Origin of the sequence: uncultured Algibacter sp. (assembly GCF_905480415.1) — a bacterium.
Taxonomy (GTDB): Bacteria; Bacteroidota; Bacteroidia; order Flavobacteriales; family Flavobacteriaceae; genus Algibacter_B.
In genome coordinates this window covers 1-45,009 of sequence record NZ_CAJQQI010000017.1, presented here as the reverse complement: position 1 = coordinate 45,009, position 45,009 = coordinate 1, and the positions used below count along the sequence as shown (strand labels likewise).

34 protein-coding genes and 1 pseudogene are annotated in these 45,009 nt (G+C 31.5%); 18 read left to right on the top strand and 17 right to left on the bottom strand.

Annotated elements, in window-relative coordinates:
* From QZ260_RS01850 to QZ260_RS01840, 3 genes and pseudogenes are all read left to right on the top strand, one after another.
* On the top strand, nt 1–912 hold a 912-nt coding region (locus tag QZ260_RS01850; RefSeq protein ID WP_295982118.1), incomplete at its 5' end, for an ATP-grasp domain-containing protein.
* Nucleotides 913–1,003: 91 nt separating this feature from the next.
* Nucleotides 1,004–1,666, top strand: coding sequence for an acetyltransferase (locus QZ260_RS01845; RefSeq protein ID WP_295982114.1), 663 nt, complete (start codon nt 1,004–1,006; stop codon nt 1,664–1,666).
* 63 nt (nt 1,667–1,729) lie between these two features.
* A pseudogene (locus QZ260_RS01840) lies at nt 1,730–1,843 on the top strand (23S rRNA (pseudouridine(1915)-N(3))-methyltransferase RlmH); the annotation flags it as partial.
* Nucleotides 1,844–1,913: 70 nt separating this feature from the next.
* Here QZ260_RS01840 and QZ260_RS01835 read toward each other — a convergent pair.
* Nucleotides 1,914–3,458: a hypothetical protein gene (locus QZ260_RS01835; protein ID WP_295982112.1), complete on the bottom strand. Its 1,545-nt coding sequence runs from the start codon at nt 3,456–3,458 to the stop codon at nt 1,914–1,916.
* A 134-nt stretch (nt 3,459–3,592) separates the two neighbouring features.
* Complete coding sequence (locus QZ260_RS01830; RefSeq protein WP_295982110.1) at nt 3,593–3,892, bottom strand: HPF/RaiA family ribosome-associated protein; 300 nt, start codon at nt 3,890–3,892, stop codon at nt 3,593–3,595.
* Nucleotides 3,893–4,061: 169 nt separating this feature from the next.
* Here QZ260_RS01830 and QZ260_RS01825 point away from each other — a divergent pair, with 169 nt between their 5' ends.
* From QZ260_RS01825 to QZ260_RS01775, 11 genes are all read left to right on the top strand, one after another.
* The gene (locus QZ260_RS01825) at nt 4,062–4,649 is read left to right on the top strand and encodes a non-canonical purine NTP diphosphatase (RefSeq protein ID WP_295982107.1); all 588 of its coding nucleotides are present in this window, start codon (nt 4,062–4,064) and stop codon (nt 4,647–4,649) included.
* 56 nt (nt 4,650–4,705) lie between these two features.
* A complete protein-coding gene (locus tag QZ260_RS01820) occupies nt 4,706–6,931 on the top strand; it encodes a RelA/SpoT family protein (RefSeq protein ID WP_295982105.1) in 2,226 nt (741 codons plus the stop codon).
* Between the two features lie 179 nt (nt 6,932–7,110).
* Nucleotides 7,111–7,569: a transcriptional repressor gene (locus tag QZ260_RS01815; protein WP_295982102.1), complete on the top strand. Its 459-nt coding sequence runs from the start codon at nt 7,111–7,113 to the stop codon at nt 7,567–7,569.
* A 9-nt stretch (nt 7,570–7,578) separates the two neighbouring features.
* Nucleotides 7,579–8,856 (top strand): adenylosuccinate synthase, encoded by a 1,278-nt coding sequence (locus QZ260_RS01810; protein WP_295982099.1) that lies wholly within the window; start codon nt 7,579–7,581, stop codon nt 8,854–8,856.
* Between the two features lie 114 nt (nt 8,857–8,970).
* Nucleotides 8,971–10,800 carry an OstA-like protein gene (locus tag QZ260_RS01805; RefSeq protein WP_295982097.1) on the top strand — a complete coding sequence of 610 codons (1,830 nt, stop codon included), beginning with the start codon at nt 8,971–8,973 and terminating at the stop codon, nt 10,798–10,800.
* 6 nt (nt 10,801–10,806) lie between these two features.
* Entirely contained in the window at nt 10,807–11,991 is a 1,185-nt protein-coding gene (locus QZ260_RS01800; protein ID WP_295982095.1) for an aspartate aminotransferase family protein, read from the top strand.
* A 155-nt stretch (nt 11,992–12,146) separates the two neighbouring features.
* On the top strand, nt 12,147–13,538 hold the full coding sequence (locus QZ260_RS01795) for a tetratricopeptide repeat protein (protein WP_295982094.1): 1,392 nt from the start codon (nt 12,147–12,149) through the stop codon (nt 13,536–13,538).
* Nucleotides 13,539–13,611: 73 nt separating this feature from the next.
* The gene (locus QZ260_RS01790; RefSeq protein ID WP_295982092.1) at nt 13,612–14,529 is read left to right on the top strand and encodes a DUF368 domain-containing protein; all 918 of its coding nucleotides are present in this window, start codon (nt 13,612–13,614) and stop codon (nt 14,527–14,529) included.
* Nucleotides 14,530–14,531: 2 nt separating this feature from the next.
* Nucleotides 14,532–15,548: a DUF368 domain-containing protein gene (locus tag QZ260_RS01785; RefSeq protein WP_295982091.1), complete on the top strand. Its 1,017-nt coding sequence runs from the start codon at nt 14,532–14,534 to the stop codon at nt 15,546–15,548.
* Entirely contained in the window at nt 15,545–16,285 is a 741-nt protein-coding gene (locus QZ260_RS01780) for a shikimate dehydrogenase (RefSeq protein ID WP_295982089.1), read from the top strand. The genes QZ260_RS01785 and QZ260_RS01780 overlap by 4 nt, the downstream gene beginning before the upstream one ends.
* Nucleotides 16,286–16,389: 104 nt before the next feature.
* Nucleotides 16,390–18,456 (top strand): DUF349 domain-containing protein, encoded by a 2,067-nt coding sequence (locus QZ260_RS01775; RefSeq protein ID WP_295982088.1) that lies wholly within the window; start codon nt 16,390–16,392, stop codon nt 18,454–18,456.
* Between the two features lie 170 nt (nt 18,457–18,626).
* On the opposite strand, the gene mazG is transcribed toward QZ260_RS01775, so the two are convergent.
* The gene (gene mazG / locus QZ260_RS01770; RefSeq protein WP_295982086.1) at nt 18,627–19,400 is read right to left on the bottom strand and encodes a nucleoside triphosphate pyrophosphohydrolase; all 774 of its coding nucleotides are present in this window, start codon (nt 19,398–19,400) and stop codon (nt 18,627–18,629) included.
* A 249-nt stretch (nt 19,401–19,649) separates the two neighbouring features.
* On the opposite strand from mazG, the gene QZ260_RS01765 reads away from it, so the two are divergent.
* The gene (locus QZ260_RS01765; protein ID WP_295982084.1) at nt 19,650–20,360 is read left to right on the top strand and encodes an SDR family NAD(P)-dependent oxidoreductase; all 711 of its coding nucleotides are present in this window, start codon (nt 19,650–19,652) and stop codon (nt 20,358–20,360) included.
* A gap of 317 nt (nt 20,361–20,677) precedes the next feature.
* Here the strand turns inward: QZ260_RS01765 and QZ260_RS01760 are convergent, their stop codons facing one another.
* The 5 genes from QZ260_RS01760 to QZ260_RS01740 form a co-directional block, all read right to left on the bottom strand.
* Nucleotides 20,678–22,945 (bottom strand): aconitate hydratase, encoded by a 2,268-nt coding sequence (locus QZ260_RS01760; RefSeq protein WP_295982081.1) that lies wholly within the window; start codon nt 22,943–22,945, stop codon nt 20,678–20,680.
* Nucleotides 22,946–23,293: 348 nt separating this feature from the next.
* Nucleotides 23,294–24,247, bottom strand: coding sequence for a MoxR family ATPase (locus tag QZ260_RS01755; RefSeq protein ID WP_295982080.1), 954 nt, complete (start codon nt 24,245–24,247; stop codon nt 23,294–23,296).
* A 5-nt stretch (nt 24,248–24,252) separates the two neighbouring features.
* Complete coding sequence (locus tag QZ260_RS01750; protein WP_365969012.1) at nt 24,253–25,683, bottom strand: peptidylprolyl isomerase; 1,431 nt, start codon at nt 25,681–25,683, stop codon at nt 24,253–24,255.
* On the bottom strand, nt 25,667–26,518 hold the full coding sequence (locus QZ260_RS01745) for a peptidyl-prolyl cis-trans isomerase (RefSeq protein ID WP_295982075.1): 852 nt from the start codon (nt 26,516–26,518) through the stop codon (nt 25,667–25,669). Before QZ260_RS01745 ends, QZ260_RS01750 begins: the two co-directional genes overlap by 17 nt.
* 3 nt (nt 26,519–26,521) lie before the next feature.
* A complete protein-coding gene (locus tag QZ260_RS01740; protein ID WP_295982073.1) occupies nt 26,522–28,474 on the bottom strand; it encodes a peptidylprolyl isomerase in 1,953 nt (650 codons plus the stop codon).
* A 182-nt stretch (nt 28,475–28,656) separates the two neighbouring features.
* Between QZ260_RS01740 and QZ260_RS01735 the strand changes: the two genes are divergently transcribed.
* Nucleotides 28,657–28,893, top strand: coding sequence for a hypothetical protein (locus QZ260_RS01735; protein ID WP_295982071.1), 237 nt, complete (start codon nt 28,657–28,659; stop codon nt 28,891–28,893).
* A gap of 422 nt (nt 28,894–29,315) precedes the next feature.
* Here QZ260_RS01735 and QZ260_RS01730 read toward each other — a convergent pair whose 3' ends face one another.
* From QZ260_RS01730 to bshC, 6 genes are all read right to left on the bottom strand, one after another.
* Nucleotides 29,316–29,552, bottom strand: a complete 237-nt coding sequence (locus QZ260_RS01730) for a DUF3820 family protein (protein ID WP_295982068.1) — start codon at nt 29,550–29,552, stop codon at nt 29,316–29,318.
* Between the two features lie 4 nt (nt 29,553–29,556).
* Nucleotides 29,557–29,982 carry a DUF922 domain-containing protein gene (locus tag QZ260_RS01725; protein WP_295982066.1) on the bottom strand — a complete coding sequence of 142 codons (426 nt, stop codon included), beginning with the start codon at nt 29,980–29,982 and terminating at the stop codon, nt 29,557–29,559.
* A 158-nt stretch (nt 29,983–30,140) separates the two neighbouring features.
* Nucleotides 30,141–32,075 carry a LysM peptidoglycan-binding domain-containing protein gene (locus tag QZ260_RS01720; RefSeq protein WP_295982063.1) on the bottom strand — a complete coding sequence of 645 codons (1,935 nt, stop codon included), beginning with the start codon at nt 32,073–32,075 and terminating at the stop codon, nt 30,141–30,143.
* A 284-nt stretch (nt 32,076–32,359) separates the two neighbouring features.
* Nucleotides 32,360–33,895, bottom strand: coding sequence for a glutamine-hydrolyzing GMP synthase (gene guaA, locus QZ260_RS01715; RefSeq protein ID WP_295982060.1), 1,536 nt, complete (start codon nt 33,893–33,895; stop codon nt 32,360–32,362).
* Nucleotides 33,896–33,944: 49 nt separating this feature from the next.
* Entirely contained in the window at nt 33,945–35,318 is a 1,374-nt protein-coding gene (locus QZ260_RS01710) for an aminotransferase class V-fold PLP-dependent enzyme (RefSeq protein ID WP_295982056.1), read from the bottom strand.
* A 3-nt stretch (nt 35,319–35,321) separates the two neighbouring features.
* On the bottom strand, nt 35,322–36,914 hold the full coding sequence (bshC, locus tag QZ260_RS01705; protein WP_295982053.1) for a bacillithiol biosynthesis cysteine-adding enzyme BshC: 1,593 nt from the start codon (nt 36,912–36,914) through the stop codon (nt 35,322–35,324).
* 414 nt (nt 36,915–37,328) lie between these two features.
* Here bshC and QZ260_RS01700 point away from each other — a divergent pair, with 414 nt between their 5' ends.
* Nucleotides 37,329–38,582 carry a carboxypeptidase-like regulatory domain-containing protein gene (locus tag QZ260_RS01700; protein WP_295982051.1) on the top strand — a complete coding sequence of 418 codons (1,254 nt, stop codon included), beginning with the start codon at nt 37,329–37,331 and terminating at the stop codon, nt 38,580–38,582.
* Between the two features lie 49 nt (nt 38,583–38,631).
* Here QZ260_RS01700 and QZ260_RS01695 read toward each other — a convergent pair whose 3' ends face one another.
* Both QZ260_RS01695 and QZ260_RS01690 read right to left on the bottom strand, forming a co-directional pair.
* The gene (locus QZ260_RS01695; RefSeq protein ID WP_295982048.1) at nt 38,632–41,286 is read right to left on the bottom strand and encodes a DNA gyrase/topoisomerase IV subunit A; all 2,655 of its coding nucleotides are present in this window, start codon (nt 41,284–41,286) and stop codon (nt 38,632–38,634) included.
* Nucleotides 41,287–41,448: 162 nt separating this feature from the next.
* Nucleotides 41,449–43,305 (bottom strand): DNA topoisomerase IV subunit B, encoded by a 1,857-nt coding sequence (locus tag QZ260_RS01690; RefSeq protein WP_295982045.1) that lies wholly within the window; start codon nt 43,303–43,305, stop codon nt 41,449–41,451.
* A gap of 160 nt (nt 43,306–43,465) precedes the next feature.
* Here QZ260_RS01690 and QZ260_RS01685 point away from each other — a divergent pair, with 160 nt between their 5' ends.
* Nucleotides 43,466–43,690, top strand: coding sequence for a hypothetical protein (locus tag QZ260_RS01685; RefSeq protein WP_295982043.1), 225 nt, complete (start codon nt 43,466–43,468; stop codon nt 43,688–43,690).
* A gap of 193 nt (nt 43,691–43,883) precedes the next feature.
* On the opposite strand, the gene ychF is transcribed toward QZ260_RS01685, so the two are convergent.
* Nucleotides 43,884–44,978: a redox-regulated ATPase YchF gene (gene ychF, locus QZ260_RS01680; protein WP_295982122.1), complete on the bottom strand. Its 1,095-nt coding sequence runs from the start codon at nt 44,976–44,978 to the stop codon at nt 43,884–43,886.
* Nucleotides 44,979–45,009: the final 31 nt, after the last annotated feature.

The window sequence follows — 45,009 nt, the reverse complement described above, 5'->3', positions numbered from 1 at the left end:
GTAGAGGAGTTTCAAATTAATTTACCGATATCAAAAATTAACTGTGAGAATATTAGTTATCCGGTCCTAATAAAGCCTATTGATAATACTGCTGGTCGAGGGATTAGCATATGCTCTAATATCGATGAACTTACTAAGAATTTTGAAAAATCTTTAAGTTATTCCCCAAGCAAACAGGTCATTGTAGAAAGATATATGCCTTGGAAAGAAGCCACTATTTTTTATACAGCACAAGATGGTAATATATTTCTAACAGCTATTGCTGACCGTCATATGAAAAACAGCCAAAATAATTCAATACCACTCCCAGTAGCCTATACATTCCCTTCAGAATATTTGGAAGATTATATTGATGCTTTAGATAGTAAAGTTATTAATATGTTTAAATCTATTGGTATACAAAATGGGCTGATATTTATTCAGTCATTTGTTAAAGATGGAAAATTCGTTTTTTATGAAATGGGATTTCGTCTCACAGGTTCATTAGAATATCATGTTTTATCAAAAACAAATAATATTAATATATTAGAGCATTTAATTCATTTTGCAATTACGAGTAAAATGAGTGACAATCCTTTTTATAATAAGATTGTTCCATATCCAGAGAAGTATGGAGGAAATATAACATTCCTTTTGAAACCTGGTGAAATTGGAAGAATTGATGGTGAAAGTGAAATATTGGAGTTACCAGAGGTAACTTCATGTTTTATATCCTATGAAGAAGGTGATGTAATTCCGGATCGCGCCGTTGGTACTTTATTGCAAGTTATTGCAAGAGTGTTTTTTGTGACCAACTCTAAGTTAGAGTTGATTAATGTAATGAATGCAATTCATGGTATTTTCAGAGTTTATTCTGAAGATGGTCAAAACATGCTTCTTAAAACTTTAGACACTAAGGAATTATTGAATTAGTGAAAAAGCATGCAGATATAGATGGGATACAAGACAAGGTACATCAACTGAGTGTTTTTGATACCTCAATTATAACAAATAATATAATTAAATGAATATGAGAAAAGTGATTATTTTAGGAGCGGGTGGAGCTGGTTCAGAGTTAACATTTTATATTGAAGATCACAATTCAAAAGTCGGGCCGGACGACAAAATAAAAATAGTAGGTTATATAGATGACTCGAAAAAATATTGGACAAAATACAAGTACAATGCCCCTCTTTTATGCAATATAGATTCATATACACCTAGTAAGGATGAAGAGGTATTGATTGCAGTAATGGAAATCAAATCTAGAAAGAAATTTATTGAAACTATGTTAAGAAAAAATGCCAAAATTGGTAGTTTTATTCACCATAGCGTCATAAAACCTGAAAATATGGAAATTGGTGTAGGTAATATAATTTTTCCTTTCTCTATCCTTGAAAAAAATGCCATCGTCGGAAATTATAATTTCCTTACTACTTATTGTTTTATTAGCCATGATTGCGTTGTAGGTGATAATAATTTCTTTTCAACGGCTGGTATAGCAGGATCAGTCAAAGTGGGTGATAATAATTATTTCGGAATTCGATCTACCGTAATCCCAGGTATAGAAATCGGAAGCAATAATGTCGTGCAAGCGGGAATGGTTGTCAATAAGAATGTAAAAGATGATACTACCGTTTTTTATAGATATAAAGAGCAGGTAATGGCAATTCCAAAACAATATTAATATATTCAAAAAAAATATTAACCAAATATTGTTTCCACGACAAATATAGCTTCACCATTACCTAAACTATCATTATCAAAAATGACATTTTCCCATCAAATGATTCGCTTATTTTTTATTGAACAACTGTATAGAGGCTTCACTATTTTAAGGAATGAGCCCTATCATCACAAGTAAAACAAACACTATTTTTTTTTGAAAATAAGCAACTATAAAATAACTTTAAGGAAAAATTGCTAATAAAAAATTAACCCTTTTTATGGTGTCTTGATGATTTAATTTGCTTTCCCCCTGGCGCTATTGTATTTACAAGACCAGTCTCTAGAGTTTTCCAAATAAAATTACCTAATCCTTTATCTTTATTTCTTTCAAAATCCATAATCACTTCTCTTGCTTGTTTTTTATGCTTTGGATTTGATTTATGAATTAATGTATTAACAGTCCATGATAAAAACTTATTTTTTTCTAAGCTATGAGATTTAAAAACTTTTGCTTCTAAATCATGGTAAAGCATGATCATCCTTCCAGTAGCTTTCACACTATTGGCTTCTCCATTAAAACTTAACCTATCAACTTCCCCACTTAAAACTTTCAAACCCATAACTGGAAAAAGAGCTCTGTCAAAATAATGCATTTGAGCAGTACCCATACCCCCTTTAAAATAAAAAGTATTACTAGTTCTTTTTAATGGGAAATTAGCTTGAAAAGTTACTTTACCAGCATTCATTAAAATTGCATCCATATTAAATTTTAACTGCTCGTTCGCCGATTCTATTAAAGAGTTAATATTTGAAATTTCTATATTAATTTTACTTATTGGAATTTTAATTGTTTGATTTTTACCTTTTAATTTTTCTTCAATTAATACATTACTATTTTTTACTATTAATTTTTTAATCAGTAATGGATGCTTTAGATTTTTTAATGCCACATGGGGAAGTATTTTGTTCTCTGAATTCTCACTAGGCTTATTTTTATCTTTAAATAAATTTAAATTCAATTGCGATATTTCTAAACTATCAATATAAAGTCCATCATTTTTAATAAGTTTTGATAGATTTAAATTATAAATACTTAAAGTGTCTAAAGAACCTTCGAACAGATTTTTTAAGTACGGATAATTATTTGCGAGTTTTGGCAATTCAATACTCGATTTAATATTAAAATCAGTAATGACAATTGGATTTGTATTTACACCATATGAAATTGAACCTATAAAAAAATCATATGGAGACCTATTAATTTCAAAATGTAAGTTTTCGATTTTCGAATTTTTATGACTTCGTTTAAGTTTAAATTTACCTAAACCACTAGAAACCATCTCCAAATAAGGTAATTCGAAATTTATTGGATTTAATTTTACTTCAATTTTTTTCGTTTCTGGATCAAATAATTGATAGTTAAAATTATTAAATACAATATGCTCTATTTGTAAACCATTTAAATTATTTAACTCTATCGAATCCAAATCAAAGTTAACTTTGGGGACCTTTTTTGTTTTTACTTTACTTATTTTGTATTGAAAAATGTTAACATCATTAAATGTGACTTCCTCAATAATTATTTTTTTTGTCAACGCAAAACTCAAAAGCCCTAAGCCCTTAAAACTAACTTCCTGAATACTTATATTTTCAGTTATATTATTTGATAAAGTATCTGATTTAACATCACTAAAACTTTCTCTCTTAAAATCGAATCGAATTCCTTCTAGAGTAATAGATTTACTAAATAAATTAGAATTAATATTATGAACTTTAATGGAATATTTTTGTGATTGATTATTTAAAATCAAATCTCTAATTTTCTGGTTAACTAGATTGGAAAAAAAATATTGACCAATAAGACCTATTACAAATATAATAAGCACTAATAAAAGTGATTTCAGTATTTTAATGGGCATTTTATATATGAAACTTTATGGCTATTTTAATGCGTTTTATAAACTTGTTTACGTTTTTTAAGTTGACGATCTAAATCACTTATCGTTTCTCTAACTGACACTTCAAAGTTACGCTCATTTGCAGTCGCAAAAATTCTTGGTCCAGGTAAACTCAATTCTATATTACAAATTTTGCCATCATTATGATCTTTTTCATCTTGCTTAAAGTTTACCGAGGCATTTATTAAAAACTCATATCTGTTAAACAATTTTTCTAATTTCTCTTTTGTGAAAGCTGAAAGTGTATCACTTACATCGACACCTACGTATTGAATGTTTACTGTCATATTCGTTCTCTTTTAATTTTTAAATTCTATCCTAATATACAAGTTTTTTGAATAACTAAAAGTAACAAAAATCATAAAATGATGATAATTTTTTCTTTTTAAAATTAAATATCTTCTATTTCATTTAAAATCAATTAACAGTACTTTTGAAATTACAAATTATAAATATATGGATCTCGTTTTTGCAACTAACAACTTAAATAAACTGAAAGAAGTTCAGGCATTAATCCCATCAAGCATTAAGCTGATTAGTCTAAAAGATATTGGCTGTTTTGAGGACATTCCTGAGACACAAAATACTATTGAAGGAAACGCTATTCAAAAAGCGGAATACATAAAAAAATATTATGGTTATGATTGTTTTGCAGATGACACGGGTCTTGAAGTTGAAGCATTAAATGGTGCTCCTGGTGTATATTCTGCTCGTTATGCCGGTGAGCAGCGTGACACCCATGACAACATGAATAAATTATTAGATGAATTGGCTAATACCGAAAACAGAAACGCTCAATTTAAAACAGTAGTTGCGCTTCACTTAAACAATAAATTTCAAACGTTTAATGGAATTTGCAAAGGAAGCATTACTAAAACTAAACATGGCAAAAAAGGTTTTGGTTACGATCCTATTTTTAAACCAAATGATTATGATATGACATTTGCTGAAATGGAATTAAACTTAAAAAATAAAATAGGACATCGAGGAAAAGCTGTTTCGAAATTGGTTGATTTCTTAAAAACTATTCAAACAAAAATTTAGTAATAAAAAATAAAAATCAGGTTGGCTGTTAATATTCTTTGTGTTACTTTTAATCTATGACAGAGGAAGCTATAGAAAAAGAGAATGCAGCCATTACTCAAGCCTACAAGGAATTACTAAAGGTAAGTTACACCACGCTTTCAAAAGAAGACATAAAATTAATCCGCAGTGCTTTTGAAGTTGCTTTAGACGGTCACAAAGACCAACGCAGAAAATCTGGAGAAGCTTATATTTTCCATCCATTAGCTGTTGCTAAAATTGTGGCTCAAGAAATTGGTTTAGATGCGACGTCTATCGCAGCTGCTCTGCTTCATGATGTGGTTGAAGATAGCCCTGATTATGAAATAAAGGACATTGAAAAACGCTTTGGTAAAACCATTGCAACTATTGTTGATGGGCTTACAAAAATATCATCCTTAAGTAAGGAAAAGGATATGGACGTGTCTTTACAAGCAGAGAACTTCCGTAAAATGCTTCTAACACTTAATGATGATGTTAGGGTAATTATTATCAAAATTGCAGACAGACTCCATAATATGCAAACCATGGACTCGATGCGCCCTGATAAACAGATTAAAATCGCATCTGAAACGTTATATATTTATGCCCCTTTAGCCCATAGGATTGGACTTTACAATATAAAAAGTGAACTTGAAGATTTAGGTTTAAAATATACTGAACCTGATGTTTACAAAGATATTTTTGACAAGATAAAGGAAAGCAAAGAAGAACAAGATAATTACATTGTCCAATTTAGTGATGTTATAAAAAACTCACTCGACAAAGAGAATCTCAGTTACACTATAACAGGGAGACCAAAATCTATTTTTTCAATTCGAAAAAAAATGATAGATCAAGGAGTTTCTTTTGATGAAGTTTACGATAAGTTTGCTATTCGAATTATTTACAAAAGCGATTCAGACCCTCAAAATGAGAAATTCATAGCTTGGAAAATTTATTCAATTGTAACAGATCATTTTAGACCAAACCCAATTAGATTACGAGATTGGATATCCTCTCCGAAATCTACAGGTTATGAAGCTTTACATATTACAGTAATGGGCCCAAAAGGCAGATGGGTTGAGGTTCAAATACGCAGTGAAAAGATGCATGAAATAGCAGAAAAAGGCTATGCAGCACACTACAAATACAAGCAAGTCAGCGAAAAAGAAGATAATCTAGAAAGCTGGATTAATAGACTGCAAGAAGCGCTTGAAGGATCAGACATGAACGCTGTTGATTTTGTTGAAGAGTTTAAATTAAACCTATACTCCAAAGAAATATTTGTATTTACACCCGGTGGAGATTTAAAATCGCTCCCAAAAGGAGCTACAGCGCTTGATTTTGCTTTCAGTATTCACACCGAAGTTGGTTTAAAAACGCGAGGTGCCAAAGTTAATGGCAAGCTAAAACCATTAAGTCATGCGTTAAAAAGTGGTGACCAGGTGGATATTATGACTTCTGAAAGCGTAAAACCAAACCCGAACTGGTTAGATTATACGACTACCGCTCGAGCGAGAAGTAAAATAAAATCAGCCCTTAAAGAAGATAAAAAACGTATTGGAGAAGATGGAAAAGAGATTCTTCGTCGTAAATTAAAACAACTAAAAATTACGCTTGATGAAAAAACCATTAATAAAATGGTTAATTATTTCAAACTAAAAACCAGTCTAGATTTATTTTATAGAATTGGAATTGGCTCTATTGATAATATCATGTTAAAAAATTATGCTTCTTCAAGAGGTAATGTTTTAATGAGTTATATCAAGAATAAAATATCCAGGAAACAAACTGTAACAAAAGAGGATTTAGGAAAACAAGAAGTTACTTTAAAATATGATTCTCTTGTTTTTAGTAAAGAAGAAGAAAAACTAGATTATAAACTGGCTAATTGTTGCAACCCCATACCTGGTGATAGTGTATTTGGTTTTTTAACGGTAAATGAAGGCATTAAAGTTCATAAAAAGAATTGCCCTAATGCGGTAAGTTTGCAATCTAATTATGCTTACAGAATCATGCCTGCAAAATGGATAGATTCTACACAACAAGAGTTTTTTGTGAAAATTGAAATTACAGGAATAGACCATATTGGTTTAGTAAACGATATTACCAACATTATTTCGGAAAACATGCTTGTAAACATGAAAAGCATAAGTTTTGAAAGTAATGACGGGCTTTTTTCTGGAAAAATTAATGTGGTTGTTAAGAACAACACTATAATAAAGAAGCTTTTAGATAAACTTAAAAAAATTAATGGTATCGATAAAGTAAGAAGAGTATAAGAAAAAATATATAATAGGCTAACAATGACTTTCTTCAGGCCTGTCTTGATGTTAAATCTCTAGTAATAAGTTTTATTATAACTGTGATTTTTACCTAAATACATAAAAATATATTCCAAATTATTTTAGATTGTTTTATATATTCTTTTGATATAAAAGTGTAAATTTGCGATGCAATTATGGACGGAAAGGCAGATTCAAAAAATCAAGAGATTGTTAAAAGCGTATTTACCAGCTTTTTAGAAAGCAACGGGCACCGCAAAACACCCGAACGCTACGCCATACTTCAGGAAATCTATAATAATACCGAGCATTTTGATATAGAATCCCTATATCTTAGTATGAAAAACAAAAAATATCGTGTATCTCGTGCAACGCTTTACAACACTATAGAACTACTTTTAGAATGTAAATTGGTTAGAAAACACCAATTTGGAAAAAATCAGGCACACTATGAAAAGTCATATTTTGATAGACAGCACGATCACGTTATTCTTACTGATACAGGGGAAGTTATTGAGTTTTGCGACCCACGAATTCAATCTATAAAAAAAACAATCGAAGAAGTTTTCGATATTGAAATAAATAACCACTCACTCTATTTTTACGGAAATAGAAAATCAACAACTAATAACTAATTTTTTACAATGGCAGTAGATTTACTACTAGGACTACAATGGGGAGACGAAGGCAAAGGAAAAATTGTTGACGTACTAACCTCAAACTATAATATTATAGCACGTTTTCAGGGTGGTCCAAATGCAGGACACACCTTAGTTTTTAATGGCAGAAAACATGTGTTACACACAATTCCTTCAGGGATTTTTCATGATGATGCTACTAATTTAGTAGGTAACGGTGTAGTAATTGATCCAGTGATTTTTAAAGGTGAACTTGATAAATTAGAAGAACAGGATGTAGATTATAGAAAATCTTTAATGATTTCTAGAAAAGCACATATTATTTTACCAACTCACAGATTGCTTGATGCTGCTAGTGAAGCTTCAAAAGGAAAAGCTAAAATTGGTTCTACTCTAAAAGGAATTGGACCAACATACATGGATAAAACCGGAAGAAACGGTATTCGTGTAGGTGATTTAGAATTAAGTGATTGGAAAGAAAAATATAGAGCTCTCGCTAATAAGCATGAATCTATGATTGCTTTTTATAATGTAGAAATTGAATATGATTTAAAAGAATTAGAAGAAGAATTCTTTAAAGCAGTGAAGGTTTTAAAATCTTTAAAATTTATTGATTCAGAAGAATACATTTATCAAGCACAAAAATCTGGACAAACTATTTTAGCAGAAGGCGCTCAAGGTTCTTTATTAGATATTGATTTTGGAACTTATCCATTTGTCACATCTAGTAATACAACAGCAGCTGGTGCATGCACTGGTTTAGGTGTTGCGCCAAATCAAATTGGAGATGTATTTGGAATTTTTAAAGCATATACAACTCGTGTTGGTTCTGGCCCGTTCCCTACGGAGTTATTTGATAAAGATGGTGAAATGATGGCTAAGATTGGCAATGAATTTGGTGCTACTACAGGTCGCCCAAGACGTTGCGGTTGGTTAGATTTAGTAGCTTTAAAATATGCGTGTCAAGTAAATGGTGTTACCCAACTTATGATGATGAAAGGCGACGTACTTTCTGGTTTTAAAACCTTGAAAGTTTGTACCGCTTATAAATACAAAGGTGAAGTTATTTCTCATTTACCATACAATATTGAACCTCAAAATGTAGAACCTATCTATTCTGATTTTAGTGGTTGGAATGAAGACTTAACTGAAATGTCTGAAGCGTCACAATTACCAAAAACATTAAATGAATACATTGAGTTTTTAGAAAAAGAATTAGAAATCCCTATAACCATAGTATCTGTTGGACCAGACAGAAAACAGACTATTTTTAGGAATAATTGATTTTCTTGAAATTCAAGGAATAAAAAAACGCTTCAAAATATTTTGGAGCGTTTTTTGTTTGAAAACAATTATACATTATAATTATCGTTATTTTTACGACAAACTTTTTACATTTTGAACAAACTACAAGCTCTATTTTTTATTCTGTTAATTGGTTTTGTATCAACTATTGATTTAAATGCGCAATCAAAAAAGCAAATTCAAATTGAATATGCTGGTAAATTAACTATTGATGAAGAGAATTACCCTGGAGCCAAAATATTAACTCGAGATGATGCCGAACAAGTTCATATTGAACATGGTGGCGCAAACTTGTGGTGCGACAAAGCCATACATTATAGTAAAGAAAATTTCATTGAAGCTTATGGAAATGTCATCTTAAAGCAAGGTGATACTATAAACATGACTTCAAAATACATTGAATATAGTGGCATTACTGAATTTGCTTTTGCAAGTGGCGATGTCGTTATGAAAGACCAAAATTCGACTATTTCTTCTGATACCCTATACTTTGACCGAGCTAAAGAACAAGCCTATTATAGAAGTGGTGGTAATGTTGTAAAAGATTCATCTGGCACAATTACTAGTATGATAGGAAGGTATTACATGAATCTTAAAAAATATCAGTTTGTTGAAGACGTGGTGTTAGTAAGTGATGAAACTACAATAAATTCAAATTACTTTGATTTTTATTCTGATACTGGTTATGCTTATCTTTTTGGCCCTTCAACGATAACCACAGAAACTAGTAAAACATATTGCGAAAAAGGGTTTTATGATACTGAAAACAAAATTGGTTATGCACTTAAAAAAGCAAGAATTGATTATGACAATAGAATTGTTGAGGGTGATAGTTTATACTTTGATAACAATTCAAGTTTTGCTTCAGCAACAAATAATATAACAGTAACAGACACAATAAACAATAGTGTTGTAAAAGGGCATTACGCTGAAGTGTTTAAGGAAAAAGACTCTTTATTTATTACAAAACGCGCTTTGGCTATAACTGTTCAAGAGAAAGATTCTGTTTATATACACGCTGACAAGATTATGGTTACTGGTAAGACAGACAACCGTATTATTAAAGCATATTATAATGCTAAAATTTTTAAAAGGGATTTAAGCGGTAAATCAGACTCAATTCATTCAGATCAAAATACAGGTGTCACTAAATTATTAAATCTTCCAGCTTTATCTTCGGGAGATAAGTTTTCTGTTATACAAAAACCCATTCTTTGGAATTTAGGAAATCAAATGACAGGTGATACTATTCATTTACTATCTAATAAAGAAACAGAAAAAATTGACTCACTTCTTGTTTTTGATAATGCTTTTATTATCAGCAAGGACACCATCAGTAAAAACGGATATAATCAAATTTCTGGTAAACGGTTAGTTGGATTATTTGATGAAGAAAATCGATTAAAGCAAGTTGATGTTACCAAAAATGCAGAATCTATTTTCTATGCTAGAAATGACAAACAAGAACTTATTGGTATTGATAAGTCAAAATCTGGTAGCATTACCATTTTATTTGACGATGGAGATATTGATGAATATACGAGATATAATCAAATTGACGGGAATTTATATCCTGAATCTAAATTCCCAGAAAAAGAAAGAATTCTTAAAGGTTTTGATTGGCGAGAAGAAGAACGACCAAGAAGTGTTGACGATTTATTTAAAGATGATCCGCCTTTAGAGTTACCAATAATTAAAGGTTTGGATGATTACATACCACAAGAAGATTTTGTTGACGAAACTTTAATTAAAAGAATTAAGAAAGCTGATACCAAGGCAAAAATTAAAAAAGGTACCATTTCAAAAGCTTCAAGAAATTTACCAAAAAACACATTTAAAGCAAAAGGGGTTTCTAAAAATAAAACACTTCAAAAAAATAAACGAAAAAAATTCCTTCTTGAAAAACCACTACCAGAAAAATAGTTAACAATGAAGGCTGATTTTTTTAAATACCAAGCTCAAACTACACCACATCCTTTGGCTATGGAAATTTCTCATGCAAAAGGGGTATACATATTTGATACCAACAAAAAAAGATATTTAGATTTTGTTGCAGGAGTTTCAGCTTGTCCTTTAGGTCACAATCATCCAAAAGTTATAAGTGCCATAAAGAATCAGCTAGATAGCTATATGCATGTTATGGTTTATGGCGAATACATTCAAAAACCAGCTGTTGAACTTACAAAGCTATTAGCAAAACATCTGCCCGAATCATTAGAAAAAACGTATTTAACTAATTCTGGAACCGAAGCTATTGAAGGCGCATTAAAGTTAGCCAAAAGAGCAACAGGAAGAAGTGAAATTATTGCCGCTAACAAAGCATATCATGGCAGTACTATGGGGGCTTTAAGCATCATGGGGTATGAAGAACGAAAACAAGCATTCAGACCACTTTTGCCAGATGTTAAATTCATTAGCTTTAATAGTGAAGAAGATTTAGATCAAATAACAACTAGAACGGCTTGTGTTATTTTAGAAACTATACAAGGTGGTGCTGGGTTTATTGAACCAAAGGATGACTATTTAGAAAAAGTTCAAAATCAGTGCCATAAAGTTGGAGCGCTTTTAATTTTGGATGAAATACAACCAGGTATGGGACGTACTGGCAAACTTTTTGGTTTTGAAAACTACAACTGCCTACCAGATATTTTAGTTACAGGTAAAGGTTTAGGAGGCGGCATGCCTATTGGTGCTTTTACGGCATCTAGTAAATTAATGAATGTACTTCAAGACAATCCTAAGCTAGGGCATATAACAACCTTTGGTGGACACCCAGTTATTGCTGCATCGGCATTAGCGACTCTAAAAGAAATTACCGAAAGTAATTTAATGCAAGAAGCTCTAGAAAAGGAAGAACTTTTTAGAAAGCATCTCGTACATCCTTTAATTTCTGAAATAAGAGGTAGAGGACTTATGCTTGCTATTATTACTTCCTCTGAAACTATAACAAATTCTTTAATTCTTAAATCTCAAAACCGTGGTTTAATACTTTTTTGGTTGCTTTTTGAACCCAAAGCAGTAAGGATAACACCGCCTTTAAACATCTCAAATGTCGAAATCATCGAAGGGTGTCAGATAATTATTGCCATTTTAGACGAAATACTACATAACTAACACCTATTCAAAATACTTGAAATCAACACAATAGCAACTTAAATCTTCATAAATATACATATGTTGATTACTTTGTTAAAAACAATTGTTTGATCTTCAGTAAAAAAGCAAATAGAAGCTTAAATTTAGTCAAGTATAAACTTACAAATGTGCTTATGGAGTTTAGTCATAATGACAACAACAATTTGCCTCTTACCAAGTTTGAATCGATGTTAAAAACAAATCATGTTTTATTCTTCGATTCAGAAGAATTCGAAAACATTATTCACCATTACCTAAATCAAGGTAAAATAGCCTTAGCTAAAAAAGCGATTAAATTAGGTTTAGATCAGCATCCAACTTCTATTAATTTAAAACTTTTTAAAGTAGAAATTTATGTCTTTGAAGACAAACTTTCTGAAGCTGATAAACTCTTAAATGAATTGTATGTTATTAATCCTATGAATGAGGAAATATACATTCAGAAAGCTAATATTTTTTCGAAGAAAGATAATCATGAGCAAGCCATAGATGTACTTAAAAAAGCTTTAGAACTTACTGATGATGTTGTAGATATATATTCACTTATTGGCATGGAATATTTATTTCTAGATAAGTATGAAGATGCTAAAACTTATTTCATTAAATGTTTAGAGTCTGACACTAATGATTATTCTGCGCTTTATAATATTATTTACTGCTTTGAATTTTTAAATCAAAATGATGATGCTATATCTTATTTAAATCTGTTTTTAGATAAAAGCCCTTACTGTGAAGTGGCATGGCATCAATTAGGCAAACAATATTGCACTTTAAAAGATTATAATAAAGCATTAACATCTTTTGATTTTGCGATCATATCTGATGATACATTTGTTGGAGCATATCTTGAACGTGGTAAAGTATTAGAAAAACTTAAGCGTTATAAAGATGCCATTGAAAACTATACCATTACCTTAAAATTAGATGAACCAACTTCTTTTGCATTATTGCGTATTGGAATCTGTCACGAAAAATTAGGGAATGACGATTTAGCGATTCAGTACTACGACAGAACAGTTCATGAAGATCCTTTATTAGACAAAGGCTGGATTGCTATTACAAAGTTTTATAATAAAAAAAGCGACTATCAAAGAGCACTTTTCTTTATAAATAAAGCTATAAACATAGATTCTGAAAATGTTATTTATTGGAAATTATATGCTCAAATCAACCAACGATTAAAGTTCTATGAAGAAGCTGAACGCGGATACAAAAAAACTTTAGAGCTAGGTAATTACGAGTTAAATACTTGGTTAGATCGGGGAGACTTATTAATTAAATTAGGAGAACTAGAAGCCGCCATTTCTAACTTTGAGCAAGCTATTGATTTTTATCCTGAAAGTGCTGAATTAGAGTATCGTTTAGCAGGATCATATTTTACTTTAAAGGAACATGATAAAGCAACATTTTATCTTAAAAACGGCTTAAAACACAACGAAGACTATGCTTTTATTATTGAAGAACTCTTTCCTAAAGTTACAAAAGAATTACTAGTAAAAAATATACTTAAACAAATCTGTAAGTAAGTTTTCATATTCTTAGATAAATTTTTTTTTAGTGACCAAATGTATACCTTTGGAATTCATGTAAAATTAAAATATGCAAAGAAGTCTTAAAGATTACTTGATCATTTCACTTAAAGGATTAGCCATGGGAGCTGCAGATGCTGTACCAGGCGTTTCTGGAGGCACTATCGCCTTTATTTCTGGTATTTATGAAGAACTCATAACTTCAATTAGTAATGTAAATGGATCGCTTTTTAAAACACTTTTTAGTAAAGGCTTTAAAGCTTTTTGGGAACAAGTAAATGGTAGTTTTTTATTGGCACTTCTTTCTGGTATTATAATCAGTTTTGTATCGTTTATGAAACTAGCCAAATATTTACTTGAGCATCATCCCGTTTTAATTTGGTCATTCTTTTTTGGTCTTATTGTAGCCAGTATCTATTTTGTTGGAAAACAAATTACAAAATGGAATCTTGTTTCCATAATTGTATTAATTATTGGTGCAGGTATTGCATTTTACATAAGTAAATTACCCTCTTTAGGAACAAATGAAAGCCCATGGTTTCTATTTTTAGCTGGAGCTATAGCAATTTGCGCTATGATATTACCAGGTATTTCTGGCTCTTTTATTCTTATCATTCTTGGAGCATACAAGACACTTAGTAATGCCATTCATGACATTGATATTAAAAAAATTATGATTTTTGTAGTAGGAGCGCTATTAGGTATACTCAGCTTTAGCCATCTTCTAAAATGGCTTTTCAAACATTACCATAATGTTACTTTAGCCCTATTAACGGGTTTCATTTTTGGGTCGTTAAATAAAGTCTGGCCATGGAAAGAAACGTTAACATGGCATACCAACTCTAAAGGTATAAAATCTCCTTTGCTACAAGAAAGCGTATCACCTTTGTCATTTGATGGAGAAAATCAAATTCTACTTGCAGTAGTTTTAATGATTGTAGGGTTTTTAACTATTTTAATTTTGGAAAGGCTAGGTTCTAAAAAATAGGAATGGAAAGTACCAGAACACTTACAGATAAAATTTTTCTAATCTTAAAAGGATTAGGCATGGGGGCAGCAAATAAAGTTCCTGGAGTTTCTGGTGGGGTTGTGGCTTTTGTTGCTGGCTTTTATGAGGAGTTTATTTATTCGCTGAGAAAAGTAAATAAAAAAGCTTTTAAATTACTATTTAACGGTCGTTTTAAAAGTTTTTACCAATATATTAATGGTCGCTTTTTAGCTTTGTTATTCTTTGGGATGATTGTTAGTTATTTTAGTGTTTCGAAAGTTTTAGATTATTTAATAAAGCATTATGAACTTTATGTCTGGAGTGTTTTTTTTGGAATGATTATTGGCTCAATTTATTATATCAATAAAGACTTTAAAGATTGGAACTATAAAACGTATACATCTCTAGCCCTAGGAATCTTGTTAGGAGTCAGCATTAGTTTTTTAAATCCTGCAAAAGAAAATGATAATCTTTGGTTTGTTTTTTTCTGTGGAATCATTAGCGTTTCTGGTATGACTTTACCTGGTTTTTCTGGATCTTTCATCCTTATTATTTTAGGAAATTACGTCTTGCTTTTAGTCGATTCTGTAAATGCCCTATTTGATACCTTTTTTGAAATCATCAGTGGAGATTTTAGTTTTATTGAAAATAATGAACGATTAAGAATACTGAAAGTTTTAGTAGTTTTCACTTTAGGTTCCGTAACAGGTTTAGTTACCTTCTCACATGTGTTAAGTTATATTTTAAATCATTATAAAAGTATTACACTTTCTACAATTATAGGTTTTATTATAGGATCACTAGGTGTCGTATGGCCTTGGAAAAACACCATATACAAATTAAGGGATGACGGCAATTTTCTATTAGATTCAACAGGAGAAAAAATAATAGAAAATTATCAACGTTTTAGACCAGAATTAAATATTGAAACTTACTATGCTATTGGTTTCATTATTATAGGAATTGCTATAGTTTTGGCCTTAGAGTGGTACGGACAAAAAACAAGAAAAGTAACATGAACAAACTAGGCCTTTTAGGTAAAGATATATCTTATTCGTTTTCAAGAACATACTTTAAAAAAAAGTTTGAAAATGAAAATATTAAAAATACGTCTTATGAAAATTTCGATATTGACAATATTGATTTATTTCCGTCTATAATTAAAAACACTAAAGGTTTAAAAGGTCTTAATGTAACCATTCCATATAAAGAGCAAGTTATTCCGTTTCTAGATAAAGTTAATAAAAAAGCTAAAGCTATTGGAGCAGTAAATACGATACGAATAACAAAGACAGGAAAATTGGTAGGATATAACACAGATTGTTATGGATTTAAAAAAACACTGAAACCATTTATAAAATCGCATCATAAAAAGGCATTAATTTTGGGTACCGGCGGTGCTAGTAAAGCCATTGCGTATACTTTAGATGAAATGGGAATAACATATCAATACGTCTCTAGAAAATTATCTGATGGTGTTGGTTTTTCATATGAGACATTAACTGAAGATGATATTAGTGACAATCAAATTATTATCAACGCAACACCCTTAGGAACATTTCCTAATATTGAAGATTGTCCAAATATTCCATACCATGCTATAAATGAAAAACATATTCTTTTCGATTTAATCTATAACCCACAAGAAACTAAATTTTTAAAACTTGGAAACAAAAATCGAGCTACAACGATTAACGGGTTCCTTATGCTTGAGTTTCAAGCCGAGAAAGCTTGGTCTATCTGGAATCTAAAATAAAACTTCCATAGCACAATTAAAATCTTATAGTGCTTTGTAAATACTAGACTTGTTAGTATCTTTAATGCTTAAAGTAATTTTTACGAACCTTAACATTTTTTAAAATGTCTGATATTAATAAATCTGAAGAAGTAGACGGAACTGAAGAAGTAAATTCTAATGATAATTCCGCTCAATTAAATGACAATCAAAATACAGAAGATACATCTAGCGATGTAGACGTAATTGATGAATCTACTGAACCAGATCAGGGTATTGAAGAAGAAAATGTTGAAAACGCGCCTAGTGATGCTACAGAAACAACCGATGAAGCTACTGCAACAGATAAAACTATCCATAACGAAAAAATTGTGGACTCAGCAACTGCAGAAGAACACGATAAAGTCCTCAATGAAATAGAAGAATCAAACGCTGAAGACGCTGAAGATGAAGGCAATAAGGATAGACACACTATTGAAGTAAAAGCTTACGACACTATGTCTTTAGAAGCTCTAGTCATAGAGTTAGAAAAACTTTTAAAGAACGAAAAAGTTCAAGCTATTAAATCTCACATTGATGATATTAACTCAGAATTTAAAACAAAACTTCAAGCTTTAGTTGATGAAAAGAAAGAGGATTTCATAAATGAAGGAGGTAATGAAATAGACTTTCATTACTCCTCACCTGTTCAAAAAAGATATAAAGAAGCTTATAGACAATATAGAAAAAAGGTTAATGAGCATTACCAAGGTTTAGAAAAAAACTTAAAGCAAAATTTAGTCGATAAACTTGAAATCATAGAGGAATTAAAAGGCTTAATTAATGTTGAAGAAAATATTAATACAACCTATAAGCACTTTAAAGAATTACAAGAACAATGGAGAAATACCGGGCCTATTCCAAGAGATAAATACAATAATGCATGGAATAGTTATCACCACCATGTAGAACGGTTCTACGATTTTTTACATATCAATAGAGATTTACGCGATTTAGATTTTAAACATAATCTAGAAAAGAAATTATTAATCATTGAACGCGCTGAAGAGTTAGCTAAAGATGACGATATCATGCGTGCTTTTAGAGAGTTGCAAGAACTGCACAAAATGTGGAAAGAAGAACTTGGGCCAGTTGGTAGAGAACATCGAGAAGCTATTTGGGAACGTTTTAAAGTGGCTACAAAAACAATTAACGACAAACGCCAAGTCTATTACAAAGAAATAGATAAAGTTTACGAAAAAAATCTTGAGCATAAACTAGAGATTATTTTAAAAATTGAACAAATTGCTATTCAGGAAAACAGTTCTCATGGTGCATTGCAAAATAAAATCAAAGAAGTTGAAGTGCTCCGAGACGCATTCTTTAATGCTGGTAAAGTACCAATAAAAGTGAATGAAGCCACTTGGGCAAAATTTAAAGAATCTGTTAGGTTATTTAACAGAAAAAAGAATGTCTTTTATAAAGATCTAAAAAAAGACCAATATAAAAATCTACAGCTTAAGCTTGATTTAATAAAAATTGCTGAAGATAATAAAGAGAGTGATGACTTTGAATCTGTTACACCTTTAATGAAAAAGATTCAAGGTGACTGGAAAAAAATTGGTCATGTTCCTAGAAAAGACAGTGATAAAATCTGGAAGCGTTTTAAAGCGGCATGCAATCAATATTTTGATAGAATTCATGCCAAAAGAAACGCAGCAAGCGAAGAGCAAGTTGAAGCTTACAATAAAAAGAATGAATTTTTAAAAAGCTTAAAAGATTTAAAACTACCAGAAGACAAAAAAGAAGGGGTTGAAACCATAAAAGATCAAATTAAGCAATGGCAAAATTTAGGTCGTGTACCTAGTGATAAACGCTATATCGACGGGAAATTTCAAAAGATGATTGATAGCTTGTTAACAGATTTAAAAGTTGACAAAACTGAAGCGGAAATGATTAAGTACGAAAATAAGCTTGATAGTTTGAGTACTTCGGATGATTCTAGAAACTTAGATAATGAACACTCTTTTATTCGCAAAAAAATAGATGAAGTAAAAGGACAAATCAATCAACTAGAAAATAACTTGCAATTTTTCACAAATGTTGGTGAGGATAATCCTCTTGTAAAGGAAGTACATGGCAATATTAAAAATCATAAAGAAGCTTTAGACTTATGGAAAGCAAAACTTCAAAAGATTAAAAAGCTTTATTAATTTTATACTAACAATAGCTAGTTGTTAATACTAAAACATAATATAAAATACTATGTAATTTGTTTTTTTGCACGCTAATTAATAATAAAGATTTATATGGATAAAATGAATATTTATTAGACTTTCTAATTTTTAAATAATGTTTAAAACAAACAACAATATTATAAAGCCTAAAGGTTTTTAGCCTCTTCCCAAAATACATCCATTTCAGCTAAAGTCATATCTGTAAGTTGTTTATTTAATCCTTTCGCTTTACTTTCTAAATATTGAAAACGTTTAGTGAATTTTTTATTGGTACGTTCTAAAGCATTCTCTGGATTGATGTTTAAAAAGCGCGCATAGTTTACCATAGAAAATATGACATCTCCAAATTCGCTTTCCATTTTATCTTGATTGCCAGACTGTACCTCAACTTTAAACTCGTTTAACTCCTCTTCTACTTTTTCCCAAACTTGGCTTGGCTCTTCCCAGTCAAAACCAATGCCTGCAACTTTTTCTTGAATTCTATTAGCTTTTACTAAAGCAGGCAAACTTTTTGGTACACCTTCTAGAACGCTTGTTTTCCCTTCTTTAAGTTTTAAATTTTCCCAATTTCTTTTTACATCTTCTTCATTTTCCACTTTAACATCACCGTAAATATGTGGATGTCTATGTATTAATTTTTCACAAATACTGTTACATACATCGGCAATATCAAAATCCTTGGATTCGCTTCCTATCTTGGAATAAAATACAATATGCAAGAGCACATCGCCAAGTTCTTTTTTAACCTCTTCTAAATCCTTATCTAGAATAGCATCACCCAATTCATAAGTCTCCTCAATAGTAAGATGGCGTAGGGTTTCCATGGTTTGTTTTTTATCCCACGGACACTGCTCACGTAACTCATCCATTATGGTTAATAATCTATCAAATGCCTTTAGTTGGTTTGTTCTGGAATTCATTTTTAAAATTTTTGTAAAAGTACGATATTTGATTTTTTTGAAATGAAAATATTGACTTCAATAATAGCTTTAAGCGTTATTAGTATACTTTACAACTTTCTATAATTCAGACAAGTTCTCTTGGCGCTCGCTATATATTTTTTGTTTAAAAATCACATAAATTAATAAAGGCAATATATCTGATAACTTGACTTTGTCATAAAATTTAGCTACCTTTTAGGTACAGAACATTGGTAATCATCACCATAAATGAAAAAGGCAATTATTATTGGAGCATCTACAGGTATTGGACGTGCCTTAGCAAGAGTACTATTGAATAACAATTATAAAGTAGGCATAACAGGTATAGAAAAAAATATTCTAAAAGAATTAAATCATATCTCCAATACTAATTTAAGTGTCAAATATTTGGATTGTGCGTCTCATGGAAACTCTAAAGTCATTAATGATTTAATAAACTGGTTAGGTGGCCTAGATTTGTTAGTTTTTTCTGCTGGAATTGGGCATTTGGACAAAAATCTAGGTTTTGAAATAGAAAATGAGGCTAATCAATTAAATGTTTTAGGTTTTACAGAAATAGCCGATAAAGCTTACAAGTATTTTGAAAGTAAACAACATGGGCACTTTGTGACTATTACTTCAATAGCTGGTCTTAGAGGAAATAGAATAGCCCCTGCATATCATGCGGCTAAATCATACCAAATAAGTTATTTACAAGGCCTAAGACAGAAGGCGGAAAAATCAAATCTTTCCATAACTATAACCGATATAAGACCTGGTTTTGTAGATACAGGACTTGTAAACAAAAAACACTTTTGGATGGCTCCAAAAGAAAAAGCAGCTCAACAAATTTTTAATATTATTAAAAAAAAACAAACTGTTGGATATGTAACAAGGCGATGGTATATAATTGCATTAATCTTAAGAATTATACCTAACTGGATTTATAATCGGGTTTGACTACCAGTTGCCAATAACGTTTAATATTAATTGTAATAAAACAACCTAAACAGTCTTAAAACGTAGTTTAATAAGACGTTAAACATACCATCCAAAAATAAATTAAATTTCAATTTAAACACCAATCAACTGACGAATAATTACTTTAGGGATCGAAGGGTTATACTGCGAACACCGCAGGATAATTGATGGGTGTCTCCGCATAAGAGTAGCGATTATTGAAAGCAAAACCCTTCGGTAATACTGAAAAATAGTACTTTTGTGAATAAAAAAATCCAGCTTTAAAGCTGGATTTTTAAATATATAATTATGGAAAACTATGCGTTCTGTTTCTTAATCAAATTAAGCGCAGAACCTTCGTTATACCACACAATTTGTGCATCATTATAAGTATGATTCAATTTAATAATATCTTTAGATCCATCTTCATGAACTGCCTCTAGCGTTAATTGCTTTCCTGGAGCAAACTCGTTTAAATCTACAAAATTAAATGTATCATTCTCTTGAATTAAATCGTAATCGCTTTCATTAGCAAACGTTAACCCTAACATCCCTTGTTTTTTAAGGTTCGTTTCATGAATACGTGCAAAAGATTTTACGATAACCGCTGCTACACCTAAATGCCTTGGTTGCATTGCAGCATGTTCACGAGAAGAGCCTTCTCCGTAGTTATGATCTCCAACTACTATGGTATTTATCCCTGCTTTTTTATACTCACGTTGCACATCTGGAACTCCTCCGTAATCACCAGTCAATTGGTTTTTAACAAAATTTGTTTTTTCGTTATATGCATTAATAGCACCAATTAAAGTATTGTTTGCAATATTATCTAAATGTCCTCTAAAACGTAACCATGGACCAGCCATAGAAATATGATCGGTTGTACATTTTCCAAGAGCCTTAATTAATAATTTAGCACCATTGATTGTACTCCCTAAAGGTTGGAAAGGTGTTAATAATTGTAAACGCTCTGAATCATCCTTTACTGATACTTGAACACGGCTACCATCTGCTTCTGGCGCAAGATACCCGTTATCTTTTACCTCAAAACCTTTTGGGGGTAATTCCCATCCTGTCGGTTCATCAAACATGACTTCATCGCCGTTTTCATTAATTAACTTATCTGTTAATGGATTGAAATCTAAACGACCCGCAACGGCAATTGCAGCTGTTAATTCTGGAGATGCCACGAAGGCATGCGTATTAGGATTACCATCAGCACGCTTAGCAAAGTTTCTATTAAAAGAATGTACTATACTATTTTTTGGTGCGTTTTTAGGGTCACTATACCTCGCCCATTGCCCAATACAGGGACCACAAGCATTAGTAAATATTTTAGCGTCTAAGTTTTCAAAAATTCCAAGGATGCCATCACGTTCTGCTGTGAAGCGTACTTGTTCAGAACCAGGGTTAATTCCTAATTCTGATTTCATTTTTAAACCTTTATCTAAAGCTTGTTGTGCAATTGATGATGCACGTGATAAATCTTCGTATGAAGAGTTTGTACAAGAACCTATCAATCCCCATTCTACTTTTATTGGCCAATCATTAGCTTTTGCTTTCTCTGTCATCGCAGATCCTACTTCAGTAGATAAATCTGGAGTAAAAGGTCCATTTAATAATGGTCCTAATTCAGATAAATTAATTTCAATAACTTGATCAAAATACTGTTCTGGATTTGCATACACTTCTGCATCTGCAGTTAAATGTTGTTTTACTTCATTCGCTGCATCAGCGACATCTGCTCTATCTGTAGCACGCAAATAACGTTCCATCGATTCATCATAGCCAAATGTTGAAGTTGTTGCTCCTATTTCAGCTCCCATATTACAGATTGTTCCTTTTCCTGTACAAGACATTGAAGTTGCTCCAGGGCCAAAATATTCAACAATAGCTCCTGTTCCTCCTTTTGCAGTAAGAATTCCAGCTACTTTTAAAATCACATCTTTGGGTGCAGTCCAACCAGATAGTTTACCTGTTAACTTAACACCTATTAATTTTGGGAATTTAAGTTCCCAAGCCATACCTGCCATAACATCTACAGCATCAGCACCACCAACACCAATAGCTACCATACCTAATCCACCAGCATTTACTGTATGTGAATCTGTACCAATCATCATTCCTCCAGGAAATGCATAATTTTCTAAAACTACTTGATGAATAATACCAGCTCCCGGCTTCCAAAAACCAATACCATATTTATTTGAAACTGACTCTAAGAAATTAAAAACTTCGCTACTTACATTATTAGCGTGTTTTAAATCTGTCGCTGCTCCTTCTTTAGCCTGAATCAAGTGATCACAATGAACAGTTGTAGGAACAGCTACTTTAGTTTTTCCTGCTTGCATAAACTGCAATAAAGCCATTTGAGCTGTTGCATCTTGACATGCAATTCTATCTGGCGCAAAATCAACATAGTCCTTTCCTCTTACAAATGCTTTTGAAGGATTACCATCCCATAAATGAGAATATAAAATCTTTTCAGATAATGTTAATGGTTTCCCTACAATTTCACGAGCTTTATCTACGCGATCAGCCATTTTGGTGTAAACACCTTTTATCATATTGATGTCAAATGCCATAAAATATATTTTAAGTATTGGTTTTTTAAAAAGTAACGCAAAATACGAAATTAATGTAAATTTCTAAAAATAAAACGTGCAATACAGTCCTGCCTCATATTAAATTATTATAGTCACATTATAATTTAATATGATTTGAGTTTTATTAGTAATTTTAATTGAAATTGATAATTTAACAAGCTGTATCATAATATAAAAAATAATCAATTAAATTATAACAAAAACTAGTTCATTCACTTTTATAGAGCAGATCTCGTTACCATAAATTTAGCAATTGAAAACATCAAACTGAGTAGTACTTAATCCTTCAAAAAAATATAATTGGAATTATGAACTGTTAGAGTTTCACTAAAACAAACTTTTAATAATTTGTTCTTCCGAAATTCCTTCTGCTTCCGCTTTGTAATTTTTAATAATTCTATGACGAAGTATACTTTGAGCCACTGCTTGCACATTTTCTATATCTGGAGAAAATTTTCCATGAATTGCAGCATGTGTTTTAGCCGCTAAAATTAAATTCTGAGATGCTCTTGGACCCGCTCCCCAATCAATATACGTTTTTACAATTTCTGGAGCTACATCAGAATTTGGCCTTGTTTTAGAAACCATAGAAACCGCATACTCTATAACATTATCAGCAACTGGAATACGACGAATTAAATGTTGAAAATCTACAATTTGTTCTGCAGAAAGTAGTGAATTCACTTTCACTTTATTGTCATTTGTTGTCGCTTTTACAACCTGAACTTCTTCTTGGTAAGTTGGATAATCTAAGTTTATTGCAAACATAAACCTATCTAATTGTGCTTCAGGTAAAGGATATGTGCCTTCTTGCTCAATTGGATTTTGTGTAGCCAAAACAAAATAAGGTAAGTCTAGCTTATAATTATGACCTGCAACTGTTACAGAGCGTTCTTGCATAGCTTCTAATAAAGCCGCTTGTGTTTTTGGAGGCGTTCTATTGATTTCATCTGCCAAAATAATATTGGCAAAAATAGGTCCTTTAATAAATTTGAAGTGGCGATCTTCATCTAGAATCTCACTTCCCAAAATATCACTAGGCATTAAATCCGGAGTAAATTGAATGCGCTTAAAGTCTAAGCCTAAAGCTTGAGCTATCGTATTAACCATCAAAGTTTTTGCTAGACCCGGAACACCAATTAGTAATGAATGTCCACCTGAGAATATTGAAATAAGTATTTGGGTTACAACCTCATCTTGACCAATAATAACTTTGGCAATTTCCGTTTTTAAAACTTTAAACTTTTTTACAAATTCTTCAATGGCAGCAACATCAGACATACTAACTATTTTTTTAACCAATTACCAGAAAAATCACAAGCTCTGTGTTCTTTACTCACTTTTATATAAGTGTCAAGTATTTTTTCATCTTGCCACTCTTCAATGGCTCTAATTTTCTTTTCTTCTAAAGCTAAGTCCTTAATTTTTATAAAGTCACGAGCGTAGTCTGCCTTATGGTCTTCAATTCTATCAGTAACCATTAAAATTTTAAATTTAACATTACCTGTTCTATCTTCTTCGTTTAAAACCAAACTCACATCATCATCTTTTAAATTTTGAATTTGTGCATAAAGCTCTGGATCCATTCTCGTCAACTCAAAATTATAATCTTGTGTTGTTGGGTTTATCAATTGCCCACCATCATTTTTTGTTTCTTTTTCATCACTCACTTCTTTTGCAGCATCAGCGAAAGAAATATCACCATCAACAATTCGCTTTCTAACATTTTCTAAGCGGTCTTTGGCTTCTTGAATAGCTTCACTAGAAATTTTAGGCGTTAATAAAATATGGGCAACATCATATTCTTGACCTCTTATTTTTTCTAAAGTAACAATATGATAACCAAAATCGGATTTAAAAGGTTCTGAAATTTCCCCTTCTTGTAATGCAAATGCAACCTGCCTAAATTCTTTAACCATTCTTGGTTGTTTTCTGTTTAGCGTATACTTACCGCCTTTACTTGCTGAACCTGGATCTTGAGAGTATAAAACAGCCTTAGAACGGAAACTTGCTCCTCTTTCAATAATATCTGCTTTAAATTGTTTTAAACGATCAATCAATTTTTGATTTTCTTCTTCTGAAACCTTAGGTTCAGCTACAATTTGAGCTACTTTAAGTTCTGTCCCAAAAGTTGGTCGTTCATCTTCAGGAATTTTATTGTAAAATGTTCTTACTTCTTCTGGAGTAATTTCAATTTCCTCAACAATTTTAGCTTGCATTCTTTGAGCAAGTAGATTTGACTTATTAATTTCAAACATTTCATCTCTAAAACCTTGCTCATCGTCTTTATTATAAAATTCTAAAAGACGTTCCATTGAACCATTTGTTTGTTGAAGGAACTGTTGAATTTGATAATCTACATTTTTTCTTATTTCAGCATCAGACACAGGAATACTATCTTGAATAGCATGATGGGCATATAGTTTTCTTTCCAACATTAAACCAAATAATTGGCAATCATCTACACCTTCAAGAGAGCCGCCACTTGCTTGAACTTGATCTCTTTCTTTTTGAATATCAGATTCTAAAACAATAAAATCTCCTACTACAGCAGCAACACCATCCACTTTTCGCGCCTTTGAAGTATCAACAGAATCTACTTTTTTAGTAACTTCCTTTACTTCATCTTTGATAATTTCTTGAGCATATGCAGTATTCACTGTTACGAAAGCTAAAAATAAAGCCAATACATGTTTTAGGTTAATCGTAAATTTCAAATTGTTTGTTTTTAATAGCATCTTTTGTGATATCTTTTTCTAATTCTTTAATCAGTTCTAGCTTACGTTTGTTAATGACTATTTGATCAATAGTTGGCTTAACATATTCCAACGGCGCCGTGTCATTTCTAACTAAAACATCATTAATTTGCATCAAATATACTCCTAATGAATCTTTGAGTTGTACAAAATTAGATTTTTTTAACAGTTGATTTTTGTTTTCTGAATTAACAGCTGGAATTTTCTTTATAACTTGAGTTAATTTAATCCAAATGGAGTCATTAAAAGAATAGGATTTAAACTGTATAGAAATAGAATCCAGAATCTTTTTATCGATTTTATTGTAACGCCTAAATTGTTTTCTAATATTCGAATAGTTGATAATATTTTCATCTAAATGAATGTAACGAAACTTAATAAGTTCTTCGTTTAATTTAAATACCTCTTTGTTATTGGTATAATACGCTTCAGCTTCATCAATAGAAACAGCGATATCTATACTTCGTTTTACTAAAGCTTCAATATAGGCTTTGGAATACAAATCATTTTTATACTGAACTACTAATTTATCGAAAGCTGCTTGCTTTTCTTCGCTTAAATTTAGTTTAGCACCATCAACAAACAACTGTTGTGTCGCCCATCTATTTATGAAATTCTGAATTAAAAGTATACTATCCTGTTTTGATGTATCTTCAGATACCAAGTCGTTTATATCATCTTCATAAAGATAATTTTCATTAACTCGTGCTATAGGGTTATTGCCATCTGATTTTTTTATAAAATCACATGAATTCACCATAACTAACAATCCTATTAAAAAGACTTTAATGCGCACGTATTATTTTTTAAGTTGAGACTTAACCTTTTCTAGTACGTCTTGATTAACTTCAACATTATACTTTCCTCTTAAATCTTTCAGCCAATTTTCTTCTTTATAATTTTGATAATCGCTAATTACAGTTCCCTTGGCCTCTTCTAACGTTTTTTGTTCTTGTGGTAAAACGTCTTTTACATTTACAACTACAAAAGCATCATTATGTTTATGTATTTCTGAAATCCCTTTTTTGAAATCAAAACTTTCTGGAAGGGCTTGGTGTTCAGCATCCATGATACCAGAAGTAAAAATAACATCTACTTTATTATTGCTATTTACAAGAGATTTAATCTGATCTAACACTATGTTCTCGCTTAAAAGCTTAGATACTTTTTTAAGTGTTTTTTGTTTAGTTGAAGAGGCCACAATAGCATCAAGTCTTTTAGGCTTTACATAATTAGCTTTATTACTTTCATAAAATTCCTCTATGGCTGTTGAATCTGTTTTTGCAGCATTCCAAATAGTGGTCTCCATAAGATCGAATAACAATAATCCATCTCTATATTCTGCAACTATATTTGCGTAATCTTTATTTTCAGTCTCTAAATTATCCTCTTGATATTTAACTAAACTATCATTTAAGAAAGAGTCATATTTCTTCGATACTAAGGATTCTATAGATTCTTTTTTCGGTTCATTACGTTGGGAGTTAATTAAGAATACACCAAAATCATTATAAGCAAATTCTTTATCTCCTATTCTAACTAACAGCTCACTACCTTTAAAATCTTCAGGAAGTTTCCAAGTTCTTTTAAAATAATCATCATTTAAAATAGAAACAAAATAATCTAAATTAGGGTGTTTAGAGCCAATATTATACTTTGTTTTTAACTTATTCGTTAACGCTTCATCTATTAATTTAGATCTACTATCGCGTTTTACCTTTTCAACTAATTCAGGTTTCATAGCTTCAAAGCTTGGCACGGGCTTCTTATTATGCAACTTTACAATATGCCAGCCATATTCAGTTTTGAATGGCTCTGAAACATCGTCAACATTCTCTAAATTAAAAGCAATATCTTCAAATTCTTTCGCTCTTATTTGTCCTCCAGAAAATGCTTTTAACATGCCTCCTTTTGATGCTGAATTTTTATCATCTGAAAATTGTTTAGCCAAAGATTCAAATGCTTCACCTTGATTTAGTTTTTTATAAATATCTTGAATTCTTACTTCTGGTTTTTCTGCTAAAGAATCCCTTTTACTCTCAATGACCATAATGTGAGCAACCGTTCGCTCTCCTCTTGATTGGCGTTTATCTAAAACATTCACAATGTGATATCCAAAGCGTGTTCTAAATGGTTTCGACACATCTCCAACCTTGGTATTATAAGCAACACTTTCAAACTTATAAACCATGCTAAAACCTGAGAAATAACCTAATTTCTCACCGAAAACAGTTTGTCCATTATGCACTTCTAATCTTACTTTTTCAAATCCTTCTTTTAAAGTTCTGTCTCGTAAATTTGTGATTTTAATAAATGCAGCAATAGTATCTTGTGGGATTGCATTTTCGTCAACTTTAATCAAAATATGATTTGCATTAAGTTCATACGACATGCGTTGGTAAGCTTCTTTCACCAATTCGTCTGTAACTTTAGAATCAGTGATATAATTTTTGGCTAATTGCTTTTTATAACTTAAAAGTTCTCTTTTGTAAGAAGGCTTTTGATGCAAATCTAAACTTCTTGCTTCTTTTAGCTTCAATTTATAATTTGTAAAAAGCTTTAAATACTCATCAACATCCTTTTGAGATTCATCTTGAACTAAATCAAGGTTTTTATTATAAACTCTTAAAAATTCAGAAGCAAAAACTGGTTCGTTATCGACTGTAAAAAGCACATCTTTATCAACTGACTGTCCCATTACATTTAACATATAGCATGCTAAAAATAAAGTAAATAAAAATCTTAATTTCATGGACTGATTTTTTTTTAATGATTACAAAAATACTAAAATAGACCTATAATACAAGTTGTTTTTTTAACGATTAAAAAAAGTAATTATTATAACTATTATGCTTTAAAACTACTTATTTAGCGCATTCCTTTTTACATTATATTTGAAGTAAAACTAACTCATACTATTTCAACTTAAATTATATGCGCAAACTAAAGTTAATTTGGGATTTCCGTGGATCTGACTCAAAGAAAATTGCAGAGCACCACGAAATTCATTTAAAAGAGTACATTAAATTAGAAGACTTAAATATTACCATTACTGGGGTTGAAGAATTAAACATCAATCATTCTATTGCGTTTTTGGTGGTATCTGAAACGGGTATGAAGGAAATCAGAGATGCTTTAAAACCTCATAGAGGTCAGGTTTATACAGAATAATAAGTATGGAAGCAATATGATAATATTAGCATAAGCATTAAGGATATATGTTTGGCAGAACCATACATCGCTGAACGTCTTTTAAAAATTCTAAATCCAAAAGCCAATGGCTTATATTTAGATATTGGTTGTGGAACGACAAATTACACAAATATATTTCGGAAAAAGGGTTTTATTTTAATTGGAGTTAAATCTAAATAAAAAATGCTTAAAAAAGCAAAACATAAAAACCAACATACTGGTTGGAGACTAGAGCAAACTGAAAGCACAACATTAGAAACATAAAGTACCCAAGGTATTATTGCTAGTCGAGCTTTACATCATGGACATGATTTATAAAAAAGTTTTGCTTATCAAAATGGCATGCTCACAAAGGAATTAATTTAAGTTTTGAAGTCTTTTTTTTAAACCAGCTTTAAAAATTAAATTCTCCTTTTAGGATACTGCTTTCTAATATTCCAAATCAGTTCCTCTAAACCATTTAACTTCAACTCATAAACCTGTTCTAGCATGTTTCCTAATTTCCCTTTAGGAAACCCTTTGTTATGATACCAAACCACATAATATTCAGGTAAATCTATTAAATAACGGTCTTTGTATTTTCCATAAGGCATTTTAGTATGTGCCAAGTCGATTAAAAATTGTTTATCTAATAACATATAATTAATCTACAGATTTGTATTTTAAATACTTATTAAGTTCAGCGTCCACATAAATTCTCCACTTTGATTGAGCTTCAAAATTTCTTGAATAATCGGTTTCATTATCATACTTGTTTTGCATCTGAGACAATTTAACATTTATATAAGTATGAATTTTATTTAACTCCACCCTAACGTCATTTGTAAGCTTTAATAGACAAATACGATATCTAAATTTGCAAGCGTATAACTCAGTAAAATCAAAATGTAATTGTTCCTGCCCTAAAATATGATCATCAGCTTGTTCAATTTTAAACCATGATTGGTCTGGATAAAAATAGGCGTATACTTCTGATGAAAAACTAACCACTTCTTTTTTATCTGTTCGCCTGATGGAAAAACCAAATGTAATTCCTGAAGCTGATATAGCAACTGCACTATCATTCATATTAGGTTTTGCTTTAAAATCTAGCCACGTTAATTTGTAAGTTTCATTCCAAGGTAATACGGGTTCATCATTTTAAACAAAAACCAAACAACTTATTAAGAGAAGAATCCTAATCACAGGTTTAAGCTACTGAAATATAAAACGAACAGCCTTAAATCTTACTGTTTTACTTCAACAACAGTTAAATCGTCGTACTTAACAAGATATACAGAATCGTTATAATAACCTCCAAAAAGTTTCTTCTTATAAGCAAACTTATTTTCTACATACTCTGTTAGAGGTGTATTATTTACAGATGTATATAAATCATCAGAAGACACTAAACGTAATACCACATCCATGGTTAAATCGAAACCTCTGACTGCTCTTTTATTTGGAGTAATGTTATAAAGTTTATCATACTTTTTAACGAAAGCATTGTTATCATTTTCGTTGTATTCTTTAGACGCAGTAGCAAAATGAAATTGCAAATTAGATAAGTGTGTGTTGTTTATTTGATCACCTTCAAAAGCTGAATTAATATTTGTAGTTACTAGTACAATTTCTGAGGGTTCTTCAGTTGATTCAGGATCTACCTTATTATTTAAAGATGCCAAAACACTAGTTACGTTTGAAGCATACCCTTCATTTTGAGTTTCTAAAAACACCAGGTTCTTACCAGGTTTTAAAGCTCCTTCTATATCTTCTTTAGTTACAAAAAACTCATCTTCACCCTCTTTACTTTTTCTGGAGTACACCAATTTAGCTATATTAAATTCACGCTTCAATTCATTTGCTGTAGCTACATTTTTGGTGTCAGCAATAATAATTATATTACCAATCAACGAATCTGATTTTGCAAAATTAATAACCTTAGTTTTTAATAAATCATCAGATGGTCTTGATTGAAATACATTATCATGTAGTTTCAACTTTGTACCAATTGGAGAAATTACTGGGGTATTATATTTCTCAAGTTCTGAGGCCACTTTATTAAAACTTGCCGGTGTTAAAGGCCCAATAACAGCATCAATGTTTTCAAAATCATTCTCTCTAATAATCCTTGAAACTTCGCTAACCTCATATCGCGTATCATAAACATCAACCTTCAAAGAAATTCCTAATGTTTTTAAAGAATCTAGAGCCATTAAAACACCTGAATGAAAATCTAGAGACACATTCAAATAAGGATCTTTCTTTAAGCTCTTTTTAGCATCAGATATAGAATCAAAATCAACACGATGCATTCTAAAGGGTAGCATAATTGCGATATGCTTTGTTTCAAAATCCGAAATACTATTGACTAAATTAACTACTTCAGATTCTCCTTCAATAAGCCCTTCTATCGCATCTGAATGTGGTATTTTTAATATCATACCAGACTTCAACCCTATTTCTTTTAACTCTGGATTTAAAGCCTCTAATTGGTCTTGTTCTAAATCTAATTTAAGTTTTAAACGATAAAAACCCTCTTTTGGTAATACTTTGTAGTAACTATATTGGTCGTCAAATTGTTTTTCCGCTTCATCCTTTAAGTTGGGTACATTAATAACGTCACCTTCTTTCAAGACTTCAGTTATACCTGGATTCAAGACTTCTAATTCTTCAACGGTAACTCCAAATTTATACGCAATTCGCCATTTTCCTTCTTTAGGTTGTACGGTGTATCGCTTGGTAGCTTCTAATTCTTCAACAATTTTCGTAATTTTATATTTTGGTATTTGCAATCTGTCACCTTTTCTCAAGGTATTAGAATACAAGAACTTATTATATTTCTTTATATCATCCTCAGAAACATTATACTTTTTAGACAAGCTATATAGCGTTTCTTTTCGTTTAGTTTTATGCTCATTAAACCCTTGAAGTTCTTTGTTTATTGTAATCGTTGGTTTTTTAGCTTTAGAAATAGGAATAATTAAAACCGTATTGGGCTTTAAATCTTTTTTAGCATCGGGATTAAGCTTATAAATATCAAAAGGCGTCACAAAATAACGCTTTGAAATAGCCTCAATAGTTTCTCCTTTTTTAACTTGATGGGTGCTAAAATTTTGAGCTTCAACCGATGTAAAACCAAATGCCAAAACCAAAATAAGTACTAATAAAATTCTCTTCATGTTGTTTAATATACAAGATATAAATATAATAAAACCTGATTACTTAGTTATATACGTTTCATACTCCGTTAAGGATTGAAACAAAGCCCTCTTTCTTAATTATTAGCACATAGCATGCCAAAACTAAATAATATACACTTTAGCCATTTTATATGGGTGTTACCAGAAGAGTAGCGCTTTATTCGTTAGGTTTTATTTTAATTTATTCAGCTCATGAATATGAATAGTTCACTATTTTCTTCCTCTTAAAGTCATCGAGCTAAAAATTTTGCCTTTTCCATTAATTACTCCCACTCAATAGTTGCAGGTGGTTTCGAACTAATATCGTAAACTACTCTATTAACACCTTTAACCTTATTTATTATATCATTTGATGTTTTTTGAAGGAACTCATATGGCAAGTTTACCCAATCTGCAGTCATACCGTCTGTACTTTCAACAGCTCTAAGTGCTACACATTTTTCATAAGTACGCTCATCTCCCATAACACCAACGCTATTTACAGGTAATAACATGGCTCCTGCTTGCCAAACTTTATCGTATAATCCCCATTCCTTAAGTCCGTTTATAAAAATAGCATCTACTTCTTGAAGCATACGCACTTTTTCAGCAGTAATATCTCCTAAAATACGAATACCTAAACCTGGACCAGGAAATGGATGACGCCCTAACAATTCAGGATCAATACCCAAAGTAGCTCCAACGCGTCTTACTTCATCTTTAAAAATAGCACGAAGTGGCTCCACAATTTTAAGCTTCATGAAATCTGGTAATCCACCAACGTTATGATGACTTTTTATAGTTGCGGATGGTCCGCCCGTAGCCGAAACACTTTCTATAACATCAGGATAAATAGTACCTTGAGCCAACCATTTAACATCTTCTAATTTATGTGCTTCATCATCAAAAACCTCAATAAAAGAATTCCCAATAGCTTTACGTTTTTTCTCTGGATCTTCAATTCCGGCTAGAGCATCTAAAAATCTATCTGAAGCATCAACACCCTTTACATTGAGCCCCATGCCTTCGTATTGATTCAAGACACTTTGAAATTCGTTTTTACGAAGTAATCCGTTGTTTACGAAAATACAATACAGGTTTTTTCCAATGGCTTTGTTTAATAACACTGCAGCAACAGTAGAATCCACGCCACCGGAAAGTCCTAAAACTACTTTATCATTTCCTACTTTTTCTTGAATGGCCTCAACCGTTTCTTCAACAAAAGAATCTGGTGTCCAATCTTGATTTATATCGGCAATCTTAACTAAAAAGTTTTCTAATAATTGTTTTCCATCTTTAGAATGATAAACCTCCGGGTGAAACTGAATAGCAAAAGTATTTTCTCCTTCTATTCTAAATGCGGCATTTTTAACATCATTTGTACTTGCTAGCAAAACACCGTGTTTAGGTAATGTTTTAATCGTATCACTATGACTCATCCAAACTTGACTTCCTTTAGAAATACTAGCAAAAAATGGTTCACCTTTTTGAATGAAAGATAAATTAGCACGACCATATTCTCTAGTATTTGAAGGTGCTACCTCTCCTCCTGAAAAATGAGCTAAATATTGTGCGCCGTAACAAACGGCAAGCATTGGCTTTTTACCTCTAATCTCTGATAAGTCTGGATGCAATGCATCTTCTCCTCTTACAGAATTTGGGCTACCAGACAGAATTACGGCCTTGTAGTCTTCTATATTTGTTGGAATTTTATTGAATGGATGTATTTCGGAGTATATGTTGAGTTCTCTCACTCTACGGGCAATAAGTTGTGTGTATTGCGATCCGAAGTCTAAAATTAATACCTTATCATGTTGCATGCGCAAAAATAGTATTTATAGTAAAACTAAATATGCAAAAAACGAAAAATTATTCCATTGATTTTAAAATCAAATCTATATCATTTTCAGTAGTATCAGGATTGATAAAACAAAAACGTGAAACAGTTTCATAACTATCTCCTTGTTTCCATTTTGTAGGAGTTACCAAAGCAAATCCCTTTTCATGATTTTCATAGGTCCAATGCGTGTAATCATCAGAATCCCATCCTATCCTTCTGTATAAAACACAGGATAAACTTGGTTCTCTCACCAATTCTACATTAGGGTTTTCTTTTATTAATCTACCTGCAATTTGGGCTAACTCAATACCTCTTTCTACAGCTTCTTTGTATCTATCTGTTCCATGAGTTGCTAATGAAAACCATAACGGTAAACCTCTAACGCGACGTGTCAGTTGTATTTGATAATCTGTAGGGTTAAAACCATGAGCACCTTCATCTTTAAAAATATCTAAATAAGAACCTTGTTGAGAATGTGCGTTTTTTGCTAATTCTGGATTTCTATAAATAACAGCTCCACAATCATAAGGCGAGAACATCCATTTATGCGGATCTATGGTAATACTATCCGCCTTTTCTATACCATTGAATAAATGACGCACTGAATCTGCTACTAAAGCTCCACCACCATAAGCTGCATCAACATGAAACCATAAATTTTCTTTTTCGCATATAGCAGCTATTCCTTCTAAATCATCTACAATACCAGCGTTTGTTGTTCCTCCAGTGCCAACAACTGCAAATAAACGTTGCCTTTGTTGTATTGGTAAATTCTTAATTGTAACCTCTAGAGCCTCTTTTTCTAATTTATCTTCCGTATCTACTAAAAGCACATCTATATCGGCCACTTTAGCCATAGCTTTAATTGAAGAATGCGCCCCTATTGATGTAATAATAAGGCCCTTTTCCAGATTATTTCGCTCTTTAAGGCTACGCCAGTATTCTCTAGCTGTAACAATCGCCGAAAGATTTGCAGCCGTTCCACCACTTGTAAAAACACCAAAAGCATCTTCAGGCAAACCTGTTAAGGAGACTATCCATCGCATGGCTTCATTTTCACAAAAAATCCCTCCTGCGCCTTCCATCCAATAAGCTCCATGTATACTAGATGCCGATGTTACTAAGTCAAACATTACAGCAGCTCTTGTAGGCGATGCAGGAACAAAAGCTAAGTGCCTGGGATGGTCAATAGGCACATTACATTTGGTTAAATGTTTTTTCCATAATTTAAAGGCTCGCTCTCCTCCAATCCCATTTTCTGTAATGGTTTCACCTACTAAAGCTTTAAGCTCTTCTTCTTTTTTAGGTTTACCAATCTTTTGTTTTGTTGATGAAAGCCTGTCTATAACATACTTCATAACATCCATGGTCATATCAACTAAATCAATATCTGTTTTGTGCATAGTCTATACCGTTAAAATTGTAAACTCATTTTTTAAAGGTTTTAAATTTTCAATTAAATCAGGAATTAACTGCTCACCATATTCCAAATAAAACTCTGAGAAGTTAGTATTTCGTTCTTGTAAACTACCATTTGGGAATAATTCATTTTGAATATCAGTCATTCTTTCAACCTCATCAGATAGCTTTCTTTTTTGTGCTTTCAACAAGCGCTTTTCAAGATTCTCAAGTCCTTTTAATTGCTTTATTTCTTGTGCTTTAATCGCCCCTAAAAAAGATTCATCCGTTTTTCTTGCAAGATGATATAAGTTTTCAAACTGTTGTTTTAAATGATTTTTTTGAACTGATAAATCAATATCAATATTAGATATTTCCCTGACCTTTTTATTAATTAATGCATCTGGTTTTAAGAAAACATCTTCTAAAGAAATATCTAGCTTTTTAAGTTTTTTAGCTTGTTTTTCTGTTTGAATTAAAGCAGAATTTCTTAATAACAGTATTGGAAAGGTTATTTCTACTTTATCAAAATAATTTTTAAGTTGCATCCAATAAGCTAACTCACCACCACCACCAATGTAACACAGATTAGGCAAAATTACTTCTTGATATAATGGACGCATAATAACATTAGGAGAAAACCTTTCCGGGAAGTCTGAGACTTCTTTAAGTATCTCACTCTTACTCCAAGAAATATTAGTGCTTAAAACCTTATAAAGGTCATCTTCAAAAACAATACGCTCCCTAATGTCCTTATTCAAATAAAATAAATTAATTTCACGAGGATTGACTTGAATACTATAGGACTCTGATAGTATTTTATTACTTTCGGAAACACATTTATAAGAAGTTTGTTCTAGCAGTTCTTCTTTAATAATTGGAATAAATCCCCTTTTCAATTCAGCTACATTAGCATCAATAATTACTAAACCATAATCTTTAAACAATTCATTTGCTAGAAATAACGTGGCATCAGCCAAATTATCGTGGTCCAAATATGCCTTACTAAAAAGAGCTCTTAACATTTCAGCATTTTGAGTATTCCCAAGCTGCTCAGAAAACACTTTAAAAACATCTTCAAGGCCTTCAGTAGACAAATTACCAACCGCACCGGCGGACGCTCTGTTCCATTGTAACTTTTTCCCTTTAAAACTGAAGTAATTTATTTCATCAAAATCATGATCCTCAGTGGCCATCCAATACACAGGAACAAAATTACACTCTGGATATTTAGTTTTTAGTTCTTTGGAAAGATTAATAGTGGAAACAATTTTATAAAGAAAATACAGTGGTCCCGAAAATAAATTAAGTTGATGACCCGTAGTAATAGTAAATGTATTCTCAGATTTTAAACTCTCAATATTTTGAATTGTTAATTCTGAAGACTCAATCTTTTTATATTGTTTGGAAAGAGCAGAGGCTAATGTAATTCTTGAAGCAGAATCAAAAGACCCTCTTTTTTCTTCAATTTGAGATTTAAAATTTTCTATTTTAGGATAACGATTATAGAATACCTGTATTTCTTGATTTTCATCAAGAAAGTCAAACATTAATTTAGAAAAATAACCGGTATCATGAAACCGAATATAATCTTTTTTCATATTTCAATTTATAAAATCATGTAAATATAAGGCTATTCAAATTCTATAATTCAAAAAAATAAGTTAAGAGTATTATTACTTTAAAACTATTAGGTCCAAAGTATAATTTAGATAAAAAAAGCAGCTAACAACATGGCGTACAATTCTTAAAGCACTTTAAAGTGATACAAGCCAGAATTAGACGTATTTCCTAAAGACTCTTTAATTATTTACCCATTGGTATATGATTCTTAATAATACATCAAAAGCTCTTATTTCTTTTATCGAAACTCAGAGATAAAAAAATCTAATACTTGATTTTATTATCGAAGTTTTTGGATTTTCAAAAACAAGTTAGAAAAACTATTGATTAATAGGTTAACAGGTGCATTTTTAATATCTTAATAGCACTAAACATCTGTTAAAACATTCATTATGAAAAAGTTAATTACTTCTCTAGTATTCATTTTATTTTTAGTGAGTACTAGCTTATTAATTGCACAAGACCTCAAATCTTTTAAAGAAATAACTGGGAAGATAATTGATGCTGATACCAAAAAGCCATTAGTTTTCACAGACATTGTTATAAAAAACTCCAACATTAGTACCATTACCAATTCTGATGGTGAATTTCTTTTAAAAATACCAAATACTTTTTTAGAAGGAAGTATAACAATCTCTCACTTAGGCTATAAAAAAAGAGAACTAAAAATCTCATCGATAAAGAATCATGAAGAAATAGGACTTACTCCTTCGATAACTCAATTAAATGAAATTAGCATAACAGCTACAATTAAAAATGCTAGAGAATTAGTTGAAGAAACTCTTAAAAAGAAAAGTAGTCTGTACAATAACAAAAGTACTTTAATGACTGCTTTTTACAGAGAAACTATAAAAAAGCGACGAAAAAATGCTTCTCTTTCTGAAGCAGTTGTTAAAATTCATAAACAACCCTATAATAACAAAAGAAGGGATCATATTGAATTAATTAAAGCAAGAAAAAGTACTGATTATTCCAAACTAGATACTTTAGCCCTAAAACTACAAGGCGGGCCATTTAGTAATTTATATACCGATATTATTAAATACCCAGAATACATCTTTAACGATGAAGATTTGCCTAAATACAAGTTTAGTTATGGTAACTCTACAAGTATAAATAACAGACAAATCTATGTCGTTAACTTTAAACAAAAAGAAGGTCTTAGTATACCCCTTTATTATGGCAAACTTTACATTGATGCCGAAACTTTAGCTTTAACTAATGCTGTTTATAGCTTAAATGTTTCGAATAGAGAATTGGCAAGTCGAATGTATGTTAGAAAAAAACCTAGAAAAGTAGATGTATATCCCACTGAGGCCACATACCGTGTAAATTATAGAACTACAAACGACCAGTGGCATTATGTCTACAGTAATATTTCTCTAACTTTTAAAGTGAATTGGAAAGGTAAACTTTTCAATAACACATACACTTTGAATAGTGAAATGGCCATTACAGATTTGGAAATTCAAGATACTAATCTTGCGAAAATAAGAGGTAAATTAATTCGTCCTACCACTATTTTAAGTGAAAAAGCTTCAGGTTTTTCAGATCCAAGATTTTGGGGAGCTTATAACATTATTGAACCCGAAAAGTCTATTGAATCTGCTATTAAAAAAATACAAAAGCAGTTAAAACGAACTTAAAATTTATTTATGTTTTAACTATTATTTGACGTGACAGGCTATTAATTTTTTAAAATAATGTTATTTGTCCTTCATCATCAGAATCTAAATTACTATTCTCAGAATCTGAGTCAGTATTTGAAGATTTACTTTTAGTTTCAGTTGAGACTTCTTTTTCATCAACGACTTCTAAATCATCAGCATGAACTTCTTCTGGAGCTTCATATGGTAAAGATTCTAGAAGGTTTACCTGATTTACTTTATCTTTAGTTAATTGGTTTCCTAATGCACTTATACCTTTTATAGTAATAAATTCCTCAAGGTTTATTTCCAAATTGTCTTTACGTTCTTTACCTCGTTCTTTTGCAAAAACAATTTCTGCCATGGGTTTCCAGTCGGTAGAAATAATTTCTAATTGTGAATTTGGATGTTCAGAAATAAACGATTCTTCTCTTCCTTCTTGGTCTATTAAAAAACGCTTTACATAATACATTTCCTTTTCGCCATTAAAATAAATAGCAGAAATTGGTTTTTTTGGAACCCATTTTTCCATAACAATCATATTGTTATCAAAATGCATAGTAACTTCTGGAGTTACTGTTTTGAGAACACCTGACTGATTTATTATAAGCAATTTATCTTCACCTCTAAACTCTCCTATAAGCTCTCCTCTACCATCAACATTTAATCGCTGAACCGTATCATCAAACCAAATTTTTCGGGGTTTTAAAGTAGATACTCCTTTTTCTTTTAACTCTACACGCTTCACTGTAAATTTAGTAACTAAATTACCTTTGGAAACACGACCTTTTATTAGGATATCGGCAAAATCAATATCCCATTTCAGCTTTTTGACACTACCTGTTTGTCGTAAATTAATAGTTACAACCTCAGCTTCCCCATTAGGGTTTGCAGAGAAGTATAGACTTACAGAACCTTTGTTTCCATTCGTTAAATCGTACTCTCTATCTCGTGTAATAGAAGTAACGGCAAAACGCTTTATATATGAAGGCCCGCCTTTTCCATCACGGTAAATCATATTGTAAATGGTACGCTTGTCCTTTTTCTTGAATACAGCTACGTGAATAATATCTTTCCCAATAAAAGTTTTAGAATCGACTTTGGTAACCATCATTTTACCTTCTTTAGTAAACACGATAATATCATCAATATCGCTACAATCGCCAACATATTCATCACGACGCAACGACGTCCCTATAAAACCTTCTTCCCTATTTACGTAAAGTTTTGTATTGCGTATAATTACCTTAGTTGCATCGACATCATCAAAAGTTCTTATTTCTGTTTTTCGCTCGCGCCCTTCACCATACTCTTTTTTAAGCCTTTTAAAAAATGCAATAGCATAATCGATTAAATGCTCTAAATGATTTTTTATTTCTGCAATTTGTTCTTCTAAAGCATCTATTTTTTGTTGTGCTTTATCAATATCGAATTTTGAAATACGTTTGATTCGAATTTCTGTTAAACGTGCAATATCTTCTGTTGTTACTGCTCGCTTTAAATGTTTAATATGAGGCCTTAGTCCTTTATCAATTGCGTTTATAACACCCTCCCAAGTTTCTTCCTCTTCAATATCACGATAAATTCTATTTTCAATAAAAATACGCTCTAAAGAAGCAAAATGCCATTGTTCCTCAAGTTCACCAAGTTTTATTTCTAATTCTTGTTTTAAAAGCTGAACCGTATTATCCGTAGAACGACGCAGCATTTCTGTAACACCAATAAACAGCGGCTTATTATCTTCAATAACACAACCTAAAGGTGAAATTGATGATTCACAACTCGTGAATGCATATAATGCATCTATTGTTTTATCTGGTGACAACCCTGATGGTAAATGCACCAATATTTCAACTTCAGCAGCCGTATTATCTTCAATCTTTTTTACCTTTATTTTACCCTTATCATTAGCCTTTAAGATAGAATCTATCAAAGATGATGTTGTTGTTCCAAAAGGTAATTCGGTTATTACAAGTGTGTTTTTATCTAATTGTGAAATTTTGGCACGCACACGTACTTTACCTCCTCTATTACCATCGTTATAATTTGAAAAATCGGCTATTCCTGCCGTTGGAAAATCTGGTAAAATCGTGAATTTTTTTCCTTGTAAATGCTTGATTGAAGCCTCGATAAGTTCAATAAAATTATGAGGCAATATTTTAGTTGATAATCCAACAGCTATTCCTTCGCCTCCTTGAGCTAAAAGTAAAGGAAACATAACTGGCAAGTTTACGGGTTCTTTTCTACGTCCGTCATAACTGTACTGCCATTCGGTAATTTTAGGATTAAAAACAACATCTAATCCAAACTTAGAAATACGAGCTTCAATATAACGAGATGCTGCCGCCCGATCTCCTGTTAAAATATTTCCCCAGTTTCCTTGGGTGTCGATTAACAAATCTTTCTGACCAATTTGCACCATAGCATCGGCAATACTAGCATCACCATGCGGGTGATATTGCATAGTATGCCCTACGATGTTTGCTACTTTACTGTAGCGTCCATCATCTAAATCTTTCATAGAATGCATAATACGTCGTTGCACGGGTTTAAAACCGTCTTCTATGGCTGGCACAGCACGCTCCAAAATAACATACGATGCATAATCTAAAAACCAATCTTTATACATACCAGTAACTCTGGTAATGGTTTCTTGGGGCTCATTATGTTCGTTTACTAAATCGTCGTTTTGGTCTTCTGTCATTAAAAATTCCTAATTTTTTGGTTGTCCATTAAGTTATGCTCTTCCCTATATTTTACGCTCCTTTGCATTATACTTAACATCATGGATATGTAAATAATCATAAGACCTTTTTTTGTCTTCTTTTTTGTTATTGATATGTAATATTATAGCTTTATTTTTAATTTAGCTTTCCTCAATAATATCTAATTCAACCTTCAAATTATCAATAATAAATTCTTGTCGAGTTGGCGTGTTTTTTCCCATATAGAAAGATAACAATTCTTCAATTGACATGTTATCATCCAACATGATAGGGTCTAAACGAATATTATCGCCTATAAAATGTTTAAACTCATCTGGCGATATCTCACCTAACCCTTTAAATCTGGTAATTTCTGGTTTTGGTTTAAGTTTTTCAATAGCATTCCGTCGTTCTTCTTCAGAATAACAATAAATGGTTTCCTTTTTATTTCGAACTCTGAATAAAGGTGTTTGTAAAATATACAAATGCCCTTGTTTTATTACTTCAGGAAAAAACTGCAAGAAAAATGTAATGAGAAGCAAACGAATATGCATCCCATCAACATCTGCATCTGTAGCAATTACCACATTGTTATACCGAAGGTCTTCAAGAGATTGTTCAATATTTAATGCGGCTTGTAATAAATTAAATTCTTCGTTTTCATAAACAATCTTTTTGCTAAGTCCATAGCAATTTAATGGCTTTCCTTTTAAACTAAATACAGCTTGAGTGTTTACATCACGTGATTTTGTAATACTTCCAGATGCAGAATCTCCCTCTGTTATAAAAAGTGTTGACTCTAAATTACGCCCGTTTTTAATATCACCAAAATGCACACGACAATCTCGTAATTTCTTATTATGAAGACTTGCTTTTTTTGCTCTATCTTTTGCTAATTTTCTAATTCCAGATAGCTCTTTTCGTTCACGTTCAGCTTGTAAAATTTTGCGTTGGATTTTTTCAGCTGTATCTTGATTTTTATGTAAATAGTTATCTAGTTTTGTTTTTAAAAAGTCATTAATATGGGTTCTTACTGTTGGCAAATCACCTCCCATATCTGTAGAGCCTAACTTGGTTTTTGTCTGACTTTCAAAAATGGGTTCCATCACCTTAATAGCAATGGCACTAACTACAGATTTTCTAATATCTGAAGCATCGTAATTCTTTCCATAAAACTCACGAATAGTTCTAACTAATGATTCTCTAAAAGCATTGAGATGCGTTCCTCCTTGCGTGGTGTTTTGTCCGTTTACAAAACTATTATACTCTTCGCTGTATTGTGTTTTACTGTGTGTTAGCGCTACTTCAATATCCTCTCCTCTTAAGTGTATAATTGGATACAGTAAATCTGTCTCGGAAATTTTTTCAGCTAGTAAATCCTTTAGACCATTTTCGCTATAATACTTTTCGCCGTTAAAAACTATAGTTAAACCGGGGTTTAGATACACATAGTTTTTAAGCATTTTTACAACATACTCACTTCTATATTTATAGTTTTTGAAAATAATCTCATCTGGAACGAAAGATACTTTGGTTCCTTTTCGTCTTGAAGTATCTTCTAATAAGTCTTTATTGGTTAAATTACCCTGCGAAAATTCCGCGGAAGCACTTTTACTATCCCGTGTAGATTCAACTCTAAAAAACGATGACAATGCATTTACAGCTTTTGTACCAACACCGTTTAATCCCACAGATTTTTTAAATGCTTTAGAATCGTACTTTCCACCAGTATTCATTTTGGAAACCACATCTACCACTTTCCCTAATGGAATACCTCGTCCATAATCCCGTACCGTCACCTTAGTGCCTTGAATGGAGATTTCTATCGTTTTTCCAGCGCCCATGACATACTCATCAATTGAGTTGTCTAGAACTTCTTTAAGAAGAATATAAATACCATCATCTGGCGAAGACCCATCTCCCAGTTTTCCAATATACATTCCAGGACGCATTCTAATATGCTCTTTCCAGTCTAATGAACGTATATTATCTTCGGTATATTTGGTTTCTTGTGCCATTTAATAATTAGAAAATTTAATGAGGGGATGCTAATATAGTATAACCTTTCAAAAAATAAAACAGCTAGGTTACAAAGTAATTAACAATGAAAAACAAATTTTGTTGAGAACCTTATTCTAAGTTTTAGTTGCCTTTTTTAAAGATACAAATAGAATTTCAATGATAATCATCAAATCACCAAATAATTGGAGCCGTGTAAGTCTTACATATATAAAAATTGTTGCTAAAATAATGGTTCAAACTGCCCCAATACCAGCCACAATCGCAAAGTTTAGACAATTAACCCTTTTTATAGAAGACGTTACTAGAAAAGAAGTACAGTATAGAATAAAAAAGAAAACAACATACGCCAAAAGCAAAACACTTCTAACATCAACCTCATAGTTGTGTGCTAGTTTTACCATAACCGCTTTTGATGAAAAAAGTACGATTCAAAAAACACCAATTCCTGCACCAACACAAAATTGTTTCTTCGCTTGCATAAAACGAATTTAGATAGATATTTTTAGTTCAACAGGAATAAAATATAAGAATTACGTTGCTCAAGCTTTGATTAAAAAATATTAATCAATAAAATCTAAACATTAAATAAGAAGTGCATCACATCACCATCTTTAACAATGTAATTCTTTCCTTCCACGCGCATTTTACCAGCTTCTTTAACTTTGGCTTCACTGCCAAAAGTCACATAATCATCATATGCTATAACTTCTGCTCGGATAAATCCTTTTTCAAAATCGGTATGAATTACACCAGCGGCCTGAGGTCCCGTTGCACCTATATCCACAGTCCAAGCTCGAACTTCTTTTACACCAGCTGTAAAATAAGTTTGTTGATTTAGTAATTTATATGCTGAACGAATTAATTTGGCAGCACCAGGTTCATCTAAACCAATATCTTGCAAGAACATTTGACGTTCTTCGTAATCATCTAATTCATTAATATCAGCTTCGGTGCCTACGGCTAAAACCAAAACCTCTGCATTTTCATCTTTAACAGCTTCCTTTATTTTCTCTACATAATCATTTCCTGAAACCGCAGAACCTTCATCTACGTTACATACATACATAACAGGTTTATCTGTAATAAACTGTGATGGTTTTACAAATTCGTTGTAATCATCTTCATTAAACTCTAAAGCTCTTACTGAGATTCCTGATTCTAAACCCGATTTTATTTTTAGTAAAACAGCCTCTTCTTTTTGAGCCTCTTTATTTCCTGTTTTTGCTGCACGCTTTACTTTATCTAACTTCTTTTCAGCAGTTTCCAAATCTTTAAGTTGCAATTCCATATCGATGGTTTCTTTATCTCGAATTGGATTTATATTACCATCAACATGTATGATGTTATCATTATCAAAACATCTTAAAACATGTAAAATAGCGTCAGTTTCACGAATATTAGCTAAGAATTGATTTCCTAAACCCTCACCTTTACTAGCTCCTTTAACTAATCCCGCAATATCTACAATCTCAACAGTAGCTGGAATGACGCGCTCAGGATTTACCAAAGATTCTAATTTTTCTAAACGCGGATCTGGCACATTTACTACACCAATATTGGGTTCAATTGTACAAAACGGAAAGTTTGCACTTTGTGCTTTTGCGTTTGACAAACAATTAAACAACGTTGATTTCCCTACGTTTGGTAATCCTACGATACCTGCTTTCATAATAATATAATTTTGCGAGTGCAAATGTAGT

Excerpts from the sequence above, each read along its gene's own strand:
- QZ260_RS01795 (WP_295982094.1), top strand. The coding sequence starts at position 12,147 with ATGGAGTTTAGTCATAATGACAACAACAATTTGCCTCTTACCAAGTTT.
- QZ260_RS01760 (WP_295982081.1), bottom strand. The coding sequence starts at position 22,945 with ATGGCATTTGACATCAATATGATAAAAGGTGTTTACACCAAAATGGCT.
- QZ260_RS01800 (WP_295982095.1), top strand. The coding sequence starts at position 10,807 with ATGAAGGCTGATTTTTTTAAATACCAAGCTCAAACTACACCACATCCT.
- QZ260_RS01735 (WP_295982071.1), top strand. The coding sequence starts at position 28,657 with ATGCGCAAACTAAAGTTAATTTGGGATTTCCGTGGATCTGACTCAAAG.
- QZ260_RS01785 (WP_295982091.1), top strand. The coding sequence starts at position 14,532 with ATGGAAAGTACCAGAACACTTACAGATAAAATTTTTCTAATCTTAAAA.
- bshC (WP_295982053.1), bottom strand. The coding sequence starts at position 36,914 with ATGAAAAAAGATTATATTCGGTTTCATGATACCGGTTATTTTTCTAAA.
- QZ260_RS01740 (WP_295982073.1), bottom strand. The coding sequence starts at position 28,474 with ATGAAATTAAGATTTTTATTTACTTTATTTTTAGCATGCTATATGTTA.
- QZ260_RS01710 (WP_295982056.1), bottom strand. The coding sequence starts at position 35,318 with ATGCACAAAACAGATATTGATTTAGTTGATATGACCATGGATGTTATG.
- QZ260_RS01755 (WP_295982080.1), bottom strand. The coding sequence starts at position 24,247 with ATGTCTGATGTTGCTGCCATTGAAGAATTTGTAAAAAAGTTTAAAGTT.
- ychF (WP_295982122.1), bottom strand. The coding sequence starts at position 44,978 with ATGAAAGCAGGTATCGTAGGATTACCAAACGTAGGGAAATCAACGTTG.
- QZ260_RS01810 (WP_295982099.1), top strand. The coding sequence starts at position 7,579 with ATGGCAGTAGATTTACTACTAGGACTACAATGGGGAGACGAAGGCAAA.
- guaA (WP_295982060.1), bottom strand. The coding sequence starts at position 33,895 with ATGCAACATGATAAGGTATTAATTTTAGACTTCGGATCGCAATACACA.
- QZ260_RS01775 (WP_295982088.1), top strand. The coding sequence starts at position 16,390 with ATGTCTGATATTAATAAATCTGAAGAAGTAGACGGAACTGAAGAAGTA.
- QZ260_RS01825 (WP_295982107.1), top strand. The coding sequence starts at position 4,062 with ATGGATCTCGTTTTTGCAACTAACAACTTAAATAAACTGAAAGAAGTT.
- QZ260_RS01730 (WP_295982068.1), bottom strand. The coding sequence starts at position 29,552 with ATGTTATTAGATAAACAATTTTTAATCGACTTGGCACATACTAAAATG.
- QZ260_RS01725 (WP_295982066.1), bottom strand. The coding sequence starts at position 29,982 with ATGAATGATAGTGCAGTTGCTATATCAGCTTCAGGAATTACATTTGGT.
- QZ260_RS01765 (WP_295982084.1), top strand. The coding sequence starts at position 19,650 with ATGAAAAAGGCAATTATTATTGGAGCATCTACAGGTATTGGACGTGCC.
- QZ260_RS01815 (WP_295982102.1), top strand. The coding sequence starts at position 7,111 with ATGGACGGAAAGGCAGATTCAAAAAATCAAGAGATTGTTAAAAGCGTA.
- QZ260_RS01790 (WP_295982092.1), top strand. The coding sequence starts at position 13,612 with ATGCAAAGAAGTCTTAAAGATTACTTGATCATTTCACTTAAAGGATTA.
- QZ260_RS01780 (WP_295982089.1), top strand. The coding sequence starts at position 15,545 with ATGAACAAACTAGGCCTTTTAGGTAAAGATATATCTTATTCGTTTTCA.
- QZ260_RS01700 (WP_295982051.1), top strand. The coding sequence starts at position 37,329 with ATGAAAAAGTTAATTACTTCTCTAGTATTCATTTTATTTTTAGTGAGT.
- QZ260_RS01690 (WP_295982045.1), bottom strand. The coding sequence starts at position 43,305 with ATGGCACAAGAAACCAAATATACCGAAGATAATATACGTTCATTAGAC.
- QZ260_RS01830 (WP_295982110.1), bottom strand. The coding sequence starts at position 3,892 with ATGACAGTAAACATTCAATACGTAGGTGTCGATGTAAGTGATACACTT.
- QZ260_RS01695 (WP_295982048.1), bottom strand. The coding sequence starts at position 41,286 with ATGACAGAAGACCAAAACGACGATTTAGTAAACGAACATAATGAGCCC.
- QZ260_RS01685 (WP_295982043.1), top strand. The coding sequence starts at position 43,466 with ATGATAATCATCAAATCACCAAATAATTGGAGCCGTGTAAGTCTTACA.
- QZ260_RS01845 (WP_295982114.1), top strand. The coding sequence starts at position 1,004 with ATGAATATGAGAAAAGTGATTATTTTAGGAGCGGGTGGAGCTGGTTCA.
- QZ260_RS01720 (WP_295982063.1), bottom strand. The coding sequence starts at position 32,075 with ATGAAGAGAATTTTATTAGTACTTATTTTGGTTTTGGCATTTGGTTTT.
- mazG (WP_295982086.1), bottom strand. The coding sequence starts at position 19,400 with ATGAATTCCAGAACAAACCAACTAAAGGCATTTGATAGATTATTAACC.
- QZ260_RS01820 (WP_295982105.1), top strand. The coding sequence starts at position 4,706 with ATGACAGAGGAAGCTATAGAAAAAGAGAATGCAGCCATTACTCAAGCC.